Below are 49893 nucleotides of genomic sequence, written 5' to 3'. Positions count from 1 at the left end.
CGTGTAGCTGCCTGCGCCCAGACCGGTGAAATCCCGCTCTCCCCGATGGCCCGTGTCCACCCAGTCGCTGTCGAAACCCTGCAGCTGGAAGCGGTAGCGGTTGGCGCCGGGATCGACGAACGATGCCACCCTGGCCTCGATGCGCAAGTCGCGATCGCGCCAGCCCAGCCGGAGCGGCAGGCCCAGCGGCAGCGTCCGGGTGCGGTTGTCGCGCCGCACCGTGGCCTGGGCCAGCGCCAGCACCGGCGGCGCACCCGGCGGCACCGGCTGCGCCAGGCGCTCGGGCCGGAACGCCACCACGCCACCGCTGCTGGCGGCGAACAGCGTGCCGTCTGCCGCCAGCTCGACCGAGCCGTTGGTGAACTCGCTGCTCGACAGGCCCTGCGATGCCCCGAATGCGGCGAACTGCTTCGTCTGCGGATCGAACCGCCACAGTCCCGGATTGGCGAACAGCCACAGCCGCCCCTGGTCGTCCACCCGGATCGCCATCAGGTCGGCGGCGAACGGCATGCGGCTGATATCGGCGCTGGCGTTGCGCTCGGCGCGCCCGCCGGCGTAGCGGTAATGCTCCAGCGCCTGGTCGGTGGCGGTCCAGAAACCGCCGGCATCGAACGCGAAGGCGAGGATCTCCCGGCGCGGCACCCCCGGCACGAAGTCCAGCCGCTGGCCCGGACCCGCCCCGCGCAGGAGGCCACCGGCGCTGGCGTACCACAACTGCCCGGCATGGAAGCTCAGCTGGTCGTGGAAGCGGGCGTTGTCCGGCGCGCCCGCCGGCATCAGCGAGGTCGCGGTCAGGCGCTCCGGATCGATCGCGAACACGCCCTGGCCCCATGAGGAAACGTAGACGCCGCCGTCGTCGCCGGCGACGATGGCGGTGGGCCGGTTGATGCCGCTCCGCGCGGCCCCTATGGCGGTGAGCTTGCCGTGGTCGTAACGGTAGATCTCGCCAGGCCCCACGATCCACAGCCGGCCGCGGGTGTCTTCCGCCAACGCGGCCAGGTTGCCGCGCAGGTCCTTCAGCACGTGGCTGACCTCGCCAGTGGCCGGGTCCAGCTTGTCGACCCAGCCGTTGAAGCCGCCCACCCACAGCTGGCCGTCGCGGCTGCGGCGCACCGACAGCGCGGCGATGTCGGCGAGGCTGCGCGGGTCGTCCGGCACGTGGGTGAAGCGGGTGAAACCGTTCCAGCCCGGCGGCAGGTAGGCGATGCTGGACTGGTCGAAGGTGAACCACAGGCCGCCCTCGCGATCGCGCAGCAACTGCCACAGACGGTCGCCGGGCAGGCCGCCGGGCAGCAGCGGCTGGCCGATGATGTGCTGCAACCGGCCGCGGCCGTCGTCCAGCCACACGCCATTCAAGCTGCCCATCCACAACCGGCCCTGAGCATCGCGGGCGCTGCCGAGGAGGCGCAGCGGCGACAGTTGCGGACGCGCCAACGGACGCGCCACGCCATCGGCGCCGATCACCAGCAGGCCGCCCTCCAGCGCCACCCGCACTTCGTCCCCGCCACCGTCGATGTGCCAGACCTTGCCGAGCTCGCCACGGAACGCCGGATCCACCGGCACGCGCCGGATCGTGCCATCCGGCCGGCGTAGGTACAGCCCGCTGTGCGCGCCGATCCACAACCGCCCGTTGGCCTCCGCCAGTAGCGCGCGGGTGGCGCCGAACGATCCGGGGCGGTCGCCTTCGACATCCAGCGGGACGATGTGGTCGAAACCTTTGCCGTCCGCACGCAGGCGGTCCAGCCCACCCTGGGTAGCAACCCACAGCTGGTCGTCGGCCGTCTGCGCGATGCTCCAGACTTCGTTGTCGGCGAGGCTGTCGGGCTTGCCGTCGTCGTGCTCCCAGTGCCGGAAGCGGCCGCTGCCCTGGTCATAGACGGTGAGCCCGGTCGAGACGCCGCCGGCCCAGATCCGGTTGTCGCGATCGACGAACAGCGTGTAGGTCTGGTTCGCCGGCAGCGAGAGGGGGTCGCCCACCGCATGCCGGAACACCTTGAAATCGATTCCGTCGAACCGCATCAGGCCGCCGGCCGAACCGAACCACATCATGCCGTTGCGGTCCTGCGCCACCGCATAGACCGCCCCGCTGGGCAGTCCATCCGCGGTCCCGTAGCGACGGAACTGCGGCGTCGGCAACGGGCCGGCAGCCCGTGCGCCGGATGCCGCCGGCGCGACGAAGGCATGACCCGCTGCGGACACGAAAACGCCCAGGGCCACGCCCAGCAGCCAAGCGGAAAACCTCGATCCGTTCCCCATCCGTCCCCCGCGAAGCGGTGCCGCGAAATCCGCGCCGGCTTCGGCCGCTGCCGTGCTTCCGACACACGATAGTGCCAAAACCTAGCACCGGGTGCGAGCCGGGCCAGCCGCACGAAGCTGGCTAGAATGCGCGGATGTCCCGACGCCTGCGATTGCTGCTCACCGCATTGGCCATGGCCGCGCTCCTGTGGCTGCTGTTCGCGGCCGCCGAACGCGCGCTGGCATTGGCGCAACGCTTCCTCGCGTTGCCGACCTGGCTGCAATGGACGCTGGGCGGAATCCTGGCGATCTTTGCCGCGGCGGGATTGAGCGTGCTGTGGTGGCTGCTGCGTCCGCGGCGCAAACGCCGGCCGATGCCGGTGCCCGACCGCGGCAGTCTGGAGCAGCGCATCGGCCAGCTGCACGAACGCGGCGCCGACATCGGCACGCTGACGGCCGAACTTGGCGAACTCGACCGCCGCCGCGCCAGTGCACGCGTCTACGTCGCGCTGTTCGGTGAAATCTCCACCGGCAAGTCCAGCCTGATCCGCGCGCTGGCGCCGCACGCACAGGTCGCCAGCGACGCCCGCGGCGGCACCACCCGCGCCATCGGCCACTACGACGGCAGCCTGCCGGACGGCCGCACGCTGGTGCTGGCCGACGTGCCCGGCAGCCGCGAGGCCGGCGGCGAGGCGCACGAAACGCTGGCGCGCGAGGAAGCGCTGCGCGCGCACGCCGTGGTCTACCTCTGCGCCGGCGATCTCAACCGCAGTCAGGTTGACGAACTGCGCTGGCTGGCCGACTTCGGCAAGCCGCTGCTGCTGGTGCTGAACAAGACCGACCAGTGGAGCAGCACCGAACTCGATCAACTGCTGGCGCGCCTGCGCCGGCACGCGCGCGGCGTCGCCAGCGCGGTGCTGGCCATCAGTGCCGGCGGCAGCGAGCGCTATCAACGCCAGCTCGCCGACGGCAGCACCGAGTCGGTCGAGCGCCAGCGCAAGCCCGCGATCGAACCGTTGCTGCAGGCACTCGAACGGCTCACCGCACCCGGCGCCGCAGGCCTGGAGGATCTGCGCGAGAACGCCGTGCTGGCCGGCCTGCACCAGCGTACCGGCACGCTGGAAGCACAGACCCGCGCGGAGGAAGCCGAGCGCATCGTGCGCAAATACGCCCGCCGCGCCATCGTCGGCGCGCTGGCCGCGGTGGCACCGGGCAGCGACCTGGTGATCCAGGGCGTGCTCGCCACCGGCCTCACCCGCGCCCTGGCCGAGCTGTACGGCGTGAAGGTCAGCGAGGTGCAGATCGAGGATTTCGTGCAGCAGGCCCGGCTCACCCTGCGCACCGGCAGCTCGATCGTGCTGGCTGTCGCCGGCAACGCGATGAAAGCCTTCCCCGGCCTCGGCACCCTGGGTGGCGGCGTGCTGCACGCCTTCGCCTACGCGCTGATCTTCGACTCGATGGGCCGCGCCCTCGCCGCCTCGCTGGCCGAACGCCAAAGCCTCGACCAGCACGACGCCGGCGAACGCCTCAAGGAACTGCTCGCCGACGCCGGCGGCACGCGCCTGCGCCAGCTGGCGGCGTTGACCATGGATGCGGTGCGCGAGCGCGCGGATTGAGGGACGGCGCTGTGGATGACGCCTGTGGCGTGCTGCACCTACAAAATTGCTCAGGTGCAGAGCGGTCGATCGCCTGCGGCGACCGAGTCACTTTTCTCTTGCGTGGCCAAAGAGAAAGTAACCAAAAGAGAAGGCCACCCCGCTTGGCGCACAGGGGCCCCGGGTAGGGCAGCGGGCCATCATGGCCCGCACACGGTGGAAAGACGAAAGGCCGAAGCAACAGCGAGGCGTCGCCCTGCTTCTGCTCTGCTCTTGACCTGGCTCTTCTGAAAAGTGCGCGCAGGATGCGCGCCGCTCTACCCGGGGTCCCCTCTGCAGCGGCGGGCGGGTGGAGGAAAAGCCCGAAGGGTGGTTCGCATGAATGCGAACCAGTTTGGCGTCAGCACAGGCGACGGCATGGATGCCGGAGTTGAGGCCACGCAGGGAGCGGTTGCCCGATGCCCTGTCGACAAACCCCGGAGCCCGGCCGCGAACTTTCCGGGCAGGAGCCCGGAAAGCGCGTAAGCGGGGTGGCCTTTCTCTTTGGTTACTTTCTCTTTGGCCACCCAAAGAGAAAGTAACTCGCGCGCCGCAGGCGCACGAAAGCTCTTGCCTCTGATGTTTTTCGCTCCGAACAAAGCAAGAGCATCGCGCACGACCGCAGGAAGTCCCTCGCGGACAGAGTGCGCTTCTACATAGCCACGCAAGAGAAAAGAAGTGACTCGACCACCGCTGGCAGATGAAGACCCCTGCTCCCGAACCAACAGCGTCATCGAGACCAACAAGAACCTATGGCGTGCCCGCAAACGCCGCGCGCAGCCAGTCGTGCATCAGGCGGTAGCTGCGGGTCGCGGCGCGTTCGTCGTAGCGGCAGCCGGTGGAGTTCTCGCCCACTTCGGTGAAGCAGTGCACGGCGTGGCCGAGCACCACGAACTGCCAGTCGGCGGGGCTCATGCGCATCTCGTCCATGAACTTGTCCGCGTCGGGCATGGTGCCCTTGTCGTCCGCGCCGTTCATCGCCAGCACGCGCGCCTTGATGTTCTTCGCCAACGCCGGGTTGTCGGTGTCCAGCCCACCGTGGAACGACACCACCGCGGCGACGTCCGCACCGCTGCGTGCCAGGTCGAGCACGGCCGAGCCGCCGAAACAGAAACCGATCGCGGCCAGCTTCGATGCGTCGAGCGGCGCGCCGGCTGCCTGCACCTTCAGCTGGTCCAGCGCCAGGTTGATCCGCTTGCGCATCAGCGCACGATCGCCGTACAGCGGCTTCACCGCCGCCTGCGCCTGATCGGCGTTGCCCTGCTGCGGGCGCACGCCGGCGCCGTACATGTCGGTGAGCAGGATCACGTAATCCTTGCCGGCGATCATCTCGGCCTTCTTTACGGCCGCGTCGTTGATGCCGTACCAGTTCGGTACCATCACCAGACCCGGGCGCTTCGAGGTCGAAGCGTCGTCGTAGACCAGCACGCTGTGGAAACGGGTGCCGTCCTGCGTCCATTCGACCGGGCGGTGCACCATCTTCGCCTGGGCGGCAAGGCTTGAACCGGCAAGCAGCAGCAGACAGCAGAGTCGGGCGATGCGCATGATCGATCCTCCGGTGGCGTGGATTCCCTCTCCTGCGCGCAGGGGAGGGTTGGGGTGGGGTCGCTCTTGATCTTCAAGCCAGAAGCTTCACCCTCTCCCGACCTCCCCCTGCGGACAAGGAGAGGAGCAAAGATCAAAGTCCGGCAGCGTGTTCCGAGAGCCGCCGCTTCAACGGCGCGAATCGGTCGAGCAGGCGCACGCCGACGCCGCGCGCGGCGACCAGCGCCGGCGACTGCCACGCGTAGATGCGCGCCAGGGCGTCAAAGCCCAGCGCGTCCAGCGTATCGGCGCTGCGCCGGCGGCGCGCGTAGCGGCGCAGCACATGGGCGGCGCCGATGTCGCGGCCAGCCGCGCGGGCGTCGACCAGCGTGTCGCGCAACTCGGCCACGTCGCGCAGGCCCAGGTTGACGCCCTGCCCGGCCAGCGGATGCACCGCATGCGCGGCATCGCCCAGCAACACGAAACGGTCGGCCTGATAGCGCTCGGCCAGTTGCAGCTTAAGCGGAAACGCCGCGCGCGGCGTGGTGGCGGCGATCCGGCCCAGCCGGAAATCGCTGGCGACGCCGAGCTCGTCGAGGAAAGCCTTGTCGTCCAGCGCCAGCACACGCTGCGCTTCGGCCTCGGGGAGCGACCACACGATCGAGCTGCGCCCGTCGGCCAGCGGCAGCAGCGCCAGCGGGCCGCCCGGCAGGAAGCGTTGCCACGCGGTGTCTTGGTGCGGGCGCTCGGTGACGACGTGCGCCACCACCGCGCGCTGCGCGTAGTCGCGGCCACGCGTGCCGATGCCGGCCAGCGCGCGCAGCGGCGAGCCCGCGCCGTCGGCGGCCACCAGCAGGCTCGCCGCCAGCGTCTCGCCGCCGGCCAGTTCCAGCTGGATGCGATCCTCGCGCGCTTCGAAGCCCCGCACTTCGACCGGGCACAGCCGGCGCACACCGGCAGCGGCCGCTCCTGCGCGTCCTGCTCCCGCGGCACTGGCACCTCCCTGTGCGGCGTCCAGCGCCTGCCACAGCGTCCACTGCACCAGGCTGTTCTCGACGATGTAGCCGAGCCGGTCGTGGCCTTCGCTGGCCGCGTCGAAGTCGATCGCCGCGCCGCTTTCGGCGTCCCACACGTGCATGTGCGCGTACGGACCTGCGCGGGCCTCACGGATGGACGTCCAGACGTCCAGTTCGTCGAGCAGCGCCAGCGACGACGGCGCCAGCCCGACCACGCGCAGGTCCACCTCGGCGTTCGCGTTCCATGCCGCCGGCGCGCGCGCCTCCAGCAAGGCGGTGCTGAAGCCGGCCCGTGCCAGCGCCAGCGCAGCGGCGGCGCCGACCATGCCGCCGCCGACCACGGCCACGTCCAGCGCAGGCGCGCGGCGGCGGGAGGGCATGTCCTGCAGCGAAGTGTTCATGGCAGGCGCTCTAGCACCGCCAGCGGCGGCTCGCCGCGAAAACCCATGCCGCGCCGCGCCAGCAAGCGCTGCAGCGGCGGCAGCCGGTCGCAAGCCAGCAAAGCCAGCGAGCGCAGTGGCGCCAGCAGCGGTTGCGGCAGGCAGGCCAGCCGCACCAGGCCATGGCTCATGGCCATGGTGCCCTCGCGATCGGGCGCGCGTCGCGCGGCGTAACGCGCCAGCAGATCGGCAGCGCCCGGATCGGGTGCGCCCGCCACCAGCTCGGCCAGGGTCAACGCGTCGCGCAGGCCGAGGTTGAACCCCTGCGCGCCGATCGGATGCACGGTCTGCGCCGCGTTGCCGACCAGCACCGCGCGTGGCGCGACGAGCTGCGTCGCCGCCACCCGGTGGATCGCGTATGGATGGCGCCTGCCGGGTCGGCTGAGGCGACCCAGTCGCCAGCCAAAGCGGCGCTGCGCCAGTTCGATGAAACCCGCATCGTCCAGCGCAGCGACTGTATCGGCCTCGTCGGCGGACACCGTGAGTACCAGCCCGCAGCGGCGCTCGGCCAGAGGCAGCAGCGCGACCGGCCCTTCGTCGGCGAAGCGCTCCCACGCCCGATTCGCGTGGTCGCGTTCCGGCGTCACCGTGCAGACGAACAGCGTCTGCCGGTAGTCGTGCGGTTCGGCGTCGATGCCCAGTTGCGCGCGCACGAACGAATGCGTGCCGTCGGCGCCGACCAGCAGCGGCGTGTCGAGGCTGCGCGTACCGTCGGCGGTTTCGACCTGCGCGCGCCAGCCGCCGGCCAGCGGCTGCAGCGCAGACAGCGTGGCGGGCGCCAGCCGGGTCAGCTGGGCGCATTCGTCCAGCCGGCGCAGCAGCGCGGCGCCGAGCTCGCGCGCCGGCAGGGTCCAGCCCAGCGCGTCGACGCCCTGCTTGTCCGCGTCGATACGTGCGCTGCCGAACTCGCCGGCGCGGCTGACGTGGATGTACCGGATCGGCGTGGCACGGGCGGCGGCATGCTGCCATACGCCGATCGCCGCCAGCCCGTTGACGGTGGCGCGGGCCAGCGCCAGGTTGCGCTCGTCGTAGCTGGGCTGGGCGTCGACGCGCGGCGCGGCGGCCTCGACCAGGGTGGCGGCGACGCCGGCGGCATCCAGCGCGATCGCCAGGCTGGCGCCGACCAGGCCTCCGCCGACGATCAGCACGCCGCCCTCGACAGGGGTGGTGGAGGGATTCATGCCCGGATAATACGCGCGGGCATGGCGTCTCCGCATCGGGCGGCGTGACATCGGCGCATCGGCCCGGCCGCATTGGGCTAAACTTCGACATCTGTATTCAGCCGAGCAGCACGGAGTCCACATGGCAATCGCAACGACCCGACGCCTGGCCATCTTCCTGGGCCTGGCCCTGGTGATGGGCGTCACCCGCTTCCACCCCTCGCTGCTGCACCACGCGCTGTGGGATGCCTCGTGGGGCGTGTTCTTCCTCGCCGGCTTCTGGCTGCGCGGCCAGGGCCGCTGGGCCGGTTGGACGACATTTGCGCTGCTGATGGCCGAGGCGGTGCTGGTGGACTACCTCGTCATCAGCGGCCAGGGCATCGACTTCTGGAGTCATTACTGCGTGTCGCCGGCCTACTGGTTCCTGTTGCCGTCCTACGCGGCACTGTGGGTGGGCGGCAGCTGGCTGGCGAAGCGCCAGCAGGGCCTGAACCTGCGTACGCTGGGCCTCGCGGTGGCCACGCTGCTGGTCGCCGAAGGCGTCTGCTACCTGGTCTCCAACGGCAGCTTCTACTGGATCAGCGCCAGCGTGCCGGCGCCGCGCAGCTTCGGCGCTTGGCTCGGCAATCTCGGCGACTGGTATCTGCCGTTCCTCGCCGGCACCTCCGTCTACGTGGCGCTGGGCGCCGTGCTGCACGTGCTGGCGACCCAGCTGGCGCACGCATCGCAGCGCAGCGGCCAGATCCGGCACTGACCCCGGCATCGACGTGGGTAACCGGCTCTCGAAGATCTACACCCGCACCGGCGACGACGGCAGCACCGGCCTCGGCGACGGTTCGCGGGTGGGCAAGGATTCGCTGCGGGTCAACGCCTACGGCACGGTGGACGAGCTCAACAGCACGATCGGCATGCTGCTGGCCGCCGACGGCGTGGGCGACGAAGTGCGCGAGGCACTGACCCAGGTGCAACACGACCTGTTCGACCTCGGCGGCGAGTTGTGCATCCCCGGCATGGCGATGGTCGAGGACAGCGACATCGAGCGGCTGGAACGCCTCCTCGACGAACTCAACGAACCGCTGCCGCCGCTGAAGGAATTCATCCTGCCCGGCGGTGGCATGGCCGCCGCCTGCGGCCACCTGGCGCGCACCGTGTGCCGCCGCGCCGAGCGCGAGGTGATCGCGCTGTCGCGGGTGGAGCAGATCCGCAGCCAGCCGCAGCGCTATCTGAACCGGCTGTCCGACCTGCTGTTCGTGATCTCGCGCGTGCTGGCCCGCGCCAGCGGCCACGGCGAGGTGCTGTGGCAGCACGAGCGCCGCCGCAAGCCCAAGCCTGTCGGGTAAGCCGCGGCATGCTGCGGCTGTACACCCACCCTGCCTGCCTGCAGCACGACCCGGGCCCGGGACACGTCGAACGACCGGCGCGGCTGCGCGCCGTGCTGCAGGCGCTGGACCACGACCGTTTCGCCGCGCTCGACCGCATCGAGGCGCCGCAGGTGACCCGCGAACAGCTCTGGCGCGTGCACGGCGCGGCCCACGTCGGGGAAATCCTGCTCGGTGCGCCGCCAGGCGACATGCTCGCGCTGGACCAGGACACCGTGATGGGCCCCGGCTCGACCGAGGCGGCGCTGCATGCGGCCGGCGCCGTGGTGGCCGCGGTCGACGCGGTGCTCGGCGGCGAGGTACGGCGCGCGTTCTGCGCGGTGCGTCCGCCCGGCCACCACGCCACGCGCGAGCGGGCGATGGGCTTCTGCCTGTTCAACAACATCGCCGTGGGTGCCGCCCATGCGCTGGCCGCGCACGGCCTGAAGCGGGTCGCCATCGCCGATTTCGACGTGCACCACGGCAACGGCACCCAGGACATTTTCGAGCACGAGCCGCGCGTGCTGTTCGTCTCCAGCCACCAGTCGCCGCTATACCCGGACAGCGGCAGTGAGGACGAACGTGGCGTGGGCAACATCGTCAACGGCACGCTCTCGCCCGGCGCCGGCTCGTACGAATTCCGCGAGCTGTGGGACGGCGTGCTGCTGCCTCGGCTGCATGCCTTCAAGCCGCAGCTGGTACTGGTCTCGGCCGGCTTCGACGCCCACCGCGACGACCCGCTGGCCGACCTCCGGCTGGGGCCGGAAGACTACGCCTGGATCACCGAGCGGCTGGTGGCACTGGCCCATGCGCACGCCGGCGGACGGCTGGTTTCCAGCCTGGAAGGCGGCTACAACCTCGCCGCGCTGGCCGCCAGCGCCAGCGCCCACGTCGCCGCCCTCCTGGATTGAAGTGCCTGGTCAGGCCGCTCCAGACTGAATCCCGCCCCTGCCCGGGCCAACGTTTACCTGCCGCCGACGGGGTCTTTCTGCTAGCTTAACGAGCCTTCGAAGCCGGCAGATTTCCCGCGATGCCCAAGCTACCCCCACGCCGCCTGCTCGCGGTCGCTGCTGCGCTTGCCCTGATCGGCGGCCAGGCCGACGCCAACCCTGCCCGGACCCCGGCCCCCGGCGGCACGGACCAGGGCGCCGACCAGGCTTGCCCGCTGGGCTCGTTCCATTGCGCACGGCGCCCGCTCAATTACGCGATGTGCCGGCCCAACGCGCTGCTCGAGTTCTACGACCCCACCCTGAGCAATGACAGCAGCCTGCGCGAGACCAGCCCGACCCAGGTGCAGGCGCAGCACGTGGACAGTTCGGACCAGTCGGTCTACCACCTGTCCGGCGAGGTACGGCTGCAGCGCGCCGACCAGCTGCTGCAGGCCGACCGCGTCGACTACAACGACAGCAGCACCGACTACGACGCCCGCGGCAACGTGCGCTACCAGGAGGCCAGCCAGCTGCTGGCGGCCTCGCACCTGCGCGGCAACACAGACGCGAGCCGCGGCATCGCCGACGACGTGCGCTACCAGTTGCTCGAGGCGCGCGGCAACGGCTCGGCCAAACAGGGCCACATGCTGGACGCGCTGCACACCCGTTACTCGATGGCCACGTATTCCACCTGCGACGTTGGCCACCACCTGTGGGAATTCCGCGCCAGGTCGATCACCATCAACAAGGACACCGGCGTCGGCGTGGCGCGCAACGCCACCATGCGGATCGGCAACGTGCCGTTCCTGTACCTGCCGTATTTCAGCTTTCCGGTCGACGACCGGCGCAAGAGCGGGTTCCTTTACCCGACCATCGGCCACAGCAGCCGCTCCGGCTACGAAATCAGCACCCCGTACTACCTGAACCTGGCTCCGAACTACGACGCCACGCTGGACCCGCGCTACTACAGCGACCGCGGCGCGATGCTGGCCGGCGAGTTCCGCTACCTGCTGCCCGGCACCGGCGGCCAGCTCAACGCGGAGTACGTGCCCAGGGACCACGGCAAGAACGACGGCCTGGCCGACACCCAGGGCGACTCGCGCTATCTGGTCCAGTTCTCCGACCACACACAGCTGTGGAAAGGCTGGCAGTTCGTCGGCTCGTACAACCACGCCTCGGACGGGAGCTACCTGTACGACTTCGGCAACAACCTGTCGCACACCGCGGTCTACATGCTGGATTCCAACGCCGCGATCATGGGCGGCGGCAAGTGGTGGAACGCCTCCTTCGGCGGCACCATCTACCAGAACCTGAACCCGTTCGTGACCGACAGTGTGCTGCCCTACAAGCAGCTGCCCTACGCGCGATTCGGCATGGACGTGCCGCTGTCGCGCTGGCTGGAAGTCGGCATGGACAGCTCGGCGGTGGCGTTCCGCAAGAACGGCTTCATCGGCGGCCAGCGCGAGGACCTCTACCCCTACCTCGCCGCCACTTTCGGCACCTCCGCCTGGTTCGTGCGGCCGCGGCTGGCCTATCGCTACACCGCCTACCAGCTGGACAGCGACTATCGCGATTACGGCTATGGCGGGCGGCTCGGCGGCGGCGCCACCTCGCCGTTCGACCAGAAGTCGCCCAGCCGCGCGCTGCCGGTCGTCAGCCTCGACAGCGGACTGGTGTTCGACCGCAGCACCACGCTGTTCGGCAGCAGCTACACGCAGACGCTGGAGCCGCGGCTGTACTACCTGTACGTGCCGTACCGCAACCAGAACAACCTGCCGCTGTTCGACACCAACGTGATGTCGTTCGACTACTGGCAGCTGTTCTCGACCAACCAGTTCTCCGGCGCCGACCGCCAGATGGACGCCAACAACCTCACCGCGGCGCTCAGCACCCGCCTGCTCGACGACGGCGGTGTCGAGCGGGTGTCGGCCAGCATCGGCCAGATCCACTATTTCAGCCCGCAGAAGGTGCTGGGTACCGACTGGGTCCACTCGGCTTACGTGGCCCAGCTGGACGTGCAGCTCAACGACCGCTGGCGCCTGAACACGGCCTATCAGTGGAACCCGAACACCCGTCTCACCGACATGGCGGCGGTCGAACTGCAGCGGCGGGTACGCACCGACGGCATCTTCAACTTCTCCTACCGCTTCCGCCGCGGCTTGCTGGAACAATACAGCGCATCGCTGGTCTACCCGGTATCCGAACGCTGGCGGCTGGTGGGCGCATGGACTTACTCGGTGAAGGATCGCGAGAGCGTCGATGCGCTGGCAGGCGTGGAATACGACAGCTGCTGCGTGTCGCTGCGGCTGGTCGGTCGCAGCTACGTCAACCAGTACTACTACGGCTTCGGCCCGGCGCCCACCAACCTCAACCATCGCGACAATGCGGTGATGTTCGAGGTGGTTTTCAAGGGGCTGGGCTCCACCGGCGGCCAGATCGATCCACTTCTGCGCCGTGATATTCTCGGCTATCAATAAACGCATTCGCCCCGGCGATCCAGGCTGTCCACCGATGAAGCAACCCATTGCATTCCTGCTGCTCGCGCTCGCGATCGTGCTCCCCGCCCGTGCCCAGTTGCTGACACCCGCCGCGCAGGCCGGGCAGTCGCTGGACCGCATCGTGGCCGTGGTCAACGACGACGTGATCCTGCAGAGCGAGCTGAACGACGCGGTGGCCTCGGTACGGCAGCAGTACGCCGGCCACGCCGAACAGCTGCCGCCGATGAACGTGCTGCAGCAGCAGGTGCTCAACCGGCTGGTGCTGATGCGGCTGCAGGTGCAGAAGGCGCAGGACCAGGGCATCCACGTCTCCAGCGCCGACATCGACCAGGCGATCCAGGGCGTGGCGCAGCAGAACCAGCTCACCCCCGAGCAGTTGCGCGCGGAAGTGGAGCGCAGCGGCGGCAGCTACGCCGCATTCCGCGATCAGATCGCCGACCAGATCACCGTGCAGCGGCTGCACCAGAGCGTGGTGCAGGATTCGGTCTCGGTCACCGACAGCGAAATCGACAACCTGTTGCACAGCCCGACCTACAAGTCCGGCGAGGTGCACCTGGCGCACATCCAGATCAGCATTCCGGGCGGCGCCGACGCCGCCGCGATCCAGGCCAGCCAAGCCAAGGCCGAGCAGACGCTGGCCGCGATCAAGGGCGGCATGGATTTCAACGCCGCCGCGATCCGCTACTCCGATGCACAGGACGCGCTGGAAGGCGGCGACCTCGGCTGGCGCCGGATGGACGAGATCCCGCCGGCCTTCGCCGACACCATCGCCACGATGAAACCCGGCGACGTCAGCCCGGCACTGCGCGGCCCCACCGGCTTCCACATCCTCAAGCTGATCGACCAGCGGCAGAACAGCCGCAAGATGGTCACCGAACTGCACGCGCGGCAGATCCTGATCAAGCCCAGCGAGCTGGTGTCGCCGGCGCAGGCCGAGCAGAAGGCGCAGGACCTGTACCACCGCATCGTCGACAAGCACGAGGATTTCGCCGCCCTGGCGAAGGAAAACTCCAAGGACGACACCACCGCCAACCTTGGCGGAGACATGGGCTGGTTCCCGCCGCAGTCGTGGGGCGAGGCGATCGCCGGCCAGCTGGCCCAGCTGAAGGACAACGAGGTGTCGAAGCCGTTCCAGAGTTCCGCCGGCTGGCACATCGTGCAGCGACTCGGCGAACGCCAGAGCGACCAGACCGTGCAGATCGCGCGCGATCAGGCACGCCAGGCGATCGGCACGCGCAAGTCCGACCAGGTCTACGACGACTTCCTGCGCGACCTGCGCTCCGGCGCCTATGTCAACATCCTGGTACCCGAGCTGCGCGCCGCGGACACCCAGGCCGGCGCCGGCGCACCTTAAGCGATTGGACGACATGCCTCTGCCGCGACTCGCACTGACCGCGGGTGAACCGGCGGGGGTCGGCCCGGAACTGCTGGTCCGGCTGGCCGCCACACCGCTGGCGGCCAGCCTCGTCGCCGTGGCCGACCGCGCCCTGCTGCAACGAGCCGCGTCGCGCTGCGGCGTAGCCATCGAACTGGTCGACGACGACGGCAGCACGCAGCCCGCACGCCGACCCGGCACGTTGCGCCTGCGGCACATCCCGCTGGCGGTCGACGAAGTCCCCGGGCAGCCCGACCCGCGCAACGCCCGCCACGTGCTCGCCACACTGGCCGAGGCCGCCGATGGCTGCATGGCCGGCCGCTACGATGCGGTGGTCACCGCGCCGCTGCAGAAGGCCTCTATCAACGACGCCGGCATCCGCTTCAGCGGACACACCGAGTTCTTCGCCGAACGCACGCAGGCCGACGTGGTGATGATGCTGGCCAGTCCGGAATTGCGGGTGGCCCTGGCTACCACCCACCTGCCGCTGGCGGCGGTGCCGGCGTCGATCACCCGGGCATCGCTGACCCGCACGCTGCGCATCGTGCATGCCGAGCTGCGTGCGAAGTTCGGCGTTGCCGAACCGCGCATCGCGGTACTCGGCCTGAACCCGCACGCCGGCGAAGGCGGCCACCTCGGCCACGAGGAGATCGACACCGTGATCCCGGCGCTCGACGCCTTGCGTCGCGAGGGCATGCACCTGCTCGGGCCGCTGCCCGCCGACACCGCCTTCGTGCCGGCCCAGCGCGCACGCTACGACGCGGTGCTGGCGATGTACCACGACCAGGCGCTGCCAGTACTGAAGAGCGAAGCCTTCGACCGCACCGTGAACCTCACCCTCGGCCTGCCGTTCATCCGCACTTCGGTCGACCACGGCACCGCGCTGGACCTGGCTGGCAGCGGCAGCGCCGATCCGGCCAGCCTGATTGCCGCGGCGAACATGGCGCTCGCGCTGGTGCGGCGCAGAGACGAGTCGATGGGAGCGGGCAACGAGTGAACGGCCTCCGTTTTTTCCCGCATCCCATTCCTCCCCACTCGTTCCTCGCCCCATGAACGCGCGCCCCAAGAAAAGCTTCGGCCAGCACTTCCTGCACGACCGGCGCTATATCGACCGCATCGTCGCGGCGATGGCGCCCCGACCCGGCGATTTCGTGGTCGAGATCGGTCCCGGCGAGGGCGCGCTGACCTTGCCGTTGCTGGCGGCGGCGGGCTCGCTCACCGCGATCGAGCTGGACACCGACCTGATCCCCGGCCTGCAGGCGCGCGCCGCCGGCGTGGGCGAGCTGCACATCATCCACGCCGACGTGCTGAAGGTGGATCTCGGCGCGCTGGCGCACAGCCATGGTGTGCCGCGGCTGCGGCTTGCCGGCAACCTGCCGTATTACATCTCCAGCCCGATCCTGTTCCACTGCGTCGAACATGCCGCGGCGATCCAGGACATGCACTTCATGCTGCAGAAGGAAGTGGTCGAGCGCATGGCCGCCGCGCCGGGCAGCAAGGTATACGGCCGGTTGTCGGTGATGCTGCAGCTGGCGTGCCGGGTCGAGCCGCTGTTCGACGTGCCGCCGGAGGCGTTCCGGCCGCCGCCGAAGGTGGACTCCGCGGTGGTGCGGCTCGTGCCGCTGCCGGCGCACGAGCTCCACGACGCGCCGCCCGAGCAGGTCCATGCCGTGGTCAAGGCCGCGTTCGGGCAGCGCCGCAAGACGCTGGCCAATGCGCTCAGGCAGGTGCTCGACGCCGACGCGATCCGCCGTGCCGACGTCGATCCGAAGGCGCGCGCCGAAACCCTAGCCCCGGCCGACTTCGTGCGGCTGGCCAAGGCTTGCCGCAACCTCCCGCCGTGAGGGCACATGCCGGCGGCGGCTACCACCCCCAATCGCGGCGGCAGGCCTTACAATCGGGGCATGACTGAAAAATCCTCCTACACGATCGACGTGCAGGTCGAAACCCGCTTCGTCCCCGACCAATCGAAGCCCGGCGACAATCGCTACGTTTTCGCCTACACCGTGACCCTGCGCAATGCCGGCAAGATGCCCGCGCGCCTGCTCGGCCGCCACTGGATGATCACCGACGCCAATGGCAAGGTGGAGGAAGTCACCGGCGACGGAGTGGTCGGCGAACAGCCGTGGATGCGCCCCGGCGACGATTTCGAGTACACCTCCGGCGCGGTGCTGGAGACGCCGGTGGGCACCATGGGCGGCAGCTACCGCATGCTGGCCGACGACGGCACGGAGTTCGAGGCGCCCATCCCGACCTTCACCCTGTCCATTCCGCGTACGCTGCATTGATGGTCCTGCGCTGACATGGCTACGTACGCGATCGGCGACGTGCAGGGTTGCTACCCCGAACTGCAACGCCTGCTCGACAAGTTGCGCTTCGACCCGGCGCAGGATCGGCTGTGGTTCTGCGGCGACCTGGTCAACCGCGGCGGCCAGTCGCTGGACACGCTGCGGCTGATCCACGGCCTGCGCGAACACAGCGTGGTCACCCTGGGCAACCACGACCTCAGCCTGCTGGCGATCGCCCAGCGCCGGCCCGATGCGCAGGCACGGGTGAATCCCGAACTGCGCGAGGTGCTGTTCGCCGACGACGCATCCGTGCTGTTCGAGTGGCTGCGTTCGCAGAAGCTGCTGCACCACGACGAACAGCTGAACTGGACCATGGTGCACGCCGGCCTGGCGCCGATGTGGACGTTGCGGCAGGCGCAACGCGCCGCGCAGGATGTCGAGCACGAGCTGGCCAGCCCGCGCCATCCGCGGCTGCTGCGCAACCTGTTCGGCAACCGGCCGGCGCTGTGGTCGAGCCGACTGCAGGGGCTCGACCGCCAGCGCGCCACCATCAACACGATGACGCGGATGCGCTACTGCGACGTCAACGGCCGCATCGACTTCGAGGCCAAGGGCATGCCCGGCACGCAGAAGCCCGGGTTGTATCCGTGGTTCGAAGTGCCCGGCATGCGCCGCCGCGACACCCGCATCGTCTGCGGTCACTGGTCCACGCTGGGCCGCTTCGCCGGTTGTGGCGTGTACGCGATCGACACCGGCTGCGTGTGGGGCGGGCAGCTCACCGCCTTGCAGCTGGACGGGGAGGAACCCCGGTATTTCACCGTCAATGCCGAACCGCACCGCAAGCGGCCGCCGGGCGGCGAAGACTGAGCGCCCGGAGCGAGGGTGACGTGGAGTGAGAAGCGAGGGGCGGATGAAGATCCCGCTGACCGCTGATCGACATAAAAAAAACGAGAGGCACAGCCTCTCGTTTTTTTTATGGGCGGGGCAGTGAGCGGTTGCGTGGAGTGCGGGGCATCTTCCTCGCTACCCATTCCGTCCTTAGGCCAGTTGGCCGTGGCAATGCTTGTACTTCTTGCCCGAGCCGCACGGGCACGGATCGTTGCGGCCGATCTTGGGGCCGTCGTGTTGCGCCGGCTGCTGTGCCAGACGCATGCCGGCGCCGACCGCCGCCTCCGCCTCGCCGCCGAACGCGCCCGCCGGCGGGGCTCCGCCGCCGGTCGCCTGCATCTGTTTCTGCAGCCGGTCGGCCAGACGCCGCTGCTCGGCCTCCATCGCGGCGACTTCTTCCTCGCTGCGGATCCGGATGCGCGCCAGCATCTGGGTCACTTCGGCCTTGATCCGGTCCAGCATCGCCGAGAACAGTTTGAACGACTCGCGCTTGAACGCCTGCTTCGGGTCCTGCTGCGCGTAGCCAACCAGGTAGATGCCCTGGCGCAGGTAATCCATGCTGGCCAGATGATCCTTCCAGGCGTTGTCGACCACGGTCAGCATGATGTGCTTTTCCAGCTGGCGCATGGTCTCGGCGCCGATCTGCGCCTCCTTCGCCTGGAACAGCCCGTTCACCCCGTCGCGTACGTGTTCAAGGATCATCCCCGCGTCGATCTCGTGCTGCTGCTCGATCCAGTGCTTGAGGTCGAGCGACAAGCCAAGCTCGCTTTCCAGCTCGCGGTCGAGGCCGGCCAGGTCCCACTGCTCGTCGATGCTGTCTTCCGGCACGTAGGCACGCACCATCGACTGCACCACGTCGTCGCGGATGTCGGCCACGGTGGCTGAGACGTCGTCGCCGTCGAGCAGTTCGTCACGCTGGCGGTAGATCACCTTGCGCTGGTCGTTGGCGACGTCGTCGAACTCCAGCAGGTGCTTGCGGATGTCGAAGTTGTGCTGCTCGACCTTGCGCTGCGCCTTCTCGATCTGGCGGCTGATCATGCGGTCTTCCAGCGCGTCGTCGTCCTTCATGCCGAAGCGCTTCATCCAGCGCACCAGGCCTTCGCCGCCGAAGATGCGCAACAGGTTGTCTTCCAGCGACAGGTAGAAGCGCGAGGAACCCGGATCGCCCTGGCGGCCGGACCGGCCGCGCAGCTGGTTGTCGATGCGCCGCGATTCGTGTCGCTCGGTGCCGATGATGTGCAGGCCGCCGGCGGCGAGCACCTGTTCGTGTAGCTTCTTCCACTCCGCCTTGACCCGGGCGCGGTCGACCTCGCTGGCGTCCGCCGGCAAGGCCGCCAGCGCCGCGTCCAGGCTGCCGCCGAGCACGATGTCGGTGCCGCGGCCAGCCATATTGGTGGCGATGGTGACCTGCCCAGGCGCACCGGCCTGGGCCACGATGTGCGCCTCGCGCTCGTGCTGCTTGGCATTCAGCACCTCGTGAACCACGCCGGCCTTCTGCAGCATTCCGGACAGCAGCTCGGACACCTCGATCGAGGTGGTGCCGACCAGCACCGGCTGGCCACGCTTGTGGCAGTCCTTGATGTCCTCGATCACCGAGTTGTACTTCGGCGTCTGCGACAGGAAGATCATGTCCGAGTTGTCCTTGCGGATCATCGGCTTGTGGGTAGGGATCACCACCACCTCCAGGCCGTAGATGCTCTGGAACTCGAACGCCTCGGTGTCGGCCGTGCCGGTCATGCCGGCCAGCTTCTTGTACATGCGGAACAGGTTCTGGAACGTCACCGTGGCCAGCGTCTGGTTCTCGCGCTGGATCGGCACGCCTTCCTTCGCCTCGACCGCCTGATGCAGGCCGTCGGACCAGCGCCGGCCAGGCAGGGTACGGCCGGTGAATTCGTCGACGATGATGACCTCGCCGTCGCGCACGATGTAGTCCACGTCGCGCTGGTAGATGCCGTTGGCGCGCAGCGCGGCGTTGAGGTGATGCACCACAGCCAGGTTCTTGGAGTCGTACAGGCCACTGTCCTGCTCGATCACCCCGCCAGCGCGCAGCAGTTCATCGGCGTGCTGCATGCCTTCCTCGGAAAGGTGCACCTGCTTCTGCTTCTCGTCGACCCAGTAGTCGCCGGCGCCGTCTTCCTCGGTCTGGCGGATCATGTGGGGCACGATCCTGTTCACCGCGATGTACAGCTGCGGGGAGTCCTCGGCCGGACCTGAGATGATCAGCGGGGTGCGCGCCTCGTCGATCAGGATCGAGTCGACCTCGTCGACGATGGCGTAGTGCAGGCCGCGCTGGTAGCGCTGCTCCTTGCTGAGCGCCATGTTGTCGCGCAGGTAGTCGAAACCGAATTCGTTGTTGGTGCCGTAGGTGATGTCGGCGGCATAGGCCGCGTGCTTGTCGGCATGGTCCATGCCCGGGTACACCACGCCCACGCTCAGCCCGAGGAAGCCGTACAGCTTGCCCATCTGGGCCGAGTCACGCCGGGCCAGGTAATCGTTCACGGTGACCACGTGCACGCCCTTGCCGGCCAGTGCATTGAGGTAGACCGGCAGCGTGCCGACCAGGGTCTTGCCCTCGCCGGTGCGCATCTCGGCGATCTTGCCCTGGTGCAGCACCATGCCGCCGATCATCTGCACGTCGTAGTGGCGCATGCCCAGGGTGCGCTTGGCCGCTTCGCGGACCACGGCGAAAGCCTCGGGCAGGAGCTTGTCCAGCGCCTCGCCGGCGGCGACGCGCTGCTTGAATTCGTCGGTCTTGCCGCGCAGCGCGGCATCGTCCAGCTTCTCGAACTCGGCCTCCAGCGCATTGATGCGGTTGACGCTTCTGGAGAGCTGGCGCAAAACGCGCTCGTTGCGGCTACCAAACAGGCTCGTCAGGGCACGATTGAACATCGATCTTCCGGATTGGGGAACAAGGCGCCCGCCATGTGCACGGGCCAATCGGGCATGTTACTACATGCCATCGGGACGCCGCCCGCACAGGGATCCTGCGGGAACGGGGAGATGCCGACCCGCCCTGCATGGTACCGGCCGAGGCCGGATTCAAGGGATATCGCGGCTGGGGAACGACGTCAGCGGCGGTTGCGGACGAACGCCAGCGGATTGACCACGCGGCCGTCGTACCAGACCTCGAAATGCACGTGCGAGCCGGTGGAACGACCGGTGGACCCGGCCTTGGCGACCACATCGCCCACCTGCACATGCTGGCCCGGGCGCACATCCAGCGCGCTGTTGTGCGCATAGCGGGTCATGTAGCCATTGCCGTGGTCGATCTCGACCACGTTGCCGTAGCCGCTGCGCTGGCCGGCGAATGTCACCATGCCCTCGGCCACGGCGTGCACCGGCGTGCCGAACGGGGTGGCGATGTCGATGCCGGTGTGCCGCGCCGACCGGCCGTCGAAGGGATCCGGACGTACGCCGAAATACGAGGAGATGTAGCCCTGCACCGGCATCCCGGTCGGCTTGAGGTTCGATTCGATCCTCGCGTCCAGCAACAGGCTCTGCAGTGCTGACAGCTGCGCCTGCTGGGTGTCGAACTGGCCGGCCAGCTGGTTGATGCTGCTTTCCAGCGTCGGCGGCAGCGCATAGGCGACCCCGGCGGTGTCCTCCACGCCGCCGACCGCCGGCTGCTGGTCGAAGTTGAACTCGCCGTCATCGAGCTTGCCGACCTCGGCCAGCCTCTCGCCGAGCGCGTTCAGCCGGGTCGACTGGGCCTGCAGTTGTCCGAGCTTCACGGCCAGCGCGTCGAGGTCGCGATGGGCGTCCTGACGCACGCCGGCCAACTGGGTGTTCTGCTGCCGGATCTGCCGCTGCATGTCGTGGATGTCCGCCAGCGCGCGGTCACGCGGACTGGCCAGCAGCAACGCCAGCGCCACCCCGGTACCCATGCAGCCAAGCACTGCCGCCGAGACCGTCGCCAGCAGCTTCCAGCGCAGGCGCCGGTCGGCCAGGTCGAGGGTTTTCGGCAATTTTCCGGCACGTGAGACGAGTATGATTTGCATGACTTTCCACGATCGAATTCCGGCACCATGCAACGCGCCACCCCGGCCACTTCCCGCCGCGCCGGCAACGGGCCGAAGCCCCTCGCCGAATGCGGCTCCTTCGCGACGCTGGCCCGAAAGGCCGGCGCGCTGGAAGCGCTGGACCGCGCACTGCGCCAGACGTTGCCCTCGCCGTTGCGCGAGCAGGCCAGATTCGCCGACCTGCGCAACGACCGCCTCGTCTTCCTGGTGTCTTCACCGGGCTGGGCATCACGCCTGCGCTTGATGCAGACGCAGATCCTTGCCGCCGCGCATGCCATCGGCATACGCGCCAGTTCAGTCACCGTGAAAGTGGCCCCCCAACCACCGGTCGCAACGCCGCCGGATCGGTCGAAACCGCTTTCGCCTGCCGCGGCCACCCACCTCAGGGCAGCCGCCGCATCCTTCACAGACCCCGAATTGCGGGCACTGTTCCTCGAACTGGCATCCTTCGCCGAAACCGCTGATCCCCCCTCGTCCGACCCGGACTGACTCGCCCCATCCGGATGCCGGCGACGGGTTTTATAGCACGGGGTTTGTTAAGACATAACCCGCCTCGTCATGGAGGCGTGAAGCCGAGCGCGGTGAGAATGTCATGCGCATCACGAAAACGGCCGTGTCATGCGACACGGCCGTTTTCGTGGAGCCTCGGTCGGGGCAGGATGAGCTTGGCGGGCTCAGGTTGCCTGGGCGGGGTGCGCGTAGGAGATCGGCGAGGTGGCCGGGTCGTCCTGGTAGCTGACCTCTTCCCATGCCGTGGCATCGGCCATCAGCGTGCGCAGCAGCTTGTTGTTGAGTTCGTGGCCCGACTTGTGCGCATGGTAGGCGCCGATCAGGCTGTGGCCGAGCAGGTACAGGTCGCCGATCGCGTCGAGGATCTTGTGCTTGACGAACTCGTCCTCGTAACGCAGGCCGTCCTCATTCAGCACGCGGTAGTCGTCCAGCACCACGGCATTGTCCATCGAGCCGCCCAGCGCCAGATTGTGTTCGCGCAGCATCTCGATGTCGCGCATGAAGCCGAAGGTGCGCGCCCGGCTCACTTCCTTGACGAAGGAGGTGGTGGAGAAGTCGATCTCGGCGCGCGAGGTGCGCTGGCTGATGATCGGATGGTTGAAGTCGATCGAGAAGCCGACCTTGAAACCCTCGAACGGCTCGAAGGCGGCCCACTTGTCGCCTTCCTGCACCTTCACCGGCTTCTTGATGCGGATGAAGCGCTTGGCCACGTTCTGCTCTTCGATGCCGGCGGACTGCAGCAGGAACACAAACGGACCGGCGCTGCCGTCCATGATCGGCACTTCCGGCGCGGACAGGTCGACATAGGCGTTGTCGATGCCCAGGCCGGCCATCGCCGAGAGCAGATGCTCGACCGTGGAGACACGCACCTCGCCGTTGACCAGGGTGGTCGACAGCCGGGTATCGCCGACATTGTCCTGGCGGGCGCGAAGATCCACCGGCGGAGTGAGGTCGGTGCGGCGGAACACGATGCCCGTATTCGGCGCCGCGGGACGCAAGGTCATGTACACCTTGTCGCCCGTATGCAGGCCTACACCAGTCGCGCGGATGATGTTCTTGAGCGTACGCTGCTTGATCATTGTTGTTGGTACCTGTGTAGGCAGCAGCCAATCAGGGGCGGATGCTAACACAGTTTTAACCTGTGATGAAAGCAAACCGTACCGTACAGTCTGATTAAGCCTTCATGTTTCTTTCATCCTTGAAGGCTTCGTGCGTCCACCCTCTCTGATCCGATCAAACCACGGAATCGACACGACGCCCCGCGCCTGGGACGGGAATCCGGCACGGGACATCGAGCCGCCGGCGCGGACGGATCCGCCGCAGGCAGCCGTGCGTCATCCCGACGCACAGTCTTGTTGCTCGCCACAATGAACCAGCCCGCCCGCGGCCACTCCCCGCATCTCAAGATGACTGAGATTTTACGGACGATACCGACCCGGCTGCAGGCAGCCAATCCGGCACACCGGAAAGAGTGACCAGCCCGACGAGCATTTGTTCAATATTTTCGCAACTCTTTAACCGGTGCAAGTTGTTTGGAAGCCAACCTCCGTCAGTCGGCCTGGCGGCGCAGGAACGCCGGGATGTCCAGGTAGTCGAAGCCCGGCTCGGCGTGCTTCGCCGACGTGACAGGTTCCGCACGTCCCTGGCTGACCGCCATCTCGGGCTGGGCGTAGTCGACCACCTCGTTGCCGGTGCCGGTACGCAGCACCACCGGACGCGGCCGCATCTGCACCTGCTGGGTCTCGACCATGCGGATCGGCGGGTGCTGGCGCGAGGCCATCGCCCGGTTGAGGCCGGTGGCGACCACGGTGACGCGCACGTCGTCCTTCATCTCCGGATCGAGCGAGGTGCCCATCACCACGGTGGCGTCCTCGCTGGCGAAATCGTGGATGATCCGGCCGATCTCGTCGAACTCGCGCATGGTCAGGTTCGGACCGGCGGTGACGTTGACCAGGATGCCGCAGGCACCGTTGAGGTTGACGTCTTCCAGCAGCGGGTTCTTGATCGCCGCCTCGGCTGCCGCCTGGGCACGGTCGTCGCCGCGGGCGGTGCCCGAGCCCATCATCGCCAGGCCCATCTCGGACATCACGGTGCGCACGTCGGCAAAGTCGACGTTGATCAGGCCGGGAGCGGTGATCAGGTCGGCGATGCCCTGCACGGCGCCCTGCAGCACGTCGTTGGCGGCCTTGAACGCGTTGAGCAGGGTGACCTCGCGGCCGAGCACGCTGAGCAGCTTCTCGTTCGGCACGGTGATCAGCGAGTCGACGTGCTGCGACAGGTCCTCGATGCCCTTGAGCGCGACCTGCATGCGGCGACGGCCCTCGAACGGGAACGGCTTGGTCACCACCGCCACAGTGAGGATGCCCTTCTCCTTGGCCAGCTGCGCCACCACCGGCGCCGCGCCGGTACCCGTGCCGCCGCCCATGCCGGCGGTGATGAACACCATGTCGGCGCCTTCCAGCATCGCCTCGATGCGCTCACGATCCTCGAGCGCCGCCTGCCGGCCGACCTCGGGGTTGGCGCCAGCGCCCAGGCCCTTGGTCACGTTCCCACCCAGTTGCAGATGGGTGCGCGAACCGCAGCTGGTCATCGCCTGCGCGTCGGTGTTGGCGACGACGAATTCCACGCCTTCGATGTTGGCATTCAGCATGTGCGCCACGGCGTTGCCGCCGCCGCCGCCCACGCCGATCACCTTGATGACTGCATTGGGTGCGAGTTTATCGATCAGTTCAAACATTTCCCGTCCTCCTAAGAGTTGTTGTCGTTGTAACCATGGGTGGCGACTCCTGTCGGTCCATGGTGGTGGGCGGATGTCCCTCCACCCGGGGCGACGCCTCCTGCGCCACCCTGAAACCTGTCGCTCAGAAATTCCTGGTAAGCCAGCTGCGCAGCTTGCCGACCACGCCGCCGACGCTGCCGCCGATCGGCCCGCCCGCTCGCGTGCCGCCGGCGCGCGCGCCATGCAGCAGCAGGCCCACGCCGGTGGCATGCAGCGGACTGGAGACCACTTCGCCGAGGCCGTCGATCTGCTGCGGCACGCCGATGCGCACCATCTTGTGGAAGATCTCCTCGGCCAGCTCCAGCGCGCCTTCCATCTTCGAGGCCCCGCCGGTCAGCACCACGCCGGCCGCGACCAGGCTCTCGTAGCCGGAGCGGCGCAACTGGTCCTGCACCATTTCGAAGATCTCCTCGTAGCGCGCCTGCACCGACTGCGCCAGCGACTGCCGCGCCAGCCGGCGCGGCGGGCGATCGCCGACGCTGGGCACCTGGATGGTTTCCTCGGCGTGCGCCAGTCCGGTCTGCGCGCAGGCGTATTTGATCTTGATTTCCTCCGCATGCGCGGTCGGCGTATGCACGCCGTAGGCGATGTCGCTGGTGACCTGGTCGCCGCCGACCGGCAGCGACGCGGTGTAGCGGATCGAGCCCTGGGTATAGATCGCGATGTCGGTGGTGCCGGCGCCGATGTCGACCAGACACACGCCGAGCTCGCGCTCGTCGTCGGTCAGCACCGCCTTCGCGCTGGCCACCGCCGACGGCACCAGTTCGTCCACGGTGAGGCCGCAGCGCTGGATGCACTTGGTGACGTTCTGCACCGCCGCGGCGGCGCCGGTGACCAGGTGCACATTCGCCTCCAGCCGCACGCCGCTCATGCCGATCGGCGCACGGATGCCGTCCTGGCCGTCGATGCGGTATTCCTGCGACTCCTTGTAGAGCACCTTGCGGTCGGCCGGGATCGCCACCGCGCTGGCCGCTTCCAGCACCTGTTCCAGGTCGCTGGCGGTCACCTCGCGGTCGCGGATCGCCGCGTTGCCGTGCGAGTTGCGGGTTTCCAGGTGGCTGCCGGAGATCGAGGCGTAGACCGAACGGATGTCGCAGCCGGCCATCAGCTCGGCTTCCTCCACCGCGCGCTGGATCGAATGCACGGTCGATTCGATGTCCACCACCGAGCCGCGCTTCATGCCGCGCGACACGTGCGTGCCGATGCCGATCACCGTGATCGGCTCGCCCGGCTCGTACTCGCCGACGATCGCCACCACCTTGGAGGTGCCGATATCGAGTCCCACCACCAGTTGCTTGTCGTTGCGCGGCTTCATAGGGAAATGCTCATGAACGGGGCGAACCTCCCTCGTTGGCGGCGGCCGCCTGCGGCCAGCGCACGGCGAATCCATTGGTGTAGCGAAGGTCGGCGTAGGCGAAGCCGTCGGCATGGCCGGCGATCAGCTGCGGGTAGACGTCGAGGAAGCGGCGCAACCGGCGCCCGGCCTGCTCGCGATCGCCGATCACGATCTGTGCGCCGTTCGCGGTGCCCACGCTCCAGCTGCCACGCTCGGTCAGCGCCACGCCGGTGATCTGCAGGTGGGTGCCGGCGAACGCCTTGCTCGTTTCCGCGTAGAAGCTGACCACCTCGGCCAGCCGCGCGTCCGGCCCGCGCAGATCCGGCAACGCGCCGATGCCGGCCATGCCGGGCGCCTCGAACACCAGCCCCTGCCGGCTGATCAGCTGCTTGTCGTTCCAGCGGGCGAACGGCTGCCGCTCGTAGATGCGCAGCTGCAGGGTATCCGGCCAGCGCTTGCGTGCCTCCACCGATTCCACCCACGGCAGCGCGGCGACGGCCTTCTGCACCGCATCGAGATCGAGCGCAAAGAAGCCCTTGCCCAGCCGCGGCCGTACCGCGGCGCGGATGTCGTCCGCGCTGACGTGCCGGAACTCGGCCTGCACGGTAAGTTGGGTCACCGGCCAGCGCCCGGCCGCAAACCAGCCGCGCAGCACGCCGACGATCGGCAGCACGACCAGCGCGATCGCGAGGCACCAGGCGACGAGGCGGATGGCTCCTTTCACATGCCCTCCCTGAAACTGGTTTCCAGCACGCGCCAGCACAGCTCCTGGTAGTCGATGCCGGCCGCCTTGGCCGCCTTCGGCACCAGCGAGTGCGAGGTCATGCCGGGCGCGGTGTTCACCTCCAGCAGCCAGTTGCGGCCTTGGCGGTCGCGCATCACGTCGACCCGGCCCCAGCCGCTGCAGCCCAGCGCGTCGAACGCGGCCAGCGCCAGTGCGCGCAGTTCCGTCTCGGCATCGCCTTCCAGGCCGGGGCACAGGTACAGCGTGTCCTCGGCGATGTACTTCGCGTTGTAGTCGTAGAACGCGCCCTTCGGCACGATGTGGATGCTGGGCAGCACCTGGCGACCGAGGATGGCGACGGTCAGTTCGTCGCCCTCGATCAGGGTTTCCATCAGCAGGTCGCCCGGATACTTCGCGGCCAGCTCGACCGCCTGGTCCAGCTGGGATTCCTCGAACACGCGGGTCACGCCCACGCTGGAACCCTCGCAGGCCGGCTTCACGATCAGCGGGAAGCCTATCTGTTTCGCCGCCGCATGCACGTCTGCTCCGCGCGGCAGCGCCACGAACTTCGGCGTCGGCAGGCCCAGCGACTGCCACACGCGCTTCGAACGCGTCTTGTCCATCGACAATGCCGAGCCGAGCACGCCCGAGCCGGTGTACGGCACGTTCAGCGCCTCCAGCGCGCCTTGCAGCACGCCATCCTCGCCACCGCCGTGCTGGCCGTGCAGGATGTTGAACACGCGCGCGAAGCCGCCGGTGCGCAGCGCGTAGAGCAGCGCGGGGATGCCGTCGACCGGCTGCGCGTCCACGCCGCGCGCCCTGAGCGCTTCCAGCACGTTGCGGCCGGAGTCCAGCGATACCGCGCGCTCTGCCGAGCTGCCGCCCATCGCCACGGCGACGCGGCCGAATTGTTCGGGATCCTTGATCATGCTGCTCACTTGCTTGCCCTCAAATGGCCGGTCTGCGCCAGCTCGACCGCCGCCGCACCGATATCGCCGGCGCCGAGCAGCAGCAGCAGGTCGCCGTCGCGCAGCAGCGTCGGCAGGGTGTCCTTCAGGTCGCGCGGATGTTCGACCAGCACCGGATCGACCTTGCCGCGGGCGCGCACCGCCCGCGCCAGCGCACGGCCGTCCGCACCGGCGATCGGCGCTTCGCCGGCCGGGTAGACGTCGGTCAGCACCAGCACGTCGACCTCGGCCAGCACGTTGGCGAAGTCGTCCAGCAGATCGCGCGTGCGGCTGTAGCGGTGCGGCTGGAAACCGACCACCAGGCGGCGTTCCGGCCAGCCGCCGCGCGCGGCGGCGAACACTGCGGCCAGCTCGCGCGGATGGTGACCGTAGTCGTCGACCAGCAGCACGCTGCCCTGCTCCAGCGCGATCTCGCCGCGCCGGTGGAAGCGCCGGCCGACGCCCTGGAAGTTCTCCAGCGCACGCGCCAGCGCATCGGCCTCGACGCCCAGCTGCCAGCCGATCGCGGCGGCCGCCAGCGCGTTCAGCACGTTGTGCCGTCCCGGCAGGTTGAGCTTCACCGGCAGCGCGTCGGCCCGCCCCGGCAGCAGCAGCTCGAAATGCATCTCGAAGCCGTGCTGGCTCACATTCTGCGCGCGCACGTCGGCGTCGGCGGCGTCGATGCCGTAGGTCATCACGCGGCGCGTGGTGGACTTCGCCAGCACGGCCACTTCGGGATCGTCCACGCACAGCACGGCCAAGCCGTAGAACGGCAGCCGGTGCAGGAAATCGGCGAACGCCTTCTTCATCTCGGCGAAATCGCCGTGGTAGTTCTCCAGGTGGTCGGCGTCGATGTTGGTGACCGCGGCGATCACCGGCGACAGCAGCAGGAACGAGCCATCGGATTCGTCAGCCTCGGCCACCAGGTACTGGCCGGTGCCCAGCCGCGCGTTGGCGCCGGCCGCGTTGAGCTGACCACCGATCACGAAGGTCGGGTCGTAGCCAGCCTCGGCCAGCACGCTGGCGGTGAGGCTGGTGGTGGTGGTCTTGCCGTGGGTGCCGGCGATCGCCACGCCGCGGCGGAAGCGCATCAGCTCGCCCAGCATCTCCGCGCGCGGGATCACCGGGATGCGCGCCTCGCGGGCGGCGACCAGCTCCGGGTTGTCCTGCCGGATCGCGCTGGAGGTCACCACCACGTCGGCGGCGCCGATGTTCTCCACCGCGTGGCCGACGTGCACGTCAATGCCCAGCTGGCGCAACCGCTGCACGGTCGGCGAGTTGGCGCGGTCGGAACCGGACACTGCGTAGCCGAGGTTGTGCAGCACCTCGGCGATGCCGCTCATGCCGACGCCGCCGATGCCGATGAAGTGCACCCGGCGGAATGTGCTCATCGGGTCTTCGTGCGCATGCAATCGACGCGGCGTCATGCGGCGACCTCCAGGCAAGCGCGCGCGATGACCTGCGCCGCGTCGGGTTTCGCCAGCGTGCGCGCGGCCTCGGCCATCGCCAGCAGTCGCTGGCGATCGTCCAGCAGCGATGCCAGCCGCTGCGCCAGTATCTGTACGTCCAGCTCGTTCTCCTGCATCAGTTCGGCGGCCCCGGCCGCCATCAGTACTTCGGCGTTGCGCGTCTGGTGGTCGTCCACCGCATGCGGGAACGGCACCAGCACCGCACCCAGTCCGGCGGCAGCCAGCTCGGCCAGGGTCAGCGCACCGGCGCGGCACACGGCCAGGTCGGCCCAGCCGTAGCTGCCGGCCATGTCGTCGATGAACGCGACCACCTGCGCTTCGACGCCAGCCTGCGCATACGCTTCGCCTGCTTCGTCGAGACCGCGACTGCCGCACTGGTGCAGCACCTCGGGACGCTGCGCCGGGGTCAGCCGGGCCAGCGCCTGCGGCAGCGCCAGGTTCAGCGCGCGAGCGCCGAGGCTGCCACCCAGCACCAGCAGGCGCGGCTTGCCGCTGCGTCCCGCCATGCGCGCGGCCGGCGGCGGCAGCGCGGCGATCGCCTCGCGCACCGGATTGCCGACCCACTCGGCGCGCGGCAAGGCATCGGCGAAACCGGCCAGCACGCGCTTCGCCAGCCCGGCCAGCTTGCGGTTGGTGAAGCCGGCCACGCGGTTCTGCTCGTGCACCAGCAGCGGACGGCGCAGCAGCCATGCGGCAAGACCGCCGGGACCGGCCACATAGCCGCCCATCGACAGCACGCTGCGCGGCCGCACCTGGCGCAGCACCGCCAGCGAAGCGAACAGCGCGCGCAGCAGCATCAGCGGCGCCAGCAGCCGGGTTCGGATGCCCTTGCCGCGCAGGCCGCCGACCGCAACGGTGTGCAGTTCGATCCGTTGTGCCGGCACCACCTTCGTCTCCATCCCGCCGACCGCACCCAGCCACACCACCGGCACGCCCTGCGCACGCAGGCACTCGGCTACCGCCAGGCCGGGGAAGATGTGGCCGCCGGTGCCACCGGCCATGATCAGCACGGGTGCCTGCGTATTCATGCGGGCACCGCCTCGCGCGGCTTCGCCGCGACGTTCGCGTCGGCCGCAGCCACCGCCGCCGGCATCCGCGTGGTCATCTGTCGCGCGTCCAGCGCGCGGTTGATCTCCCAGGTGGCACGCAGCAGCACGCCGGCCATGGCGCAGGTCAGCACCATCGACGAGCCGCCGTAGCTGATCAGCGGCAGGGTCAACCCCTTGGTCGGCAGCGCCCCCAGGTTCACGCCGACCGACACGAACGCCTGCATTGCCAGCATCAGCGAGACGCCGAACGCGACGTAGCCGGCAAAGCGCTGGCCCACCTCGACACCCTTCAGGCCCAGGTACAGGCCGCGCCCCACGGCCAGGCCGAACAGGCCGACCACCAGCACCACGCCGGCCAGGCCAAGCTCCTCGCCGATCACCGCGAAGATGAAGTCGGTGTGCGCCTCCGGCAGGTAGGACAGCTTCAGCACGCTGGAGCCCAGGCCTACGCCGGTCCACTCGCCGCGGCCGATCGCCATCAGCGACTGGGTCAGCTGGAAGCCGTCGTTGAACGGGTCCTTCCACGGGTCCATGAACGAGGTCAGCCGCTTCATGCGGTAGCTCTCGCCGGTCGCCGCGATATACAGCAGCGGCATCAGCGGCAAGCCCATCAGGAACAGGAAGATCGGCCGCGCGCCGCCCAGCCAGACCATGGCGATGGTCACCGCGATCACCAGCGTGGCCGAACCGAAGTCCGGCTGCGCCAGCAGCAGCAGCACGATCATGCCGGCGACCAGCACCGGCTTGAACAGTCCGAGGAATTTCGTTTCCACATTTTCACGGTGGCGCACCAGGTAGCTCGCCACATAGACCACCAGAATGAGTTTTACCGCCTCCACCGGCTGGAACGTGGTGACCAGCAGGTTCAGCCAGCGCCGCGCACCGTTGATGCGCATGCCGAAGTGCGGCACGAACACCGCCAGCAGCATCAGGAACGCCAGCGCCAGCAGCGGGAACGCGAACTTCTCCAGCAGCTTCAGCTCGGTGCGCATCGCCAGGCCGGCGGCGACCATGCCCAGGCCGAGGAACAGCAGGTGCTTCTTCAGGAAATAGAACGCACCGATGTGCTGGCTGTCCGCCACCGCGATCGAGCTTGACGTCACCATCACCACGCCCACGCTGGCCAGCCCGATCAGCGCGACCAGCAGCCACGTGTCGAAGCTGCCGCGCGGTCCGCTGCGGCGTTTGGCCTGGGTGGCGGCGTCGAAGATCGGCATCAGCGCACCTTCAACGTGGCAAGACCGACCAGCACCAGCACCACGCTGATGATCCAGAAACGCACGATCACGCGGGGCTCGGGCCAGCCCTTCAACTCGAAGTGGTGATGGATCGGCGCCATCCGGAACACGCGCTTGCCAGTGAGCTTGAAGCTCGCCACCTGGATCATCACCGACGCGGTTTCCATCACGAACACGCCGCCCATCACCAGCAGCACGATCTCCTGGCGCACGATCACCGCCACGCAGCCCAGCGCCGCGCCCATCGCCAGCGCGCCGACGTCGCCCATGAACACCTGCGCCGGATAGGTGTTGAACCACAGGAAGCCCAGCCCCGCGCCAGCCAGCGCGCCGGTGAAGATCGCCAGCTCGCCCGCGCCGGGAATCGACGGGATGCCCAGGTATTCGGAGAACACCTTGTTGCCGGCCAGGTAGGCGAATACGCCGAGCGCGCCGGAGACCAGCACGGTGGGCATGATCGCCAGGCCATCCAGCCCGTCGGTGAGGTTCACCGCGTTGGAGAAGCCCACGATCATGAAATAGGTGATCACCACGAAGAACAGCCCCAGCGGCAGCACCACGTGCTTGAACAACGGCACGTACAGCGCGGTCTCCGCCACCGGCAGGCCGGCGGCCGTCGCATGCGGCGCGCTGTAGTACAGGAACAGCGCGGCGCCGAGGCCGAACACCGACTGCCAGAAATACTTCCAGCGGCTGGCCAGGCCGCGGCTGTCCTTCAGTACCAGCTTGCGGTAGTCGTCGTAGAAGCCGATCGCGCCGAAGCTCAGCAGCACCACCAGCACCACCCACACGTAGCGGTTGTGCAGGTCGGCCCACAGCAAGGTGGCGACGGTGACCGAGAGCAGGATCATCACGCCGCCCATGGTCGGCGTGCCGGCCTTGACCAGATGCGTCTGCGGACCGTCGCTGCGCACCACCTGGCCGGCTTTCAGCGCGGCCAGCCGGTTGATCAGCCATGGCCCGCACAGCAGCGACATCGCCAACGCGGTGAGCGCGGCCATGATCGTGCGGAAGGTGATGTACTGGAACAGATGCAGCGCGGTGAAATGCCGTGCCATCCAGTCGGCCAGTTCAAGCAGCATCGGATGCGCCCCCCTTGTTCTTGCCGGCATGACCGCCGAGCGCCGCCACCACCTGCTCCATCCCGGCCGAGCGCGAACCCTTCACCAGGCAGGTGACGCCCGCGTGCAATTGCGCCTGCAGTACCGCGATCAGCGCGGCCTTGTCGTCGAAATGTTCGCCGCCCGCGCCGAACGCCTCGACCGTGGCCGCGCCGAGCGGACCGACGGCGAACAGCCGCTCGACCCCGCGCTCGCGCGCCCGCGCGCCGATGCCGGCATGCAGCGCGCGCGCATCCGCGCCCAATTCGGCCATGTCGCCCAGCACCAGCCAACGTTCGCCGCCGGCCAGCAGCAAGGTGTCGATCGCTGCCGCCATCGAGCTAGGGTTCGCGTTGTAGCTGTCGTCGATCACGGTCCAGCCGCCGGCCATCGCCTCGCGGCGCAGCCGGCCAGCCACCCCGGGAACCTGCTCCAGCCCCGCCACGATGGTGTCCAGCTGCACCTCCAGCGCCAGCGCCACCGCCGTCGCGGCCAGTGCGTTGGCGATGTTGTGGCGGCCGGGCAATGGGAGTGCCACTTCGGCGTCGCCCTGCGGCGTGCTCAGCACGAAACGCGAACCGTCCACGCGCTGCTCGACGATGTCGGCGCCGACATCGGCCGGCTGGTCGAGGCCGAAGCGCAACACTTTGCGCGCGCCGGCCAGGCCGGTGAAGAAGCTGGCGAACGCGTCGTCGGCGTTGATGATCGCTATGCCGTCTGCCGGCAAGGCCTGGTACAGCGCGCCCTTGGTCTCGGCCACGCCTTCGATGCTGCCCATGCGCGCAAGATGCGCCGGCGCGATGAGCGTGACAAGGCCGATATCTGGCCGTGCGATGGCGGCCAGGTAGGCGATGTCGCCCGGCTTGCCCGCACCCATCTCGAACACCGCATATTCGGTGTCCTGCGGCATCGCCAGCAGGCTCAGCGGCAGGCCCAGTTCGTTGTTGAAGTTGCCCGCGCTGACATGGGTGCGGCCGTGCCGCGCCAGGATCGCGGCGACCAATGTCTTCACCGTGGTCTTGCCGTTGGAGCCGGTGATGCCGACCACGTGCACGTTGCGCTGCGCGCGCACCGCGCTGGCCAGGTCGCCGAGGGCCAGTTCCGTGTTGTCCACCAGCACCTGCGGCAGTGCGCTGTCGACCTTGTGCGTCACCAGCGCGGCGACCGCGCCGCGCGCGACCGCCTCGGCCAGGTAGTCGTGGCCGTCCACCCGCTCGCCCCTGATCGCCACGAACAGGTCGCCGGGCCGCAGTTTGCGCGTGTCGATGGCGACGCCGGTCACCTCGACGTCGCTGCCGAGCAGGCGGCCGTGGGTCCACAGCGCGATGGCGGCAAGCTGCATCATGGCCGTTCCTCCCCGCCGATCCGTTCCAGCACGGCGCGCGCCACCGCCAGATCATCGAACGGATGCTTGCCGTCGGCGCCTTCCTGGTAGGTTTCGTGGCCCTTGCCGGCGATCAGCACCGCGTCGCCGGCACGCGCCAGCTGCAGCGCATCGGCGATCGCCGTCGCACGGTCGCGCTCGACCGCCATCGCGCGTGCCGCCTGCATGCCGGCGACGATCTGCGCCACGATCGCGTCGCCGTCCTCGCCGCGCGGGTTGTCATCGGTGACGATCGCCACGTCGGCCAGCCGCGCCGCGATCGCGCCCATCAGCGGACGCTTGCCGGCGTCGCGCTCGCCGCCGCAGCCGAACACGCAGATCAGCTTGCCGGCGCAATGCGCGCGCACCGCGGCCAGCGCCTGCTCCAGCGCGTCCGGCGTGTGCGCGTAGTCGACCACCACCAGCGGCTGACCATGCAGGCCGCCGAGGCCGCTCATGCGGCCGTTCACCGGCTGCAGTTGCGCGACCGCCTCGACGATGCGCGCGAACGGTTCGCCCAGCGCGCCGAGGCAGGCCACCACCGCCAGCAGGTTCGCCACGTTGAAGCGGCCGATCAGCTGGCTGCGCACCGCCCGCGTGCCCCACGGCGTACGCAGCATGAACGACAGTCCCTCGGCCGAGGTGGCGATCGCGCTGGCGGCGACTTCCGCCTCGCCGTCGCCGGCCATGCTGAAGCGCAGCCGCTGGACGCCGGCCGGCAGCTGCCCGGCCAGCTCGCGGCCGAACGCGTCGTCGACGTTGATCGCCGCACTGCGCAGGCCCGGCCACGCGAACAGCTTCGCCTTCGCCGCGCCGTAGGCCTCCATGCTGCCGTGGTAATCCAGATGGTCGCGGGTGAGGTTGGTGAACGCTGCCACCTCGAAATCCACCGCCGCCACGCGGCCCTGTTCCAGCGCGTGCGAAGAGACCTCCATCGCCACGTGGCTGACGCCGGCGTCGCGGAACTCCGCCAGCAATTCCTGGACCGTCACGGCGTCGGGCGTAGTGCGCTCGCCCTCGCGCAACCGGCCGTGCACGCCGGCGCCCAGCGTGCCGATCGAGGCGGTGCGGTGGCCGAGCAGGGTCAGCGCCTGCGCCAGCAACTGCACGCACGAGGTCTTGCCGTTGGTGCCGGTGACGCCGACCATCCGCAACGATTCGCTGGGGCGCTCGTAGAAGCGCGCGGCGATCTCGCCGACCTGGCCGTGCAGGCCCTCGATCCACAGCACCGGCACGTCCAGCGCGGCGGCGTCGTCGACCACCGGCGCCTCGGCCAGCACCACCTGCGCGCCGCGCTGCACCGCACCCGGGGCGAACGTGATGCCATGCCCCCGGGTGCCGCGCAGGGCGAAGAACGCATCGCCACGCCGCACCCGGCGCGAATCCAGCGCCAACCCGGAAACCACGATGCGGCCGGCGCCCGGCACGGCGGCAACCTGCGCATCGGCGATGCCGAGCAGCAACTGGTCGAGATGGCCGGTGCTCATGGCGTGCCCCCGTCGATCGGCGCATCGTCGAGCGGTGCATCCACCGGCGGCTTGCTGCCGACCAGCCCGTCCACATTCTGCAGCGGGCCGCCCACGTACCAGCGGCCGATGTTGTCCGGTGGCACGTCGAGCAGGCGCAGCGCGCCCTCCATCACCTTGGAGAACACCGGGCCGGACACCGTGCCGCCGTAGTAGCTGCCCTTCTGCGGATCGTCAATCACCACCACGCCGACCAGGCGCGGATTCGATGCCGGCACGATGCCGGCGAAAGCCGAGGTGTAGTTGCTCTTGGCGTAGCCGCCGGCGCTGGCCTTGTGCGCCGTGCCGGTCTTGCCGGCCACGCTGTAGTTGGCGATGCGTGCCAGCGTGCCGGTGCTGCCGGGCCCGGTCACGGTCTCCATCATGCGGATCAGCTGGTTCGCCACTTCCGCCGAGATGATCTGCTTGGCCTCGCTCTCGCCACCCTTGATGAACGTGGGGTTGTGCATCACGCCGCCGTCGGCGATCGTGGCGTAGGCGTTGGCCAGCTGCAGCACGGTCACGTTGAGGCCGTAGCCATAGCCGAGGATGGCCTTCTCCAGCGGCCGCCAGTCGCGGCCGATCCGCAGATGGCCGGATGCCTCGCCGGGAAAGCCGCTCTCGGTGCTGTTGCCCAGGCCGAACGCGCGATAGGTGTCGTACATCAGCGAGGTGTCGAGCTGCATGGCGATGCGCGCGGCGCCCACGTTGCTGGACTTGGTGATCACCCCGGTCGGCGTCAGCAGGCCGTAGTTGTGTGTGTCGTGAATGTCATGGCCCTGGAAGTACCAGTGGCCGCCGGTGGTGTCGATGATCGGACCGGTCGGCGTGAACCTGCCGCTGGACAGCGCCGCCGCCATCAGGATCGGCTTCACCGTGGAGCCCGGCTCGAGCACGTCGGTCATCGCCCGGTTGCGGCGCTGGTCCGGCCGGCTGCCGCCGAGCGCGTTCGGGTTGTAGGTGGGCAGGTTGGCCATCGCCAGCACCTCGCCGGTCCTGACGTCGAGCACCACCATCGAACCGGAGCTGGCCTGCGATTTTTCCAGCGCGGTCTTCAGTTCGCTGTAGGCCAGGAACTGGATGCGCCGGTCGATGCTGAGTGTGAGGTTCTGCCCCGGCTTCGGCGCGCGCACCTGCTCGATGTCCTCCACCACGTGGCCCATGCGGTCGCGAATCACCCGCTTCGCGCCGGGCTTGCCGGCCAGCCAGTCGTCGTAGGCCAGCTCCAGGCCTTCCTGGCCGCGGTCGTCGATGTTGGTGAAGCCGAGCACGTGCGCGGTCACTTCGCCGGACGGGTAGTAGCGCTTGAACTCGCGCTGGCCGTTGATGCCGGGAATGCCCAGGTCCAGTACGGCCTGTGCCGCGGCCGGCGCCATCTGCCGGCGCAGGTAGACGAACTCGCGGTCGGAGCGCTGCGCCAGCTGCGCCTTCAAGCCTTCCGCATCCACGCCCAGTGCCCGCGCCAGCGCCGGGATGTGCTCGTCGCTGTCCAGCACCTCGGCCGGATTCGCCCAGATCGACATCATCGGGGTCGATACCGCCAGCGGCTCGCCGTTGCGATCGAAGATGGTGCCGCGCGACACCGGGATCGGCACTTCGCGCAGGAAGCGTGCATCACCCTGCTTCTGGTAGAACTGCTTGCGTACCACCTGCAGGTCGAACGCCCGCGCAATCAGCGCAACCGAGACCAGGCCGAGCAGGCCGACCACCACCACCATGCGCCGACGCGCGCTGGGACCGGCGCCGCGGCGACGGCCGGGCTGGGCGGGGGCGATGTGGTTGCGCCAGCTCATCAGCGCAGCAACCGGATGTCTTGCGGACGCGGATCGACCATGCCCAGCTTCTGCCGGGCCTCGTCGTCGATGCGCCGCGGCTCGGCATAGGTGGCCTGCTCCAGTTCGAGCTTGCCGTATTCGATGTTCAGCTCGTCGCGCTGGTTCTGCAGCGCAGTCAGGTTGACGAACAGCACGCGGCTCTCGTGGCGCGTCCACACCACGCCGAGCGCACTGGCCAGCGCCGCGACCAGCAGCAGCATCAGGCACAAGGCGCCGATCGCCTTCACGACAATTTCTCCGCCACGCGCAGCACGGCCGAGCGCGAGCGCGGGTTCGCCGCCTGCTCGGCATCGGACGGGAACTGCGCCTTGCCGACCGCCGCCAGTCGCGCCGGGGCGGCCTGCACCGGCGGTCCGCGCCGGCTGTTCTGCACGCGGCCGGAGTGGTCGCGGATGAACAGCTTCACCGCGCGGTCCTCCAGCGAATGAAAGCTGATCACCGCCAGCCGGCCGCCGGGCAGGAGCCGTTCCAGCGCCGCATCCAGCCCCTGCTGCAGGGCATCCAGCTCGCCGTTCACGCGGATGCGCAGCGCCTGGAAGCTGCGCGTAGCCGGGTGCTTGCCCGGCTCGCGCCGGCCGGCCACGCGCTCGATCAGCGCGGCCAGCTGGCCGGTGCGGGTGAACGGGGTGGCGTCGCGGTCGGCCACGATCGCGCGGGCGATGCGCCGGCTGTGGCGCTCCTCGCCGTAATGCCACAGCACGTCGGCGATCTCGCGCTCGCTGACACGGGCCAGGAAATCCGCGGCGCTCTCGCCCTGGCTGGGATCCATGCGCATGTCCAGCGGCGCATCGGCCATGAAGCTGAAGCCGCGGGCGGCCTCATCCAGCTGCGGCGAGGACACGCCCAGGTCGAGCAGCACGCCATCGAGGCCAGCCGCAGTCTCGTCCCACTCGGCCAGGCTGGAGAAATTCGCGTGGCGGATCGTCACGCGCGGATCGGCGGCGAACTCCGCCCGCGCGGCGGCGATCGCCGTCGGATCGCGGTCCATCAGCAGCAGCCGGCCGTCGGGGCCGAGGCGCGACAGCACCGCGCGGGCGTGACCGCCGCGACCGAAGGTTCCATCGAGATAGCGCCCGCCAGCCTGCACGGCGAGTCCCTCCACTGCTTCACCCAGCATTACCGGGATGTGCCGCAAAACTTGCTCGGCCATGCCGCACTCCCGTTCCCGTCCCGCCCACATGCCGATCGCGCCTTACAGGCGCAATTCCGCCATTGCCTGTGTGATCTCGCTTTCGCCGATGGTCTGGCGGATCTTCTTCAGGTGCTCCTGTTCGCTCCACAACTCGAACTTGTCGCCCATGCCCAGCAGCACCGCCCTCTTCTCGATGCCGGTGGTGGCGCGCTGGCTGGTCGGCAGCAGAATGCGTGCCGCACTGTCGGGCTCGACCACGGCGGCCGCGCCGACCAGCTTCATCTGCATGTCGCGATGCGCCTTGACCACCTTGGACAGCGCGTTGACCTGATCGCGCACCAACTCCCACGCCGTGTACGGGAACAGCCACAGGCAGCCCGACTCGAACGGGTTGTAGGTGATCACCAGACGATTGGCGCACTCGCCCGCCACCTGCTCCCGGTAAACGGTCGGGATGGTCAGGCGCCCCTTGTCGTCGATGGTGATGGCGGTTTCGCCCTGGAACACGATCAGTAGACTCCACTAAAACCCACGATTTCACACTGGAGCCCACGATAATCTCGCCCCATGAGACTGTCAAGGGAATTTCGCTTGTGAATCAAGGAGTAAAGGCAGAATACTGACCATACGTGCAGCATTTTCTGAGAAACGCCGGCAAGGTGTTTGAAAGCAGGGAATTTTTTATAAATAAAAACACGTTGCCTCAGGCCCGCGCCGGGCGAAATCCCACCGGATCGGCGCCGCGTTGGCACTCCGGCATGAACCACCGTTCACGCAGGCGCCTGCATCGCCACCGCGACGAGGGGTCGCGATGGCGATGCAGGCGTTGAAGAGGTGGAGTCGGCCTGTAAGCCGGGTTCTGTACGCCTTGCGGCGCGACAGTCATTCCTCTCGGCCAGGCGTCGCCGCCTGGCTCCAGCAACCTACCCGGGAACAACGCGGGCCGCGTTATCGTTCCCCTATTTGGTCTTGCTCCGAGTGGGGTTTACCGTGCCGTACGGCGTTGGCCCCGTACGCGGTGCGCTCTTACCGCACCCTTTCACCCTTGCCTGATCCCCTTGCGGGGCCATCGGCGGTCTGCTCTCTGTTGCACTGGCCGTCAGCTCACGCTGCCCAGGAGTTACCTGGCACTCTGCCCTGCGGAGCCCGGACTTTCCTCGATGCACTTGCGTGCGACGCGACTGTCCGGCCGACTCCGTGGTCTAGTTTAGAGTGAAGAGGAACGAGAAACGAGAGAAAAGCTCGCCAATCCACGCTTTCTCTCATTTCTCACTTCTCATCACTCACTCCTATAGAGCTCCTTGCGCGGCGCGCCGCTGATCGCCGCCGCCAGCTTCGCCGCCTTCGCCGGCGGCAGTTCCTCGCGCAGGATCGCGAACACGCGCTGGCCCTCGGCCAGCTTCGCGTCGGCCTCCTCGCCGCGGCCGGCGACCAGGATCACGCATTCGCCACGCTGCTGGTCGGGGTCGACGGAGACGCGCTGGGCGAGCTCGCCCAGCGGCTCGCCGAGCACGGTCTCGAACATCTTGGTCAGCTCGCGCGCCAGCACCGCCTCGCGGTCGGCGCCGAACACCTCGCGCATGTCGGCCAGGCTCTCGGCGACGCGATGCGACGACTCATAGAAGATGAGCGTGCGCGCATCGCCCGCCAGTTCCTGCAGGCGACTGCGCCGCGCGGCCGTTTTCGGCGGCAGGAAGCCCTCGAACACGAAACGGTCGCTGGGCAGGCCGGCCACCGACAGCGCGGCGATCGCCGCGCACGCGCCGGGCACCGGAACGCAGCGGATGCCCGCCGCGCGCGCCGCGCGCACCAGCCGGAAACCCGGATCGCTGATCAGCGGCGTGCCCGCGTCGGAGATCAACGCCACCGCAGCGCCATCCTGCATCCGGCGCACGATCGCCTCCACCGCATCGCGCTCGTTGTGCTCGTGCAGCGCGATCAGCGGCGTGTCGATGTTGTGATGCACCAGCAGCGGCCGGCTGTGGCGGGTGTCCTCGGCGGCGATCACCGCCACCGCGCGCAGGGTCTCGATCGCCCGGACGGACAGGTCGTCGCGGTGGCCGATCGGCGTGGCGACCACCCACAGGCAGCCTGGCTTTGGTGACATCTGCGAACTCCTGCGCCGTAAGCCGGCAAGTCGATCCGCTATGATCGCGCATTGACGACCATGACGAACAAGGGATTTCCCATGCGCTTCATGCGCCATCCGCGCGCCGTCGCGACCGGACTGCTGTTTTCGCTGGTGCTGGCCGCCTGCGTGCCGGCGAACGCGCCGCGCTCGCCGGCCGAGATGACCGCCGCGCAGGCCGCCGAATCGCTGGCGCGGCAGGGGCAGTACGACCAGGCCGCACAGGCATACCTCAACCTGGCCACGCAATCGAGCGGTCACGCCGACAGCTACCGCCTGCTGGCTGCCGAGGCATGGCGCGAGGAAGGCCAGCTTGCCCGCGCCGCGCCGGTACTGGATGGCATCAAGCGCCAGCGTCTCAGCGGCGACGAACCCGTGCGCCTGGACCTGCTGCGCGCCGAGCTGGCGCTCGACCGGAACGACGCGGCCACCGCGCTGCGGCTCACCACCCAGCCGACGGTGGCGGTGCCCGCGCCGCTGCAGCTGCGCCTGCTGGAGTGGCGCGCCCGTGCGATGGCAGCCAGTGGCGACCACTGGGGCGCCGCCCGCACCCGCGTGCAGATGGACGACCAGCTGAGCGGCCTCGACCATGCGCAGAACCGCCAGCAGATCCTCGACCTGCTCGGCCAGGTCGGCGTCGACTCGCTCAAGCAGCGCGCCGCCGCCATGCATCGCGGCGACCGCATGCTGCCGTGGGTCAACGAGGCGCTGAGCCGGCTCGGCGTCGCCGTGGCCCAACCGCCGCCGGAACTGCAGCAGCCGGTCGGCACCCTGCTGCCCGGTGCCGACGCGAACGTACGCGAAGGCTACAAGGTGCCTGCCCAGATCGCCCTGCTGCTGCCCAATGACGGCAACTACGCGGCCGCCAGCACAGCGATCCGCGAAGGCTTCTTCGCGGCCTACATCGATGCCGGGCGCAACCGCGCGCCACGCCCGTCGGTGCGCGTCTACGACAGCCAGGGCACCGCCGACGGCGCGGTCAAGGCCTACCGCCAGGCGGCCAGCGACGGCGCCAGGCTGGTGGTCGGCCCGCTGACCCGCGGCGAGGTCGCGGCGATCTTCAGCCAGCCGACCCTGCCGGTGCCGCTGCTCGCGCTGAACCACCCCGACGACAAGCAGCTGCCCAGCGGCGAGGCCAGCGAATTCGGCCTGCTGCCGGAAAGCGAGGGCGCCCAGGCCGCCGACCACATGGTCGAGCGCGGCCTGCGTCGGGTCTACGTGGTGATTTCCACCGACGATTTCGCACAGCGTGCGGCCAGCGCCTTCAAGGCCGAACTGGCCGCCCGTGGCGGGGAACTCGCCGGCACGATCACCCTGCCGCCGGGCGCCACCAGCTACGCCAGCCTGATCGCCGATCTGCACCTGCCTGCCAGCGCGGCCGCCACGGCCGCCCCCGCCGGGCCTGCGGCGGCCGGCGCCCCCGCCACCGCGGGCCCGGCGGGCGACAGCGGCATCTTCATCAGCATGCGTCCGAACCAGGCGCGTCTGCTGCTGCCGCAGTTGCGCATCGCGCGGGTCGAGCTGCCGGTAATTGCCACCTCGCACGTCTACGAAGGCAGCGACGACGCCTCGTCCAACCGCGACTTGGACGGCGTGGAATTCTGCGATGCACCGTGGCTTTTCAACGCCCAGCCGGGCCTGCCGAACCACGATGAGATCGCCGCCCGATTGCCCGCCGCCCGCGGCGGCGCGGCGCGGCTGTTCGCGTTCGGCATGGACGCCTGGAACCTGGTGCCGTACCTGGAATGGCTGCGCGCCCACCCGGGCAGCTACGTGCCCGGCGCCAGCGGCCAGCTCACCGCCGACCAGTTCGGCCGGGTACGCCGCGTGCTGATCTGGGCCCAGTTCCAGAACGGACTGGCCCGCCCGCTGGGCGGGAGCCTGCAGATGGACGACGTGCCGTCGAACGCACCGCCGGCCACCTCGCCTGCACCGGCCAGCTCGTCATCCAGCGGCGGCAGCTTCCAGTCCGTCCCGGGCTGATGCGCGCCGCCGGCGACGATTTCGAACAGCGCGCCTGCACCGAGCTGGAACGCGCCGGCCTGAAGCTGCTGGCGCGCAACTACAGCACCCGCCACGGCGAGCTGGACCTTGTGATGCGCGATGGCGACGCCGTGGTCTTCGTCGAGGTGCGCTACCGCCGCAGCGCCAGCCACGGCGATGCCGCCAGCTCGGTCACCGCGGCCAAGCAGGCGAAACTGATCCTCGCCGCGCAACACTGGCTGGCCGCGCATCCGCAACACGCGCGGCGCAGCTGCCGCTTCGACGTGGTCAGCTATGACGGGCCGCCCGATGCGATCCGGCGCGAATGGCTGCGTGGTGCATTCGAAGCCGGCTGATCCGGCCGAACTGATCCCGCCCGACTGACCCGACCCGGCTGATCTGGGGCAGCAAATTCCTTCCACGAGTGGATTACGCTTTGCCGATGCCCCTGCCCGCCGCATTGCTCGCCCGCCTGCGCGAAATCTTCCCCGACGACGCGCTCGCCACGACCGACGACGATCGGCGCGCCGCCGCCCGCGACAATTCCCGCCACGAACATCTGCCCGATGCCGTGGTGTTTCCCACCTCGCACGCGCAGGTCGAAGCACTCGTGCGCGCCTGCCGCGCGCACGGCGTGCCGCTCACCGCGCGTGGCGGCGGCACCAGTTCCACCGGCGCCTCGGTGCCGGTGGCGGGCGGCGTGGTGGCGAACTTCATGCGCATGAACCGCATTCTGCGCATCGCTCCGGATGACCGCCTTGCGATGGTGGAGCCCGGCGTCACCAACGAGGCGCTGCAGAAGGCGCTGGCGCCGCTTGGTTTCTTCTGGGCGCCGGACCCGGGTTCGGCACCCTGGTGCACGGTGGGCGGCAACCTCGCCTGCAACGCCGCCGGGCCGCATGCGGTGAAATACGGCGCCACCCGCGACAACGTGCTGGGACTGGCCGCCGTGGCCGGCACCGGCGAGAGCTTCCGCTGCGGCACGCAGACCAGCAAGAGCGCGATCGGCTACGACCTCACCCGCCTGCTGATCGGTTCGGAAGGCACGCTGGCGGTGATTACCGAGGCCACGTTGAAACTCACGCCGAGGCCCGCCGCGCTGCGCAGCCTGCGCGCCAGCTATCGCGACGCCGCCAGCGCCGCGCACGCGGTGGCGCGCATCATGGCGCAGCCGGCCACGCCCTGCGCACTGGAGTTCATGGACGCGCTGGCGCTGAGGCTGGCGCGCGAACACCAGCCCGAGGCAGGCGTGCCCGAGGCCGAAGCGCTGCTGCTGATCGAGCTGGACGGCGCGCCCGATGCGCTGGAGGAGGCCTGCGCCGCAGTCGAGGCCGCCGCCCGCGTGGATGGCCTGGTGCAGCTGGAGGTGGCGCGCGACGAAGCGCAGACCCGCGCGCTGTGGGCCGCGCGCAAGGCACTGTCGTTCGCCCAGCAAGCGGTCACCCAGCACAAGATCAACGAGGACGTGGTGGTGCCGGTCTCGCGCCTGCCCGCGCTGGTGGACAACGTGCGCGCGCTGGCGGAAAAGCACGCCGTGCCGATCGTGAGCTTCGGCCACGCCGGCAACGGCAACCTGCACGTGAACTTCCTGCCGCGCGACGTGGACGAGATCGAGCGCGCATACGCCGCCCTGCCCGAGCTGTTCGAACGGGTGATCGCGCTGGGCGGCACGATATCCGGCGAGCACGGCATCGGCGTGGTGAAACGCGAGTTCATGCCGCTGGCGCTGTCGGGCGCGACGCTGGGCCTGATGCGCGGGATCAAGGCGGCGTTCGACCCGGACGGCATCTTGAACCCCGGCAAGCTGCTGCCATGAGCCGAGACGAATCCTTCGAGCACCTGATGGCGCGCATCCGCGCCTGCCGCCTCTGCGAGAAACACCTGCCGCTGGGACCGCGCCCGGTCCTGCAGGCGTCGCTGCAATCGCGCCTGTTGATCGTGAGCCAGGCGCCGGGGCGCAAGGTGCACGAGACCGGCATCCCGTTCAACGACGTGAGCGGCGACCGCCTGCGCGACTGGCTGGGCGTGGACAAGCCCACCTTCTACGACGCGCAGAAAATCGCCATCGTGCCGATGGGTTTCTGCTTCCCCGGCAGCGGCAAGGGCGGCGACCTGCCGCCACGGCCGGAATGCGCGCCCGCCTGGCATCCGCTGCTGCTGCCGCGACTGGTCCAGGTGCGACTGACCCTGGCGATCGGCCAGTACGCGCAGGCCGGCATGCTCGGCGAGCGGCGCGGCCGCACGCTCACCGACACCGTCCTGGCCTGGCGCGAGCACCTGGCGCGCGGCGTGCTGCCGCTGCCGCATCCCAGCCCGCGCAACCGGTTGTGGCTGGCACGCAATGCGTGGTTCGAAACGGAACTGCTGCCGGTGCTGCGCGAACGCGTGGCCGCGGCGCTGCACGCACCGGGCTGAGCCGCGCCGCGGCGCGCCTTGCCGCCCGCCAGCCGATTCCTCTACCCTGCCCGGGCTTCATGGCCACGGGGCCGTTCCCTCGGCCTTTCCTGGGGAATCCGACATGCTGGACAGCGGCCGATGAGCATCAAGCTCCGCCTCGTGGCAATGAACTTCCTGCAGTTTTTCGTGTGGGGCGCGTGGCTGATCACGATCGGCGCGTACTGGTTCCAGTACCGCCACTGGTCCGGTGCGCAGTTCGGCGCGATCTTCTCGACCATGGGCATCGCCTCGCTGTTCATGCCTTCGCTGATGGGCGTAATCGCGGACAAGTGGCTCAACGCGGAGAAGCTCTACGGCCTGCTGCACATCGGCGGTGCGGTCGTGCTGTTCATCGTGCCCTCGATCGACAACCCGAACGCGCTGTTCTGGGTGATGCTGCTCAACATGATGTGCTACATGCCGACGATCTCGCTGGCAATCGCGGTGGCGTACAACGCATTGAAGAGCGACGGAGCGGACGTGGTGCTGGTGTTCCCGCCGATCCGCGTGTGGGGCACGGTGGGCTTCATCGCCGCCATGTGGACGGTGAGCCTGCTGCACCTGGAGACCTCCGGCGGCCAGTTCTATGTGGCCTCCGGCGCGGCGCTCCTGCTCGGCCTGTATGCGTTCACCCTGCCCAAGTGCCCGCCGCGGCTGCGCGGCCAGGCGCACACGTCGTGGCTGGATACGCTGGGGCTGACCTCGTTCGCGCTGTTCCGCAACGGCAAGATGGCGATCTTCTTCCTGTTCGCGATGATGCTGGGCGCGGCGCTGCAGCTGACCAACGCCTACGGCGACACCTTCCTGCACGACTTCGCCAAGGTCGACGCGTACAAGGGGATGCTCGCGGTGCGCTACCCGGCGATCATCATGTCGATCTCGCAGGTGTCCGAAACCCTGTTCATCCTGGCCATCCCGTTCTTCTTCAAGCGCTTCGGCATCAAGACGGTGATGCTGATCAGCATGGTCGCCTGGGTGCTGCGCTTCGGCCTGTTCGCCTATGGCGATCCGGGCCCGGGACTGTGGATGATCGTGCTGTCGTGCATCGTCTACGGCATGGCGTTCGACTTCTTCAACATCTCCGGCTCGCTGTTCGTCGAGGAGCAGAGCGACCCGGCGATCCGCGCCAGCGCGCAGGGCCTGTTCATGCTGATGACCAACGGCATCGGCGCGATCCTGGGCAGTTCGATCAGCGGTGTGATCATTGACATCTGGTTCACCCACGCCGACGGCAGCAAGGACTGGCACGGCATCTGGATCAGCTTCGCGTCCTACTCGCTGGTGGTGGCGGTGCTGTTCGCGATCCTGTTCCGGCATAAGCATGTGCGCGGTGAGACGGGGATGCCGCTGCACGTGTGAGTCGCGACTATCCGGCCGCACTGGTTGATTGTTATTGCGAATCATTTTCATTTAACATGTGCCTCCACCAACCGGAGGCCTCATGCCGTTCCCTGTCCGCCCGCACGTTCGCGCGATCGTCCGATACATCAACTACGTCGCGCAGACCATGGGCGACAGCAATACGTACTTCGCCCGCCGCCGCATGGCCCCGCTGACCTGGCAGCACGTGTTTTGATCAGGCCCGCCGCCGAACCGACGCCCTGGCGGCTGCGCGGACGCGCGCGGCAGTGGCTGCAGCGGCTGCACCTGTGGATCGGCCTCAGCGTCGGCGTGGCGTACGCGCTGATCGCGCTCAGCGGCAGCCTGCTCGCCTGGCAGCAGTCATGGCTGCGCATGGTCTACCCGCAGCTCGCCGGACACGCCCCGCCCGACGCGGCGCAACGCGCTGCGGTGCTCTCGCGCATCGCCGCGGAATGGCAGCCGCAGGACCTGCGCGCGGCCGACCTGCCGCTGCCCGGCCTGCCCGTTTGGCAGCTGTATTTCGGCGACGGCGCACGCCGCTACCTCGACCCGGCCAGCGGCGAACTGCTGCTGACGCGCGCGCCGCGCGGTGACGCGCTGCAGGTGCTGCGCGAGTGGCACACCCACCTGCTGGCCGGCAAAACCGGCGAGGAAGTGCTGGGCGTGCTCGGCTGGCTGGTGATGCTCCTGCTGCTGTCCGGGCCGCTGCTGTGGTGGCCGGGCCGGCGCCACCTCGCCGCCAGCCTGCGCCCGCATGCGCAGCCGCCCACGCGGCGCTGGCTGAGCTGGCACCGCAGCACCGGCGTGCTCGCCCTGCCGTTGATCCTGCTGCTCAGCCTCACCGGCACGCTGATGGTCTATGGCGCCGGCACCGGCCGGGTGCTGCGCGCGGTATTCGCCGAGGCGACGCCGCTGCCACCACCCGCGGCGATCGCGCGGCGCGACGCCCCGATCGACTGGGCCGCCGTGCTGACCGCAGCGCAACGTGCGTTGCCCGGCGCCGCCCTGCATCGCGTGACGCTGCCGGGAGCGCGCAACGGCCAGGTGGCAATCCGCGCGCAGGCGCCCGGCGAGTGGCACCCGGTCGGGCGCAGCACGATCTGGCTCGACCCCTATGACGCCACCGTGCTGGGCAGCCACGACGCCACCGCCGATGGCATCGGCACGCGCATCAACAACGCGGTCTATCCGCTGCACTCGGGCGGCGTCGGCGGCCGTGCGTGGCGGCTCGCGGTGACCGTGGCCGGCACGCTGCCCCCATTCTTCCTGGTGACCGGGTTCCTGTTCTGGCGTGCGCGCACACGGCGGCGCGGCTGAACGGCCCGGTTCATCGCGCCCGAACCGGCGCAGTTACAATGGCGAGATGCAAATCGGCCCTTACCTGATCGACCCGCCGCTGGTGCTAGCCCCGATGGCGGGCGTCACCGATAAGCCGTTCCGCCTGCTGTGCAAGCGGCTGGGCGCGGGGCTGGCCGTGTCGGAGATGACCAACGCCGATCCGAAGCTGTGGCACACGCGCAAGTCGCTGCACCGGATGGACCACGCCGGCGAGCCCGAGCCCGTCAGCGTGCAGATCGCCGGCTACGACCCGGCGATGCTGGCCGAGGCGGCGCGCTTCAACGTCGCCAACGGCGCGCAGCTGATCGACATCAACATGGGCTGCCCGGCGAAGAAGGTATGCAACGTGTGGTCCGGTTCCGCGCTGCTGCAGGACGAGCCGCTGGTGGCGCGCATCGTGAAGGCGGTGGTGGAAGCGGTGGAGGTGCCGGTGACGCTGAAGATCCGCACCGGCTGGAACCGCGACAACAGGAACGCTCTGAACATCGCGCGCATCGCCGAGGACGCAGGCATCGCCGCGCTGGCTGTGCACGGCCGCACCCGCGCCGACAAGTACGAGGGCGAGGCCGAGTACGCCACCATCGCCGCGGTGAAGGCCGCCGTGCGCATCCCGGTGCTGGCCAACGGCGACGTCTGCACGCCGCAGCAGGCCAGGCACGTGCTCGCCGTCACCGGCGCCGACGCCGTGATGATCGGCCGCGGCGCCCAGGGCCGGCCATGGATCTTCCGCGAGATCGCCCACTACCTGGCCACCGGCGAACTGCTGCCCGAACCGGAGCCGGCCGAAGTCGCCGCGATCCTGCTCGGCCACCTCGAGCACCTGCACGCGTTCTACGGCGAACCGGCCGGCGTGCGCATCGCGCGCAAGCACCTGGGCTGGTATGCGAAGGACCGCCCCGAGAACGCCGCGTTCCGGCAGGTGGTCAACCGCGCCGAGACCGCCAGCGAGCAGTTGCGCCTGACCCGCGACTACTTCGCCGCGCTGGCCAGCGGCGAACGGCTGGCCGCCTGACTCATCCCGTTGGCGTGGCGGCATGGACGTTTGACTTTGGACGTCCATACGTCTAATTTGCGAAACGTTGATGGTAGCCGTCGCCTCATGTGAGTGAAGCGACGGCCTCAAGGGAAGCCGGTGCGAATCCGGCGCTGCCCCGCAGCGGTATGTGGAAACGACCTCCGTCACAGGCACTGGATGCGATGCATCCGGGAAGCGACGGACAGTAGGCCGCGCAACACGTCCACGAGCCCGAATACCTGCCTCAGCCGGAAGCGCCCACATGCGTTTCCGTCCGGCCTGGCGTTTCCGCGGGGAAACACCGTTGCCTGCGCGTCGCGGCCCCCATGGCCTCGCGCCGGCTTCGCCTGCCCGCGGCAACACCGGTTCGCCCGCGGGGGCGAAGGTCAACGGTCCGGCAATCCCGTCGGCCATCTCCTTCGTTCCTCTTTGCCCATCCTGCAGGAGGAATATCCATGGCACTCGTTACCCATGCCGGCTTTCCGCGCATCGGCCTGAAACGCGAACTCAAGCGCGTACTCGAATCGCACTGGCGCGGCGACACCGACGCGCGGGCGCTGCAGGACACCGCCCGCATCCTGCGCCTTCGCCACTGGCAACTGGCGCGCGCTGCCGGCGCCGATGTCGTGCCGTGCAACGACTTCAGCCTGTACGACCACGTGCTCGATACCGCCGTACTGTTCGACGCCATCCCCGAGCGCTACCGGCCGGTGTTTGCGGAAAATGCGCTGGACGGCTACTTCGCGATGGCCCGCGGCCACAAGCGTGGCGGCCACGACCTGCACGCGCTGGAGATGACCAAGTGGTTCGACACCAACTACCACTACCTGGTGCCGGAGCTGCAGGCCGGCCAGCGCTTTGCGCTCAGCGGCGACAAGCCGCTGGCGGAATTCCGCGAGGCAAGGTCGCTCGGCCTGCATGCGCGGCCGGTGCTGCTCGGTCCCGTGTCGTTCCTGCTGCTCTCCAAGACGGTGGACGGCAGCGACCGGCTCACCCTGCTCGATGCCCTGCTGCCGCCCTATGCCGACCTGCTCGGGCAACTGGCCGACGCCGGCGCCGACTGGGTGCAGCTGGACGAGCCCTGCCTGGTACTCGACCTGGACGACGACGACCGCGCGGCGTACCGCCATGCGTACGCGACGCTCGCCGCGGCGCGCATGCCGCGGCTGCTGCTGGCCAGCTATTTCGGCGCGCTGGGCGACAACCTGGCCATGGCTGCCGCGTTGCCGGCCGACGGCCTGCACGTCGATCTGGCGCGCGCACCGGAGCAGCTCGATGCC

42 protein-coding genes, 1 other RNA gene and 1 riboswitch (1 of these 44 cut by a window edge) are annotated in these 49893 nt (G+C 69.1%); of the genes, 20 read left to right on the top strand and 23 right to left on the bottom strand.

What is annotated here, in order from left to right; genetic code table 11:
- A partial coding sequence (locus DEO45_RS11810) for a ligand-binding sensor domain-containing protein (protein WP_317616010.1) occupies positions 1 to 2217 on the bottom strand: 2217 nt, incomplete at its 3' end.
- 173 nt (positions 2218 to 2390) lie between these two features.
- On the opposite strand from DEO45_RS11810, the gene DEO45_RS11805 reads away from it, so the two are divergent.
- A complete protein-coding gene (locus DEO45_RS11805; RefSeq protein WP_114343784.1) occupies positions 2391 to 3851 on the top strand; it encodes a GTPase in 1461 nt (486 codons plus the stop codon).
- A gap of 768 nt (positions 3852 to 4619) precedes the next feature.
- Here DEO45_RS11805 and DEO45_RS11800 read toward each other — a convergent pair.
- The 3 genes from DEO45_RS11800 to ubiH all read right to left on the bottom strand — a co-directional run bounded on the left by DEO45_RS11800 (position 4620) and on the right by ubiH (position 8030).
- On the bottom strand, positions 4620 to 5414 hold the full coding sequence (locus tag DEO45_RS11800) for a dienelactone hydrolase family protein (RefSeq protein WP_114343782.1): 795 nt from the start codon (positions 5412 to 5414) through the stop codon (positions 4620 to 4622).
- Positions 5415 to 5547: 133 nt separating this feature from the next.
- Positions 5548 to 6810: a UbiH/UbiF/VisC/COQ6 family ubiquinone biosynthesis hydroxylase gene (locus DEO45_RS11795; protein WP_114343779.1), complete on the bottom strand. Its 1263-nt coding sequence runs from the start codon at positions 6808 to 6810 to the stop codon at positions 5548 to 5550.
- Positions 6807 to 8030 carry a 2-octaprenyl-6-methoxyphenyl hydroxylase gene (gene ubiH / locus DEO45_RS11790; RefSeq protein ID WP_114343777.1) on the bottom strand — a complete coding sequence of 408 codons (1224 nt, stop codon included), beginning with the start codon at positions 8028 to 8030 and terminating at the stop codon, positions 6807 to 6809. Before ubiH ends, DEO45_RS11795 begins: the two co-directional genes overlap by 4 nt.
- Positions 8031 to 8151: 121 nt before the next feature.
- On the opposite strand from ubiH, the gene DEO45_RS11785 reads away from it, so the two are divergent.
- From DEO45_RS11785 to DEO45_RS11745, 9 genes are all read left to right on the top strand, one after another.
- On the top strand, positions 8152 to 8763 hold the full coding sequence (locus tag DEO45_RS11785) for a hypothetical protein (protein ID WP_114343774.1): 612 nt from the start codon (positions 8152 to 8154) through the stop codon (positions 8761 to 8763).
- Positions 8764 to 8776: 13 nt separating this feature from the next.
- The gene (locus DEO45_RS11780; RefSeq protein ID WP_114343772.1) at positions 8777 to 9349 is read left to right on the top strand and encodes a cob(I)yrinic acid a,c-diamide adenosyltransferase; all 573 of its coding nucleotides are present in this window, start codon (positions 8777 to 8779) and stop codon (positions 9347 to 9349) included.
- A gap of 11 nt (positions 9350 to 9360) precedes the next feature.
- A complete protein-coding gene (locus DEO45_RS11775) occupies positions 9361 to 10278 on the top strand; it encodes a histone deacetylase family protein (RefSeq protein ID WP_223250856.1) in 918 nt (305 codons plus the stop codon).
- 119 nt (positions 10279 to 10397) lie between these two features.
- On the top strand, positions 10398 to 12773 hold the full coding sequence (locus DEO45_RS11770) for an LPS-assembly protein LptD (RefSeq protein ID WP_114343768.1): 2376 nt from the start codon (positions 10398 to 10400) through the stop codon (positions 12771 to 12773).
- A 34-nt stretch (positions 12774 to 12807) separates the two neighbouring features.
- Positions 12808 to 14148, top strand: coding sequence for a peptidylprolyl isomerase (locus DEO45_RS11765; protein WP_114343766.1), 1341 nt, complete (start codon positions 12808 to 12810; stop codon positions 14146 to 14148).
- 13 nt (positions 14149 to 14161) lie between these two features.
- Positions 14162 to 15166: a 4-hydroxythreonine-4-phosphate dehydrogenase PdxA gene (pdxA, locus tag DEO45_RS11760; RefSeq protein WP_114343764.1), complete on the top strand. Its 1005-nt coding sequence runs from the start codon at positions 14162 to 14164 to the stop codon at positions 15164 to 15166.
- Positions 15167 to 15218: 52 nt separating this feature from the next.
- The gene (gene rsmA, locus DEO45_RS11755; protein WP_114343761.1) at positions 15219 to 16013 is read left to right on the top strand and encodes a 16S rRNA (adenine(1518)-N(6)/adenine(1519)-N(6))-dimethyltransferase RsmA; all 795 of its coding nucleotides are present in this window, start codon (positions 15219 to 15221) and stop codon (positions 16011 to 16013) included.
- Positions 16014 to 16073: 60 nt separating this feature from the next.
- Entirely contained in the window at positions 16074 to 16457 is a 384-nt protein-coding gene (gene apaG, locus DEO45_RS11750) for a Co2+/Mg2+ efflux protein ApaG (protein ID WP_068090235.1), read from the top strand.
- Between the two features lie 15 nt (positions 16458 to 16472).
- Positions 16473 to 17324 (top strand): symmetrical bis(5'-nucleosyl)-tetraphosphatase, encoded by an 852-nt coding sequence (locus DEO45_RS11745; protein ID WP_114343758.1) that lies wholly within the window; start codon positions 16473 to 16475, stop codon positions 17322 to 17324.
- A gap of 171 nt (positions 17325 to 17495) precedes the next feature.
- Here DEO45_RS11745 and secA read toward each other — a convergent pair whose 3' ends face one another.
- Positions 17496 to 20234: a preprotein translocase subunit SecA gene (gene secA, locus DEO45_RS11740; RefSeq protein WP_114343756.1), complete on the bottom strand. Its 2739-nt coding sequence runs from the start codon at positions 20232 to 20234 to the stop codon at positions 17496 to 17498.
- A gap of 179 nt (positions 20235 to 20413) precedes the next feature.
- Positions 20414 to 21343, bottom strand: a complete 930-nt coding sequence (locus DEO45_RS11735) for a M23 family metallopeptidase (protein ID WP_114343753.1) — start codon at positions 21341 to 21343, stop codon at positions 20414 to 20416.
- Between the two features lie 27 nt (positions 21344 to 21370).
- Here DEO45_RS11735 and DEO45_RS11730 point away from each other — a divergent pair, with 27 nt between their 5' ends.
- Positions 21371 to 21853: a DUF721 domain-containing protein gene (locus tag DEO45_RS11730; RefSeq protein ID WP_114343750.1), complete on the top strand. Its 483-nt coding sequence runs from the start codon at positions 21371 to 21373 to the stop codon at positions 21851 to 21853.
- 185 nt (positions 21854 to 22038) lie between these two features.
- Here the strand turns inward: DEO45_RS11730 and lpxC are convergent, their stop codons facing one another.
- From lpxC to rsmI, 17 genes are all read right to left on the bottom strand, one after another.
- Entirely contained in the window at positions 22039 to 22953 is a 915-nt protein-coding gene (lpxC, locus tag DEO45_RS11725; protein ID WP_114343748.1) for a UDP-3-O-acyl-N-acetylglucosamine deacetylase, read from the bottom strand.
- A 470-nt stretch (positions 22954 to 23423) separates the two neighbouring features.
- Positions 23424 to 24611 carry a cell division protein FtsZ gene (gene ftsZ, locus DEO45_RS11720; RefSeq protein WP_114343746.1) on the bottom strand — a complete coding sequence of 396 codons (1188 nt, stop codon included), beginning with the start codon at positions 24609 to 24611 and terminating at the stop codon, positions 23424 to 23426.
- 124 nt (positions 24612 to 24735) lie between these two features.
- Positions 24736 to 25968, bottom strand: a complete 1233-nt coding sequence (ftsA, locus tag DEO45_RS11715; RefSeq protein WP_114343743.1) for a cell division protein FtsA — start codon at positions 25966 to 25968, stop codon at positions 24736 to 24738.
- 10 nt (positions 25969 to 25978) lie between these two features.
- Entirely contained in the window at positions 25979 to 26713 is a 735-nt protein-coding gene (locus tag DEO45_RS11710; protein ID WP_114343740.1) for a cell division protein FtsQ/DivIB, read from the bottom strand.
- Complete coding sequence (locus DEO45_RS11705) at positions 26710 to 27642, bottom strand: D-alanine--D-alanine ligase (protein WP_189339733.1); 933 nt, start codon at positions 27640 to 27642, stop codon at positions 26710 to 26712. The genes DEO45_RS11710 and DEO45_RS11705 overlap by 4 nt, the downstream gene beginning before the upstream one ends.
- A gap of 5 nt (positions 27643 to 27647) precedes the next feature.
- Positions 27648 to 29087 carry a UDP-N-acetylmuramate--L-alanine ligase gene (murC, locus tag DEO45_RS11700; RefSeq protein WP_114343735.1) on the bottom strand — a complete coding sequence of 480 codons (1440 nt, stop codon included), beginning with the start codon at positions 29085 to 29087 and terminating at the stop codon, positions 27648 to 27650.
- Positions 29084 to 30157: an undecaprenyldiphospho-muramoylpentapeptide beta-N-acetylglucosaminyltransferase gene (gene murG, locus DEO45_RS11695; protein WP_114343732.1), complete on the bottom strand. Its 1074-nt coding sequence runs from the start codon at positions 30155 to 30157 to the stop codon at positions 29084 to 29086. The genes murC and murG overlap by 4 nt, the downstream gene beginning before the upstream one ends.
- Positions 30154 to 31395: a putative lipid II flippase FtsW gene (ftsW, locus tag DEO45_RS11690; RefSeq protein WP_114343731.1), complete on the bottom strand. Its 1242-nt coding sequence runs from the start codon at positions 31393 to 31395 to the stop codon at positions 30154 to 30156. The genes murG and ftsW overlap by 4 nt, the downstream gene beginning before the upstream one ends.
- Positions 31395 to 32498, bottom strand: coding sequence for a phospho-N-acetylmuramoyl-pentapeptide-transferase (mraY, locus tag DEO45_RS11685; protein ID WP_114343729.1), 1104 nt, complete (start codon positions 32496 to 32498; stop codon positions 31395 to 31397). Before mraY ends, ftsW begins: the two co-directional genes overlap by 1 nt.
- Positions 32488 to 33861, bottom strand: coding sequence for a UDP-N-acetylmuramoyl-tripeptide--D-alanyl-D-alanine ligase (locus tag DEO45_RS11680; RefSeq protein WP_114343726.1), 1374 nt, complete (start codon positions 33859 to 33861; stop codon positions 32488 to 32490). The genes mraY and DEO45_RS11680 overlap by 11 nt, the downstream gene beginning before the upstream one ends.
- Entirely contained in the window at positions 33858 to 35366 is a 1509-nt protein-coding gene (locus DEO45_RS11675) for a UDP-N-acetylmuramoyl-L-alanyl-D-glutamate--2,6-diaminopimelate ligase (protein WP_114343724.1), read from the bottom strand. The genes DEO45_RS11680 and DEO45_RS11675 overlap by 4 nt, the downstream gene beginning before the upstream one ends.
- The gene (locus DEO45_RS11670) at positions 35363 to 37177 is read right to left on the bottom strand and encodes a peptidoglycan D,D-transpeptidase FtsI family protein (RefSeq protein WP_114343721.1); all 1815 of its coding nucleotides are present in this window, start codon (positions 37175 to 37177) and stop codon (positions 35363 to 35365) included. Before DEO45_RS11670 ends, DEO45_RS11675 begins: the two co-directional genes overlap by 4 nt.
- Positions 37177 to 37437: a cell division protein FtsL gene (gene ftsL / locus DEO45_RS11665; RefSeq protein ID WP_189339740.1), complete on the bottom strand. Its 261-nt coding sequence runs from the start codon at positions 37435 to 37437 to the stop codon at positions 37177 to 37179. The genes DEO45_RS11670 and ftsL overlap by 1 nt, the downstream gene beginning before the upstream one ends.
- 5 nt (positions 37438 to 37442) lie before the next feature.
- Complete coding sequence (gene rsmH, locus DEO45_RS11660; RefSeq protein ID WP_114343717.1) at positions 37443 to 38369, bottom strand: 16S rRNA (cytosine(1402)-N(4))-methyltransferase RsmH; 927 nt, start codon at positions 38367 to 38369, stop codon at positions 37443 to 37445.
- A 42-nt stretch (positions 38370 to 38411) separates the two neighbouring features.
- Positions 38412 to 38858: a division/cell wall cluster transcriptional repressor MraZ gene (gene mraZ, locus DEO45_RS11655; protein ID WP_114343715.1), complete on the bottom strand. Its 447-nt coding sequence runs from the start codon at positions 38856 to 38858 to the stop codon at positions 38412 to 38414.
- 325 nt (positions 38859 to 39183) lie between these two features.
- An RNA gene (rnpB, locus tag DEO45_RS11650) (RNase P RNA component class A) lies at positions 39184 to 39548 on the bottom strand.
- 82 nt (positions 39549 to 39630) lie between these two features.
- Complete coding sequence (rsmI, locus tag DEO45_RS11645) at positions 39631 to 40458, bottom strand: 16S rRNA (cytidine(1402)-2'-O)-methyltransferase (RefSeq protein WP_114343713.1); 828 nt, start codon at positions 40456 to 40458, stop codon at positions 39631 to 39633.
- Between the two features lie 81 nt (positions 40459 to 40539).
- Here rsmI and DEO45_RS11640 point away from each other — a divergent pair, with 81 nt between their 5' ends.
- The 9 genes from DEO45_RS11640 to metE all read left to right on the top strand — a co-directional run.
- Positions 40540 to 42462, top strand: a complete 1923-nt coding sequence (locus DEO45_RS11640) for a penicillin-binding protein activator (RefSeq protein ID WP_114343711.1) — start codon at positions 40540 to 40542, stop codon at positions 42460 to 42462.
- On the top strand, positions 42462 to 42818 hold the full coding sequence (locus tag DEO45_RS11635) for a YraN family protein (RefSeq protein ID WP_114343709.1): 357 nt from the start codon (positions 42462 to 42464) through the stop codon (positions 42816 to 42818). The genes DEO45_RS11640 and DEO45_RS11635 overlap by 1 nt, the downstream gene beginning before the upstream one ends.
- A gap of 86 nt (positions 42819 to 42904) precedes the next feature.
- A complete protein-coding gene (locus tag DEO45_RS11630; protein WP_114343707.1) occupies positions 42905 to 44278 on the top strand; it encodes an FAD-binding oxidoreductase in 1374 nt (457 codons plus the stop codon).
- Entirely contained in the window at positions 44275 to 44877 is a 603-nt protein-coding gene (locus DEO45_RS11625) for a uracil-DNA glycosylase family protein (protein WP_114343705.1), read from the top strand. Before DEO45_RS11630 ends, DEO45_RS11625 begins: the two co-directional genes overlap by 4 nt.
- Positions 44878 to 44997: 120 nt before the next feature.
- Positions 44998 to 46257: a nucleoside permease gene (locus DEO45_RS11620; RefSeq protein ID WP_114343703.1), complete on the top strand. Its 1260-nt coding sequence runs from the start codon at positions 44998 to 45000 to the stop codon at positions 46255 to 46257.
- 82 nt (positions 46258 to 46339) lie between these two features.
- On the top strand, positions 46340 to 46474 hold the full coding sequence (locus tag DEO45_RS16785; RefSeq protein ID WP_262982192.1) for a hypothetical protein: 135 nt from the start codon (positions 46340 to 46342) through the stop codon (positions 46472 to 46474).
- Entirely contained in the window at positions 46471 to 47577 is a 1107-nt protein-coding gene (locus DEO45_RS11615) for a PepSY-associated TM helix domain-containing protein (RefSeq protein WP_114343701.1), read from the top strand. The genes DEO45_RS16785 and DEO45_RS11615 overlap by 4 nt, the downstream gene beginning before the upstream one ends.
- Positions 47578 to 47623: 46 nt before the next feature.
- The gene (gene dusB / locus DEO45_RS11610) at positions 47624 to 48610 is read left to right on the top strand and encodes a tRNA dihydrouridine synthase DusB (RefSeq protein ID WP_114343879.1); all 987 of its coding nucleotides are present in this window, start codon (positions 47624 to 47626) and stop codon (positions 48608 to 48610) included.
- 53 nt (positions 48611 to 48663) lie between these two features.
- Positions 48664 to 48874: riboswitch (cobalamin riboswitch) on the top strand.
- A gap of 194 nt (positions 48875 to 49068) precedes the next feature.
- Positions 49069 to 49893, top strand: the beginning of a protein-coding gene (metE, locus tag DEO45_RS11605) for a 5-methyltetrahydropteroyltriglutamate--homocysteine S-methyltransferase (protein WP_114343699.1). The gene runs 1470 nt beyond the window's last position; 825 of the gene's 2295 nt are visible here — the first part of the coding sequence; its start codon is at positions 49069 to 49071; the stop codon falls past the right edge of the window.

The organism is Rhodanobacter denitrificans (assembly GCF_003335105.1).
Taxonomy (GTDB): domain Bacteria; phylum Pseudomonadota; class Gammaproteobacteria; order Xanthomonadales; family Rhodanobacteraceae; genus Rhodanobacter; species Rhodanobacter denitrificans_A.
Note: the sequence above shows the minus strand (reverse complement) of the source record. Positions and strands in the feature narration are given on the sequence as shown.

Excerpts from the sequence above, each read along its gene's own strand:
- lpxC (WP_114343748.1), bottom strand. The coding sequence starts at position 22,953 with ATGATCAAGCAGCGTACGCTCAAGAACATCATCCGCGCGACTGGTGTA.
- DEO45_RS11680 (WP_114343726.1), bottom strand. The coding sequence starts at position 33,861 with ATGATGCAGCTTGCCGCCATCGCGCTGTGGACCCACGGCCGCCTGCTC.
- murC (WP_114343735.1), bottom strand. The coding sequence starts at position 29,087 with ATGACGCCGCGTCGATTGCATGCGCACGAAGACCCGATGAGCACATTC.
- DEO45_RS11620 (WP_114343703.1), top strand. The coding sequence starts at position 44,998 with ATGAGCATCAAGCTCCGCCTCGTGGCAATGAACTTCCTGCAGTTTTTC.
- rsmH (WP_114343717.1), bottom strand. The coding sequence starts at position 38,369 with ATGGCCGAGCAAGTTTTGCGGCACATCCCGGTAATGCTGGGTGAAGCA.
- DEO45_RS11745 (WP_114343758.1), top strand. The coding sequence starts at position 16,473 with ATGGCTACGTACGCGATCGGCGACGTGCAGGGTTGCTACCCCGAACTG.
- DEO45_RS11675 (WP_114343724.1), bottom strand. The coding sequence starts at position 35,366 with ATGAGCACCGGCCATCTCGACCAGTTGCTGCTCGGCATCGCCGATGCG.
- DEO45_RS11625 (WP_114343705.1), top strand. The coding sequence starts at position 44,275 with ATGAGCCGAGACGAATCCTTCGAGCACCTGATGGCGCGCATCCGCGCC.
- DEO45_RS11635 (WP_114343709.1), top strand. The coding sequence starts at position 42,462 with ATGCGCGCCGCCGGCGACGATTTCGAACAGCGCGCCTGCACCGAGCTG.
- DEO45_RS11770 (WP_114343768.1), top strand. The coding sequence starts at position 10,398 with ATGCCCAAGCTACCCCCACGCCGCCTGCTCGCGGTCGCTGCTGCGCTT.
- rsmA (WP_114343761.1), top strand. The coding sequence starts at position 15,219 with ATGAACGCGCGCCCCAAGAAAAGCTTCGGCCAGCACTTCCTGCACGAC.
- secA (WP_114343756.1), bottom strand. The coding sequence starts at position 20,234 with ATGTTCAATCGTGCCCTGACGAGCCTGTTTGGTAGCCGCAACGAGCGC.
- DEO45_RS11795 (WP_114343779.1), bottom strand. The coding sequence starts at position 6,810 with ATGAACACTTCGCTGCAGGACATGCCCTCCCGCCGCCGCGCGCCTGCG.
- DEO45_RS11735 (WP_114343753.1), bottom strand. The coding sequence starts at position 21,343 with ATGCAAATCATACTCGTCTCACGTGCCGGAAAATTGCCGAAAACCCTC.
- mraY (WP_114343729.1), bottom strand. The coding sequence starts at position 32,498 with ATGCTGCTTGAACTGGCCGACTGGATGGCACGGCATTTCACCGCGCTG.
- dusB (WP_114343879.1), top strand. The coding sequence starts at position 47,624 with ATGCAAATCGGCCCTTACCTGATCGACCCGCCGCTGGTGCTAGCCCCG.
- ftsA (WP_114343743.1), bottom strand. The coding sequence starts at position 25,968 with ATGAAGCCGCGCAACGACAAGCAACTGGTGGTGGGACTCGATATCGGC.
- DEO45_RS11730 (WP_114343750.1), top strand. The coding sequence starts at position 21,371 with ATGCAACGCGCCACCCCGGCCACTTCCCGCCGCGCCGGCAACGGGCCG.
- rsmI (WP_114343713.1), bottom strand. The coding sequence starts at position 40,458 with ATGTCACCAAAGCCAGGCTGCCTGTGGGTGGTCGCCACGCCGATCGGC.
- ftsW (WP_114343731.1), bottom strand. The coding sequence starts at position 31,395 with ATGCCGATCTTCGACGCCGCCACCCAGGCCAAACGCCGCAGCGGACCG.
- apaG (WP_068090235.1), top strand. The coding sequence starts at position 16,074 with ATGACTGAAAAATCCTCCTACACGATCGACGTGCAGGTCGAAACCCGC.
- DEO45_RS11785 (WP_114343774.1), top strand. The coding sequence starts at position 8,152 with ATGGCAATCGCAACGACCCGACGCCTGGCCATCTTCCTGGGCCTGGCC.
- DEO45_RS11705 (WP_189339733.1), bottom strand. The coding sequence starts at position 27,642 with ATGATCAAGGATCCCGAACAATTCGGCCGCGTCGCCGTGGCGATGGGC.
- murG (WP_114343732.1), bottom strand. The coding sequence starts at position 30,157 with ATGAATACGCAGGCACCCGTGCTGATCATGGCCGGTGGCACCGGCGGC.
- DEO45_RS11765 (WP_114343766.1), top strand. The coding sequence starts at position 12,808 with ATGAAGCAACCCATTGCATTCCTGCTGCTCGCGCTCGCGATCGTGCTC.
- DEO45_RS16785 (WP_262982192.1), top strand. The coding sequence starts at position 46,340 with ATGCCGTTCCCTGTCCGCCCGCACGTTCGCGCGATCGTCCGATACATC.
- DEO45_RS11640 (WP_114343711.1), top strand. The coding sequence starts at position 40,540 with ATGCGCTTCATGCGCCATCCGCGCGCCGTCGCGACCGGACTGCTGTTT.
- DEO45_RS11670 (WP_114343721.1), bottom strand. The coding sequence starts at position 37,177 with ATGAGCTGGCGCAACCACATCGCCCCCGCCCAGCCCGGCCGTCGCCGC.
- ftsZ (WP_114343746.1), bottom strand. The coding sequence starts at position 24,611 with ATGTTTGAACTGATCGATAAACTCGCACCCAATGCAGTCATCAAGGTG.
- ubiH (WP_114343777.1), bottom strand. The coding sequence starts at position 8,030 with ATGAATCCCTCCACCACCCCTGTCGAGGGCGGCGTGCTGATCGTCGGC.
- DEO45_RS11630 (WP_114343707.1), top strand. The coding sequence starts at position 42,905 with ATGCCCCTGCCCGCCGCATTGCTCGCCCGCCTGCGCGAAATCTTCCCC.
- DEO45_RS11805 (WP_114343784.1), top strand. The coding sequence starts at position 2,391 with ATGTCCCGACGCCTGCGATTGCTGCTCACCGCATTGGCCATGGCCGCG.
- DEO45_RS11800 (WP_114343782.1), bottom strand. The coding sequence starts at position 5,414 with ATGCGCATCGCCCGACTCTGCTGTCTGCTGCTGCTTGCCGGTTCAAGC.
- pdxA (WP_114343764.1), top strand. The coding sequence starts at position 14,162 with ATGCCTCTGCCGCGACTCGCACTGACCGCGGGTGAACCGGCGGGGGTC.